This is a genomic window from Mesorhizobium sp. M6A.T.Ce.TU.016.01.1.1, from assembly GCF_003997065.1.
In the GTDB taxonomy this organism is placed as follows: domain Bacteria; phylum Pseudomonadota; class Alphaproteobacteria; order Rhizobiales; family Rhizobiaceae; genus Mesorhizobium; species Mesorhizobium mediterraneum.
Window position 1 is genome coordinate 1 of record NZ_RZTJ01000022.1, and the last position, 57,671, is coordinate 57,671.

Genomic DNA, 57,671 nt, shown 5'->3' on the forward strand with positions numbered 1-57,671 from the left:
CTTCTCCTTTCCCCTTCCGACCATGGTCATCTGCGCGCTGATGGGCTTGCTCTACGAGGATCACGATTTTTTTGCCGGGCTGTCGGACGAGGTGATGACGCACCAGCATGAAAGCGGCCCGCGCAGCGCGTCGCGCCTTCCTCGAGCGCCAGCCCGATCCGTACGCGCATGCCGTGCCAGAAGACGCGCCGATCGGCGCTGAGCTGATCCTGCCGCAGTTGTGTGGCGAGGCCGCATCCTTGCTGGGCGGCGTGGCGTTTCCCCGCCACCCGGCGCTGTTGCCATTGCGGCAAGCGTGCCTGCTCAGGCTGGGTGCGGTGGCGACGTTGCCGAGCGGCCATCCGTTGCTGCACTCCTGGGAAGCCTGGGGGACGTCGCCGGCCACCCTATGCCCGGATGACTACGGTAGCATCGGCATCAGTCCGGCGGCCACCGCCGCGTGGCGTGCGCACGCCGTGAAACAGGGGAGCACGCCGCAGGTCGGGCGCGCCGACGCGTATCTGCAGGCGGCATCGCGGGCGACGCACAGCGGCATCGAAGGCGTCGTTCCCAACGTCTGGCCTATCAATGTGTTCGAGCCATGCTGGGCGCTGTACACCTTGCATCTGGTCGGGCTGTTCGCGCATCCCGCGCTCGCCGATGCGGTGCGCGTGATCGTCGCCCAGCTCGACGCCCGCCTGGGCGTGCGCGGTCTGGGGCCGGCCTTGCACTTCGCGGCCGATGCGGACGACACCGCCGTTGCGTTGTGCGTCCTGCGCCTTGCAGGCCGCGCCCCGGCGGTCGATGCGTTGCGCCATTTCGAAATCGGCGAGCTGTTCGTCACCTTTCCCGGCGAGCGCAATGCCTCGGTGTCGACCAACATCCATGCCCTGCATGCGCTGCGACTGTTGGGAAAGCCCGCCGCCGGCACCAGCACCTACATCGAGGCCAAACGCAACCCGCATGGTCTTTGGGACAACGAAAAATGGCACGTTTCGTGGCTGTATCCCACCGCGCATGCGGTCGCTGCGCTGGCGCAAGGCAAGCCCCAGTGGCGCGACGAGCGCGCGCTGGCGGCGCTGCTGCAGGCGCAGCGCGACGACGGCGGCTGGGGCGCCGGTCGCGCGTCAACATTCGAGGAAACCGCCTATGCGCTGTTCACGTTGCACGTGATGAACGGGAGCGAAGAGCCAACAGGGCGCCGGCGGATCGCGCAGGCGGTAGCGCGTGCGCTGGAGTGGATGCTCGCCCGCCATGCGGCGCATAAAATGCCGGAGGCGCCGCTGTGGATCGGCAAGGAACTGTATTGCCCTACCCGGGTCGTGCGCGTGGCCGAACTCGCCGGGTTGTGGCTGGCGCTTCGTTGGGGGCGGCGCGTCGTAGCCGAGGGAGCAGGAGCGGCGCCATGATCCAGACCGAACGCGCGCTGCAGCAGGTCCTGGAGTGGGGGCGTGCCCTGACCGGTTTCGCCGATGAGCATGGTGAGGAAGCGGTAAGGGGCGGCCAGTATATCCTGCAACGCATTCACCCGAGCCTGCGCGACACCAGCGCCCCCACCGGCCGCGATCCGCAGGACGAAACGCTGATCGTGGCGTTCTATCGCGAACTGGCGCTGCTGTTCTGGCTAGACGATTGCAACGACCTTGGCCTGATCGCGCCGGAGCAGCTCGCCGCCGTGGAGCAGGCGCTGGGGCACGGCGTACCGTGCGTGCTCTCCGGATTCGAGGGCTGCGCTCAGCTGCGCGCTTCGCTGGCTGCGCTCGCCTACGATCGTCGCGACTATGCTCGGCTTCTCGACTATACCCGGTGCTACTGCGCGGCGCTGCGCGCCGGACACGCGCAGGCGGCAGGGGCGCGACGCTGGTCTTACGCCGAGTACCTGCACAACGGCATCGATTCGATCGCTTACGGGAACGTGTTCTGTTGCCTGTCGCTGCTGTGGGGGCTGGACATGGCGACCTTGCGCGCGCGTCCAGCGTTTCGCCAGGTCCTGCGGCTCATCTCAGTGATAGGGCGCCTGCAGAACGATCTGCATGGACGCGACAAGGACAGGTCGGCCGGCGACAACGCGGCGATCCTGCTTCTGCAGCGCTATCCGGCTATGCCTGTGGTTGAGTTCCTCAACGACGAGTTGGCCGGCCATACGCGCATGCTGCACCGGGTGATGGCGGAAGAATGCTTTCCCGCGCCGTGGGGACCGTTGATCGAGGCGATGGCGGCGATCCGCGCGCAGTACTACCAGACTTCGACCAGCCGCTACCGCAGCGACGCTGCAGGGGGAGGCCAGCGTGCGTCGGCCTGAACGCGCCGGAGGCGGCGGCTTGGGCGCGCTGCCGTCGGTTCGATCCGACGCAACGCCGTCGCCCGCTGCTACGGATGGAGCGAGCATGAGCGACACCGCCCTGAGCCGGCGAAAGGACGAACATCTGGACATCGTGCTGGATCGGCGAACGGCGCCGGCCACGGTGGCCGCTGGCTGGGAGTACATCCGTTTCGAACACTGCGCACTGCCCGAGTTGGACCTGACGCAGATCGACCTGCGCGCCTCGCTGCTGGGCAAGGCTATGCGCGCGCCGCTGCTGATCAGCTCTATGACCGGCGGCATGCCACGGGCCGAGGCCATCAACCGGTATTTGAGCGAGGCAGCGCAAGCCTTGGGGATCGCCATGTGCGTCGGTTCGCAGCGTGTGAGCCTGCAATCCCGCAACTCCCAGGGGCTAACGCGCGCGCTGCGCCGCCTGGCGCCAGACATTCCCTTGCTGGCCAATATCGGCGCCGCGCAACTGCGGGAGGCCGACGGCCTGGACCTGGCGCGTCGCGCGGTGGACGCGCTGGAGGCCGATGGGCTCATCGTCCATCTCAATCCGCTGCAGGAAGCGGTACAGCCGGAGGGCGACCGCGACTGGCGCGGCGTCCTGGCGCTGATCGCTGGCGCCGCGCGCATCGTGGGGGTGCCGATCGTGGCCAAGGAAGTGGGGGCGGGCCTGTCCGCCTCGGTGGCCTGTGCGCTCGTCGAGGCGGGCGTGGCGGTAATCGATGTCGCCGGCGCCGGCGGCACCAGTTGGGCCGCAGTGGAGGGCGAGCGCGCCCGCAATGCCGCCGACCGTGCAGTGGCGATGTCGTTCGCCGATTGGGGGATTCCCACCCTGACCAGCGTGCAGGCGGTGCGCCGGGCGCTGCCAACGGTGAAGCTGATCGCGTCGGGCGGGATCCGCGATGGCGTCGACGTGGCCAAGGCCATCCGCCTGGGCGCGGACATCGCCGGGCAGGCGGCCAGCGTGCTGGGCGCGGCGACAGTGTCCACCGAGGCGGTTGTCGCGCATTTCGAGATCGTCATCCGCCAGTTGGCCGTCGCCTGCTTCTGCACCGGCTCGGCTGATCTGGCGGCGTTGCGTCAGGCGCGCTTGTTGCCCTCGGCGCATTTGTCCGCCGGTTGATGTCGGCGTCGTCCGCACGCTAGCAGCAGGCTGCTGAAATACCTACGCCAAAGACAGACTATCGATCCCCCTGGCGAGACGGCTCGATGCACGGGAGCGATGTGTTCATGGAGCAGCTGTTCACGATGAAGCGGTTGGAAGATTTCGTTCCAGCCGATCATCCTTGTGCCCGCACCGGCTGATGATCAATGGAGCGCTGGTGCGGCTAGACGGCATCCTTTCCGGCATGTACGCCTGCAGTGCCAAAGGCGGTCGCCCCAGCGTTGCGCCGGAGAAATTGCTGCGGGCCGTGTGTTGCAGGTGTTCTACAGCGTCCGTCGGAATTGATGCAGCAGGTGCTGCTGTGGCAAGGCCAAGACCCGGGAATGCCGTCAGCTTTGATCAGGCGCTTCGGGTCGCCGGAAACGCGCGAAGAGTCCGGCTCTCGAAAAAGGCCGAACGCCTCAGATAAGGCCAGAACTCCTTGGGTCACCATCAAAACCAATTTGACGCCCCGGGACAATTTCGTCCGGCATTGTCCGGTGTACGACGATGTTGGGGATGCGACATAGGCGGATTGCCGTGTTTAAACCGCTTTTCCTTTGGCACGCATATTGCGCCCTATCGGTAAACCTCGTCATGGGCCGGCGGCAATCGCTCGGAGATTGTCGAAATAGCACAATGATTTCTGCCGGGGTGACATCCGGCCCGACTAGAGCAGGACCTTTCAGATGATGTAGAAAAGCAAGCGGCCATACTCGCGGAGGAAATAGTCGCGTCAGGGCTGCATGGACGCTCTTTCCTGGTTGTTTCGGCGGCGGACGCCAACTCTTCAATCGGCACCCGACCAGTGCCTGGATGTCCAAGGAGCGCCCCTGTTGCGCGGCCTGGCTGCACCCGCGTGCTGGCTCTCCTCCAAGGCGACGCTCGGCGCTGCTGCAGACCGGCGACGAGAACCCAACTTCAAAATTCGCATTCCGAAAACCGAAAGAAGTGAACAGGTATGTCCAGGATCGGCGCTTTGACGCGCGCGGCACGGGGATCGGCAACTCAGACGCTGGCCAAGGGTTCGAAAAGTTTACACCCGCCGCTAGCGCCGGCCGATTTCAAGCGCGCACTTACGATCAACGATCGATATGGCGGGCTCACTGTCAATGTCCCCAAAATGCCTTTCTGGCTGACCGGGGGTGAAGCCTTAGTCTACCGCCGGACTAGCCACGGCGAGCAGCAGTTCATGCAGGTCGATGCTGCCACGGGTTTCAAGCGGCCCGCTTTCGATCAGGCGCGTCTGGCGGCAGCGCTAAACAAGGTGAGCCATGAGAGCTATCAAGCCGGCAAATCTTCCGTTCGACCGTTTCGAACTGAGTGAGGATGGTCGCAGGCTCGACTTCCAGATTGAAGACACCCGGTGGAACTGCGACCTTGCAAGCTACGACTGTACCAGCACCACGTTCGATGCAAGGAAAGGGGACCCTAGGGAGCTCAGCCACCGCTACACGCCGCCAGCGGAGAACAACCCCGACAAGAGCAACGCGTCGCCCGACGGCAAATGGATCGCCTATATCAAGAACTGCAATGTTTTCCTGCGCAGCGAGGACGGATTGCAGGATGTTCCTCTGAGCCGGGACGGAGCCGAAGGCAATTGCTACGTCTTTTCGACGCTGAGCTGGTCGCCGGACTCGCGCCACCTCGCCGCTTACCTTGTTCGCCCCGGCTATAGGCGGGAGGTCCGCTATCTCAATTCTTCGACGGACCAGTTGGAGCGGGAATATTCAACAATATTCTATCCCAGGCCGGGCGATGTCCTTCCGCTGCCCCAGCCGGTCCTGTTCGACATTGCCGGCCCGCGCCAGATCGTGATTGACGATGCCCTCTTCTCGAACGTCTTCGAACTTTCCCCTCTCCGGTGGTGGGCGGACAGCCGCGGCTTCACTTTCGAATATAACCAGCGCGGGCATCAGCCCTATCGCCTGGTCGAGGTAGACGCCGCCACGGGCCGCGGGCGCTCCCTGATCGATGAGACCAGCGAGACATTCGTTGATTATTTGCCGCTGGGGAATGGCCAGGAGGATGCCGGAAAAATCTTCCGTTTCGATGTCGATGACGGGAAGGAGATCATCTGGGCATCCGAGCGCGACGGGTATGAGCATTTGTATCTTTTCAACGGCCGGACAGGCGCGCTCGAAAACCAGATCACCCGAGGTGAGTGGGTCGTCCGGAGGGTCAACCATGTCGATCCGGTCAAGCGTTCGAGGCGAGCGGGATGAACCCGCAGGAGGACCCCTATTGGGTCCATGCTTACCGCATCGGCTTTGACGGCAAGGGACTGACTGCACTGACGCCCGAACCGGCCAACCACCATATCGAGTTCTCGCCTGACAGGCGCTATTATGTCGATCTCTGGTCACGCATCGATCTGCCCCCGCGCATGGCACTCTACCGCGCCAGCGACAATGCCAAGCTCCAGCAGATCGAGACGGCCGACATTTCCGAGCTCGTCGCCGCAGGCTGGCAGCCGCCGCTCAGTTTCCATTCCAAGGGGCGCGACGGCAAAACTGATATCTGGGGCGTGCTCCACCTGCCAGCCAACTTCGACCCGACGAAGAAATACCCGGTTGTGGAGAATATCTATGCTGGACCCCACGGCTCCTTCGTCCCGAAATCCTTCTCGCGGTGGACAGAGCCGCTCACGCAGCTGGGCTTCGTCGTTGCTCAGATCGACGGCATGGGCACCAACAACCGCTCCCGCGCCTTCCATGATGTTGCTTGGAAGAATCTGAAGGACGCAGGATTTCCCGATCGCATTCTGTGGCACAAGGCGGCGGCCGCGCAATATCCACGGTACGACATATCCAACGTCGGCATTTTTGGCGCATCCGCCGGCGGCCAGAGTGCAGTCAGCGCGCTGCTCTTTCACCCCGATTTCTACAAGGTCGCCGTCGCCAAAAACGGCTGCTACGACAACAGGATAGACAAGACCTGGTGGAACGAACTGTGGATGGGGTGGCCGGTCGGCATTGAATATTCGCAATCCTCCGCCGTTGACAATGCTCACAGGCTGCAGGGCAAGCTGATGATCGCGGTCGGCGAAATGGATGATAATGTCGATCCGTTTTGCTCGTTCCAGCTTGCCGATCGACTCATCAAGGCAGGAAAAGATTTTGACATGGTCTACGTTCCTGGTGCCAATCACCATACTCTAGGCACCTACACCGAGCGCAAACTCCTAGACTTCTTCGTTCGCAACATTCTCGGTCAGACCCCGCCCGACTGGAACACCAAACCGATCGAGCTGGAATAGCTTGTGGCTCTTGCAATTGTTAGCTCGCCTTATCGGCTGTAATCAGGGCGAGGCGCGAGCAAATCTTCACCGAAGGACGATCGTGGAGTCTAGGACTTGCGCTGCGTATTGAGGATCGGCTCGCCGCGACGTTGGTCTGCGCAAACTGCTTGATGGGCACGCCTGCAGACCGCGTGTGTGCGATTGCAAGATCCACTATCAGCCTCGTGTGAAGCGTTCAGGGGAAAAGCCGCACACCAACGCCGCTTCCGCCCGCCGTAACGCTACGGCGGTGCCGCCCACCCGATCCGCTCGACGAGCATTGGAACACATAGGTCCCCGAACGGACGATTGCCTTGGCAATAGAAGACCCTCGTCGGTCATCGCCGGTGTCGGTGGCAGCCCGCCGGTCTGGAGCTGCCACGATTCTCATCCTCGCGTCACATAGGAGCTGAAGCTTTCCGGATCGGGTATCCAATCGGCATCCAGTTGCTCGGCGATATGGTTGAATTCTGCCCTCAGGACAAGAGTGAGTAGAGCAGCCCCGCTACGAAAATCCCATCCTGGTTCGTTTGACGCATCGACTATTCAGATTGATTGGCGTGATACCCGGCGCGGCCGCAACACGCGAGGCCGTCAACCGCTGAGCAGAAAACCAGCCTTCGCCTTCCGCGGCGGCGGACCTCGTCAGCCTCTCGAAAGCTTGCCTGAGTAGGTTGCTCATGTGATCTGTGGAAGTGAGGATAGCGTGCACCCGTACAAACTAGACATTCATCGTGGCAGCTTGGCTGCAGGTGCAGCACGCCGTACCGCACGAGCAAGCGGACAGGCCGGCCAAGCCGGTTTTGAGCAGCACTTGGGCGAACTGCAGGCGGCGGACGAGTTGATGGGTGCGCCAGGCGAGGAGGTCCTCGTCAATGGCTCGCATGGTAAAGGTGAGTTGAGACCAACGAAGAGGCAGAGGATCCAAAGCAATCTGCAGCATGCTGTCACTGAGCGGCAACCAGGTGAGGTTGGCAACTCAGGCGCTCGCGTGATGATGCAACTCCCCACCCATCAGGTGGGTACATCGGAACGGGAGGCGCAACTTGTGATGCAGGGGGACGAGCACGAATACACCCCAGCACCGCATCTCGACGGGTCGATGCCCTCGACAGTGCAGCCGGATCGTCCAATTGTGGTCCCCGACGGTGCCGACAAGCGTCCTGTTTATTCCAACGATGCCACCGCCATCGAAGGGCTGAAGTCAGCACTCCTTGCGGGTAAAGCCAGGCCGGACACGGTCACTCGCAGCACAAATTCTCTTTTCGGCTTTAGTCGTTGGCTCTTTCAAAACAACAAGCCAGGGCTTGCTGCTCGGCTTTACCATCCGTCGCTGAGCCAGGATATCGAGGAGTACGAGAGTAGGGGTGGTTCCTCCACCGTGGCTGGCGCACTGCGTCAATTGATGAAGTCGATGGGCGGAGCCGGCCCGATTGTGGGTCGCGCTGTCCTGAACCCCCATCCTGACGACGCCGCGCTCACCAGACATTTCAGATCCGCGAGCGGCTACGCAACTGCTCTTAACCATTTCAGTCATTACCTACGTCAAAATGACAAGCTCGGAATTGCGGGTCGCATTTACGATAAATCGCTGGATAAAGATGTTGAGAGCTACAAGGCCGCCTCCTCTAATGGTGGAGCTCCGATCGAATCTGCGCTGGTTTATCTCCGCAAGAACCCGCCGCGCGTTATACTCGGGAATCATCTGGAAAACGCGGTCAGCATGGAGGCTCGTCCCCGTGGCGACGCTGCTCAGCATACCGCACCACAGCAGGGATTCGATTGGCCAGAGGAGCTCCTGCCGGTAGGTTATAAGGAGGGCACCGATCTACCATTGTCTCTCGCCCCAACCGCGCACCAACACCAAGCGCCCGACTTTGGAGAGGCCGTCCCTCACTTGAACTGGCGCCACGGCGACCAGGGCGCCCCGGAGGAGCTGGTAGCTGCACGGGACAGGAGCAGCCCGCTGCCAAGCGAGGCGGTGCCACATAAATCTGGACGGGGACTCGCTACGCAGCCCAGATTGTGGGCGGAGAAATCCGCCTCGCCAGAGCTCTTTCGACGGCGGGCGGAGCAGGCTCTGCCGGCGTCCGCCAGAGGTGTGGAGACATCCTCCGCGGTTGATGAAGCCGCGCAGGCCGCTCGCCAAGCTTTGGCTTGGTTGCAGCAGGAGATGGAGGGGATCGAACCGATGCAGGATCCTCATAAGGTGGCTACACCGGAATGTGAGGCGCAGCTCGTCAGGCAGAGGGATGAGCACGAATCCACCCCAGCACCGCATCCCGGAGGTGGTGGGTCGATGCCCTCGACAGTGCAGCCGGATCGTCCAATTGTAGTCCCCGACGGTGCCGACAAGCGTCCTGTCTATTCCAACGATGCGACCGCTATCGAAGGGCTGAGGGCAGCATTCCACGCGGGTAAGGCCAAAGCGAACACGGTCACTTACAATGTAAATTCTCTTTTCGGCTTTAGTCGGTGGCTCCTTCAAAACAACAAGCCAGGGTTTGCTGCTCGGCTTTACCATTCGTCGCTGGATCAGGATCTCAAGGAGTACGAGAGTACGGGTGGTTCCTCCACCGTGGCTGGCGCACTGCGTTACCTCAAGAAGTCGACAGGCGGAGCCCCGATTATGGCTCGCCCTGTCGTGATCCCCTATCCTGACGATGCCGAGCTCATTAGAAATTACAGAGCCGCTTCGACCAAGGAGTACCTGGCAGCGCCTGCGACCGGACGGAATCCAGATACCGTGGGCGGCTATACAAATTTTCTTAGACATTTTAGTCAGTACCTGCGTCAAAATAACAAGCTTGGGATTGCGGCTCGGATTCACGACAAATCGCTGGATAAAGATGTTGAGAGCTTCAAGGCTGTCTCCTATGGTAATAGGCTAAGTATCAGTTCTGCATTGGCTCACCTCCGGGATATCCTGCCGCGCATTGTGCTCGGGCGCGAAACTGTCCTTTCTGCTCATCCGGCAGACGCAGTCACCAGGCGCGTTGGGGCCGCTGCTGAAGCTGGGCCAGCGGCACCGGCAAGAGCTCCCCAACCCGCCTCGCCAGCAACCGCTAGGCTGCCAGGCACCTACCGCGGCCTTCCACTGGTTGATGTGACCACACTGACTACCAGTTCCTCTGGGGCTCAGATCGGGGCGCTCGATCCGACAGCCCCGTCCAACGTTGCAACGGGGCGGGTGCTCGGCGCCGCCGAATGGCTGAGCGACGCCCATATCCAGAGAGATTACAATTTGCTGGAGGGGCAACTGCAGGGGATCAATCCGGCGCTCGCTGCCCGGACTCGGCTGGTGGATCCTTCCGTATCCCATCTACTGCGACACACGTCGCCGCAAGACGCTCGAGGCATATTGCAGTCCATCTATAATCAAAACAACGCCACAGCCGACTTCCTGTTCTTGCCAGTGAATAATGGCACGGCTACTAGCCCCGGCACCCATTGGTCGCTGCTGCTCGTTGATCGCCGCGACCCGGAAAGGCGGTTCGCCTATCACTACGACTCCCTCCAGCGAGAGGGATATAACGACGTGCCTGCAAAACAGCTCGCAGGACTGCTGAATGCCACCTTGGCGCCAGCCCCCATGGCCAGACAGACGAACCATTATGATTGCGGCGTATTTGTCCTGGAGGGCACGTGGGCGCTGGTTGAACGATTGGTGAAAGGGCAGCGGCCAGACCACGAGCCGCTGCCCCTCGACAACCTCGTTGCCGATCGGCAGGCGCTGCAAGACCGGCTAAGGAGGCGCTTGCCGCACGAGGAAGAGCCGCGGCAGCTGCTGGAGGATGAACCCGCCTCCCCACCGATGATGGCATTGGAGCCAGGGGAACTGCGGCAACTGTTGGAAGACGAGCCTGCCTCCCCACCAATGATGGCGTTCGAGCCAGGGGAACTGCGGCAACTGTTGGAGGACGAACCTGCCTCCCCACCAATGATGGCGTTCGAGCCAGGGGAACTGCGGCAACTGTTGGAGGACGAGCCTGCCTCCCCACCAATGATGGCGTTCGAGCCAGGGGAACTGCGGCAGCTGTTGGAGGATGAACCCGCTTCCCCACCGATGATGGCGTTCGAGCCAGGGGAACTGCGGCAACTGTTGGAGGATGAACCCGCTTCCCCACCGATGATGGCGTTCGAGCCAGGGGAACTGCGGCAACTGTTGGAAGACGAGCCTGCCTCCACTTGGGCACAAATCAATTCGACCCCACATGCGCGAGCGGACGGTGTTCATCAGCCAGCCCAGGCGCCGTGGCTCCCTGAACGCAGAAGATAACTTTGCGGAGGAGCGGTCACGCAACTGTCGGCGGCGCCGGGCCTCAGGGTGAATGGAAAGGATGGAGTGGCGGATGGTGTCGCGTGAAGGCGCAACACGCGTGCTGACCGACCTGCATACGTAGGAAGTCGTTCATTGCTCCCAAATCGTATGTGAGGAACATTCCTGTCCCGGCTGCGCCGCGCGATGCTAGGTCGCGTTGTTCAGCGGGCCAAGCCGATGACACCTACGAAGCTACTGATCGGGCAGATCGCCGTTGTGTGCGCAATTGTCATTATCGGCGTATGGACGGCAACCCAATGGTGCGCTCAAATGCTGACCTACCAGACGCCTCTCGGCGCACCATGGTTTCTCTTCGCCGGCTGGCCAATCTACAAGCCGTGGAAGCTGTTTGAATGGTGGTTCCACTTCGATGCTTATGCGCCGGAGGTCTTCGACAAAGCCGGTACGCTTGCAGGCGCCAGCGGATTCCTGGGCTGTGCCGCCGCAATCGCTGGCTCACTTTTGCGCGCGCGACAGCGCGGGTCGGTTACGACCTATGGGTCTTCACGGTGGGCCACGACTCATGAGGTCGAGACGGCAGGGTTGTTACGGCCGGCGGGCGTTTTCCTCGGTAGGCTGAACGATCGCTATCTGCGCCATGACGGCCCGGAGCACGTCATGGCATTTGCGCCGACGCGTTCGGGCAAGGGCGTGGGGCTGGTTGTTCCAACGCTACTTTCCTGGACCGGGTCTGCCATCATTCATGATATAAAAGGCGAAAATTGGCAGTTGACCTCCGGCTGGCGGTCGAAATTCTCGTACTGCCTTCTGTTCAATCCGACCGACCCGAGATCGGCACGCTACAACCCGCTGCTGGAGGTGCGCAAAGGCCCAGATGAGATCCGGGACGTTCAAAACATCGCCGACATCCTCGTCGATCCCGAGGGCGCGCTGGAGCGACGGAACCACTGGGAGAAGACCAGCCATTCACTCCTAGTTGGCGCCATTTTGCACGTGCTCTACGCTGAAGAGGACAAGACGCTGGCCCGCGTCGCCACCTTCCTGTCGGACCCGCAACGCTCGTTTGCCGCAACGCTACGGCGGATGATGACGACAAACCATCTCGGGACGGGGCATAACCCTCAGGTCCATCCCGTAGTGGCCTCGGCGGCTCGCGAACTCCTGAACAAGTCGGAAAACGAGCGCTCAGGCGTCCTCTCGACCGCCATGTCCTTTCTCGGGCTTTATCGTGATCCAACGGTCGCGGCGGCCACTTCGTCCTGCGACTGGCGCATCGCTGACCTAGTGGATGGAGAGCGACCGCTGTCGCTCTATCTGGTCGTGCCGCCTTCGGATATCTCGCGCACCAAGCCTTTGGTGCGACTGATCTTGAACCAGATCGGCAGGCGGTTGACGGAGCGTCTGGAGGGGGACCCGAAGAAGAGCCGTAAGCATCAGCTGCTCATGATGCTGGACGAGTTTCCGGCGCTCGGTCGCCTCGACTTCTTCGAAACGGCGCTCGCCTTCATGGCAGGTTATGGCATTCGCTCCTATCTGATCGCACAATCTTTGAACCAGGTTTCAAAGGCCTATGGCGAGAACAATGCTATTCTCGACAATTGCCACGTGCGAATTGCCTTTTCCTCCAATGACGAACGCACGGCCAAGCGCATCTCGGATGCCCTCGGCACCGCAACCGAACTTAGGTCGATGCGCAACTATGCGGGCCATCGGCTTGCGCCCTGGCTTTCACATGTCATGGTGAGCCGCCAGGAAACCGCGCGCCCGCTCCTGACGCCAGGCGAGGTGATGCAATTGCCGCCGTCAGACGAATTGGTCCTGGTTTCTGGGTTGCCGCCGATCCGCGCCAAGAAGCTGCGCTATTATCAGGATCAGAATTTCACAGATCGGGTGCTGCCTGCGCCGGTGCTGCACGACGGGCCCTATGCGGACTGCCCTGCATCACGCCCGGACGGCTGGACTGGACAAGTGTGCAGCGTCGATAGCCGACTTGCTGCGGACGAGGAAAGCGCCGACGCGCCAGTTGAAGACGAGGGAGGCGTTCAGCAGCAACGCCATCCAAGCCTGCCCGAAGAAGACGTTGTTGTCTCTCAAGAGCCCGATCAGGCCGATCTGTACAAGCCCGCAGACGATGACAGCGAAGCTCTCGCGGACAAGCGTGTCATGGATCGGATTTCCACTGCGGCCCGCGCCTACGGTATCAACGAGGGCAGGGGCGACGATGTCATTCCCGGCTTCTGAAGTCCGCTGAGTTGCAGAGCGCACCTCAGCGTAGATAACGGCCATAAGCAATTTTGAGCGTCTGGCCGATGCTTCTCCCGTCGCCGGCGCAACGCCGGGCCGTCGGAACGAGCCGCATGAAGCCGCACCGCATTCGCCATCAGTTTCTGCTTGAGCCGGAGCTCAGCGAGAAACTGGACAACCTCAGTCGCGATCCGTCAACGACCAAATCAGCGATCGTGGCGAAGGCGATCGAGGCGTTCATCGAGCGGCGTGGCGAGAGCGAGTTCGATCGGCGCTACGGCGTAAGGCTTGACCGGCTCTCCCGCGATCTTGCCCACGTCAGGCGCGATTCCGAGGTGATCCTGGAGAGCCTGGCGCTCTTCATCCGCTTTTCGATCACCCTTCATGCCCACACGCCGGTCCCGGATCGGGCAACGCAGGCTATTGCCCAAGAGCGTTTCGAGAAATTCGTTGAGAAGGTCGGCCGCCAGATCGCTTCCGGCAAAAAGTCGCTTAGCAAAGACAATGGTGGGGGAGGGGAAGGATGAGCTCTCATCCCGAGGCCGACCACCGGCGGCGTGTCATGCTACGCACCGCCATGGGTCCGGCAATCACCGAAGCCCTGGCCGATCCGTCCGTCATCGAGGTGATGGTCAATCCCGACGGCGCGCTGCGACTCGACCGGTTAGGCGAAGGTCGGGTCGATACCGACGTTCACATGCACCCGTCCGAGGCAGAACGTATCATCCGCCTGGTTGCTTCGCACGTGCGCGCCGAGGCGCACGCCGACAACCCGATCGTCAGTGCCGAATTGCCGTCTGGCGAACGCTTCGAAGGCCTGCTGCCACCTGTGGTGTTGGCGCCATGTTTTGCCATCCGCAAGCCCGCCGCGAAAGTCTACACCCTGGCCGACTATGTTGCCGAACGCATCATGCTGCCGCTGCAGGCCGATGCGCTGAAAAAGGCCGTCCGCGAGCGGCGCAACATGCTGATCGCCGGCGGCACTTCCTCGGGGAAGACAACACTCGCCAACGCTCTGCTGGCTGAAGTCGCCGAATGCGACGATCGGGTGATCCTGATCGAGGACACACGCGAACTGCAGTGCGCGGCCAGGGACTGCGTTGCCCTGAGAACGAGGCGGGGCTCGGTCACCCTTGCCGATCTCGTGCGCTCGACGCTGAGGCTCAGGCCGGACCGCATCATCGTGGGCGAGGTGAGGGGCGCGGAAGCGCTCGACATGCTGAAGGCATGGAACACCGGGCACCCAGGCGGCATCGCTACCGTACACGCCAATTCCGCGCGCTCGGCTCTCTATCGCATTGAGCAACTCGCCCAGGAAGCGGTGGTCACCGTTCCCCGCCGGCTCATCGCTGAGGCGATAGATCTGATCGTCTTTATAGCGGGACGCGGCTCGTCGCGCCACATCGACGCAATCGCCGAGGTCACCGGTCTCGACGGCAGCGGCGATTACGCCGTTGCCCCGCTCACGCTTTCGCAACTCCAGCAGCTTTGAAAGGCCTTCCTCATGCGCAAGAAGCTTCGCTTTCTTTCGTCCACAGCGCTCGCGTTTCTTATCACGGCCCCGGTTTATGCGGCCGGCTCCGGCATGCCGTGGGAGCAGCCGCTGCAGCAGATCCTGGAGTCCGTGCAGGGACCGGTCGCCAAGATCGTTGCGGTGATCATCATTATCACCACCGGCCTGACGCTTGCCTTCGGCGACACCGCCGGTGGTTTTCGGCGCCTGATTCAGATCGTCTTCGGTCTGTCGATCGCCTTCGCGGCATCGAGCTTCTTCCTCTCCTTCTTCTCCTTCGGTGGTGGGGCGCTCGTCTGATGGCCGCCGGGGAGCAGCATATCGAGGGCTTCGCAGTACCGGTCCACCGGGCGCTGACCGAGCCGATCCTGCTCGGCGGGGCTCCGCGCGCGGTGGCGATCCTCAACGGTACAGTGGCCGCGGCCATTGGCTTCGGCTTGCAGCAATGGATTGCTGGTCTGGTGCTTTGGATCGCGGGCCACTCGTTAGCGGTCTTTGCCGCAAGACGCGATCCGGACTTCGCCAGCGTGCTTGTGCGCCACCTACGTCTGAAGGGGTGGCTTGCATGCTGAACCTTTCGGAATATCGAAGCAAAGCCGACCGGCTTGCCGACCATCTACCCTGGGCTGCCTTGGTGGCGCCCGGCATCGTGCTCAACAAGGACGGCAGCTTTCAGCGGACGTTGCGGTTCCGCGGCCCGGATCTCGAAAGTGCGACGGAGGCTGAACTCGTCGGCATTTGCGCCCGGGCGAACAATGCTCTCAGACGCCTTGGCTCTGGCTGGGCATTGTTCTTTGAGGCCGAGCGCATAGAAGCGCTGGGCTATCCGAACTCGCATTTTCCTGACGCCGCGTCGTGGCTGGTCGACGAAGAACGCCGCGCTGCTTTCGAGGGGAAGGTAGCGCACTACGAGAGCCGCTATCATCTGACCTTGGTGTTTATGCCACCGCCGGACGCCCAGGCGCGCGCAGAAAGCGCGCTCGTCGACTCTCATTATTCCCAAGGAGAAAGAGACTGGCGCCAGGATCTGGCGAGGTTCCGTGACGAGACCAACCGCGTGCTCGATCTCTTCTCGGGTTTCATGTCCGAAGTACGCGTCCTCGATGATGCTCAGACGCTGACCTACCTCCACGGCACGATTTCGCCTCGCCGCCATCCTATCATGGCCCCCGAAACGCCGATATATCTGGATGCAATACTGGTCGATGCGCCGCTTACCGGTGGCCTGGAGCCGATGCTGGGTGAGCAGCATCTTCGCACACTGACCATCCTCGGCTTTCCGAACCTCACCCGGCCCGGGATCCTCGATACCCTCAATCATCAGGATTTCGCCTATCGCTGGATGACGCGCTTCATTCCGCTCGAGAAAACGGAAGCCACGAAGACGCTGACGCGGTTGCGCCGGCAGTGGTTTGCCAAGCGCAAATCGATCGTGGCAATCCTACGCGAGGTCATTACCAACGAGCCGGTCCCGCTTGTCGATAGCGATGCCGACAACAAGGCGCTCGATGCCGACGAAGCCCTTCAGGCATTGGGCGGCGATCATGTGAGCTTCGGCTATCTCACCACCACCGTGACGGTGTGGGGCGAGGATCGCCAAGCCGCTGCAGAGAAGCTTCGCGCGGTCGAGCGCATCATCAATGGGCTCGGCTTCACCACGATCCGAGAAGGCGTCAATGCGGTCGAGGCTTGGCTCGGCTCATTGCCTGGCCATGTCTACGCTAACGTTCGCCAACCGCTCGTTCATACATTGAACCTTGCCCATCTCATGCCGCTGTCGTCGGTTTGGGCCGGTCCTGCGACAAACGAGCATCTCGCTAAAGTCACCCAAACCGAAGCGCCACCGCTTTTCGTTGCCGAGACCAGTGGGTCGACACCGTTTCGGCTTTCCACCCACGTCGAAGATGTCGGCCACATGCTGGTTGTTGGTCCGACCGGCGCCGGCAAGTCGGTTCTGCTTGCTCTGATTGCTCTGCAGTTCAGGCGCTATGCCGGCGCCCAGGTTTATGTCTTCGACAAAGGCAATTCGGCCCGTGCTGCAACACTTGCCATGGGTGGAGAACACCACGCGCTAGGAGCGGACGGTTCCCTTGCCTTTCAGCCACTGCGCAGCATCAACGACCAGGCTAGCCGAAGCTGGGCGGCCGAATGGATCGCCAGCCTTGTTGCCCACGAGAACGTCACCGTCACGCCGGAGGTGAAGGAGGCTATTTGGTCAGCGCTGGCCAGCCTTGCCACCGCGCCGGCGCAGGAACGCACACTGACCGGTCTTTCGGTCCTGCTTCAATCCAATGCGCTGAAGACCGCATTGATGCCCTACACGCTCGACGGTCCCTTCGGCCGCCTGCTCGATGCCGATCATGATGGGCTGGCCTTGTCGGATGTGCAGTGTTTCGAGACCGAGGAGTTAATGCACAGCCAAGGCGCTTTGCTGCCGGTGCTTACCTATCTGTTCCAGCGACTTGAGGAACGGTTCGACGGACGGCCCACGCTGATCATGCTCGACGAGGCGTGGGTCTATCTCGACAATCCGCTGTTCGCCGCCCGCATCCGCGAATGGCTGAAGGTGCTGCGAAAGAAGAACGTGTCGGTTGTCTTCGCTACGCAGTCGCTGGCTGATATCGCGGGCTCTGGCATAGCGCCGGCAATCATCGAAAGCTGCCCGCAGCGCATTTTCCTTCCCAATGATCGTGCCGTGGAACCCCAGGCGCGCACAGCCTACGAGCGCTTCGGTTTAAGCGAGCGGCAGATCGAATTGATCGCCCGCGCCACGCCGAAGCGTCAGTATTATCTGCAATCGCGCCGCGGCAACCGTCTGTTCGAGCTCGAGCTTGGCCCCATCGCTCTTGCGCTTTGCGGTGCTTCCGATCCGGCCACGCAGACTCTGATCGACAGGATCATGTCCGAAGACGGGCAAGGCAGCTTTGCCTCGCAGTTCCTGATCGCGCGCGGCCTCGATTGGGCCGGCGAACTTCTCAAGCAATTCCCTCAACCAGACAAGGAGCAATTAGCATGATGCGGCGACGCCTTCTCTCCGGCCTGATCACCGTTTCCCTGATCGCCAAGCCTATGGCCGACTATGTGCAGCCCGCCTACGCCCTTATCGTGTTCGATCCGTCCAATTATGCGCAGAACGTGCTGACGGCCGCGCGCGCATTGGAGCAGATCAACAACCAGATCCAGTCGCTGCAGAATCAGGCGACCATGCTGCAGAACATGGCGCGCAATCTTCAGCGTCTGGATTTCTCTTCCGTTGGCCAACTCACCGGTTCGCTCCATCGCATCGACGGCTTGATGGACCAGGCGAGTGGCCTCAGCTTTGATCTGGGCAAGCTTCAAGACCAGTGGCGCAGCCAATATCCGGAAAGCTACGACGCCACGATCAAGGTCAGCGATGTGGCGAGTGCTGCGCGCGAGCGTTGGCAAACCGCCATGCAGGCGTTCCGCCAGACCATGGGGGTCCAGTCGCAAATCGTCGAGAACGTCCGCGCCGACGGCGATCTGCTCGCCGATCTCGTCAACCGCAGCCAAGGGGCGGCCGGTGCGCTTCAGGCAAGCCAGGCCACCAACCAGCTGATGGCGCTTTCGACAAAGCAGCAGATGCAGATCCAGACGCTGCTCGCAACGCAGTTTCGAGCTGAGGCCGAGGATGCCGCCCGCAAGGCCCAGTCAGAGGAAGCCGCCCGCGAGATGACGAAGCGATTCTTGGGTACCGGCTCGGCTTATCCCGGCAATTAATCACGAGTTCATCACGACGAGGAAGGCAGCGGCATGAACGACCTTGGCGTCATCGATCGCTTCATGGAGACCTTCATCCGCTACATCGACAGCGGGTTCGGTCTGCTATCGGGCGACGTCGCCTTCCTCACTACGATTCTGATCGGCATTGACATCACACTTGCCGGCCTGGCGTGGGCGCTCGGCGACGAAACCAGCGTTCTCGGCCGGCCTGTCCGCAAGGTGCTCTATGTTGGCGTCTTCGCCTTCATCCTGAACAATTTCAAGAACCTCGCCGATATCGTTTATCGTTCTTTTGCCGGTCTCGGGATTAAGGCGTCGGCCGGCAATCTGTCGGCAGACAATCTCTTGCGCCCGGGCCGCATTGCCGCGACCGGTTTCGAAGGTGCTTGGCCAATGCTTGACCAAGCCAGTCAGCTCCTGGGCTTCCCGGAAATCTTCGGCAACGCACTGACCATCTTCGTGCTGCTGATGGCCTGGTTCCTGGTCATCATCGCCTTCTTCATCCTTTCCATCCAGCTTTTCATCACCATCCTTGAGTTCAAGCTCACCACGCTGGCAGGTTTTGTTTTGGTTCCATTCGCACTTTGGAACCGTTCAGCCTTCCTGGCCGAACGCGTGCTCGGCCATGTTATCTCGTCAGGCATCAAGGTGATGGTGCTCGCCGTCATTGTCGGCATCGGCTCCACGCTCTTCGGGGAGTTCGCTTCCGCATTGCAAGGCAAGGAGCCGGATCTGGCCGCTGCCATGTCCCAGGTACTGGGCGCACTGGCACTGCTTGGCCTTGGCATTTTTGGGCCGGGGATCGCGTCGGGTCTTGTCTCAGGCGCACCGCAGCTTGGCGCGGGCGCCGCCCTCGGCACGACCGCGGCGGCAGCGGGTGTATCACTCGTTGCTGGAGGCACGGCATTTTCTGGCGCGCGTATGGCAACCAGCGGCGGTCTCGCCGCCATCCGCGCCGGCACAACAATGGGATCGGCTGCTTCCACGTCCTGGCAGATCGGGCGCGCAACCTCGCCCGACGTTGGCCTCTCCGGTGTGGCTGCTGGAATGCATGGTGTAACCAGTGCCGCTGGCGGCGCCGCTATACGCGTAGCGCGATCCGCCACTGCAAGTGTTGGGCGCAACGCCGATGCCGGGCGCGATGCCGCGTGGACCGCGACCGGCGGCACGCCGACCGCGTCAATGACCGAACGCTCTGCCGGTTCGGCCACTGTTTCGGCGCCGACGTGGGCAAGGCGCCTACGTTCTGAACAGACCGCCCGTGCACATCGCCACGCTGCCATGCAAGCTGTCCGAGACGGAGACCGGCCGGGAGGCAGCGCCAACCCCTCTCTCAACGACAAGGATGACTAGATGCTCTTCAAGCGACCCGTGCACCGTTACGGCAAAACACCCGAACCGGTCACGCCCTATCAAAAAGCCGCCCAGCTGTGGGACGAGCGCATCGGCTCATCTCGACTGCAGGCCAGGAACTGGCGGCTCATGGCCCTTGGGTGCCTGGCCTTGGCGACCGGACTTTCCGGCGGACTCGTATGGCAGTCGATGCAAAGCCGTGTCGTGCCTTACGTCGTCGAGGTCGATGGCTTCGGCGAGACGCGCGCCGTCGCGCCGGCAATCCGGAATTATGAGCCCTCGGATGCTCAGATCGCCTGGCATCTCGGCCGCTTCATCCAGAATGTCCGTTCCGTTTCCACCGATCCGGTTTTGGTACGGCAGAACTGGTTGGCAGCTTACGACTTTGCTAGCGATCGCGCAGCGCTCTTCCTCAACGAATACGCCAAGGCGAACGACCCCTTCGGTCAGATCGGAACGCGCAGTGTCTCGGTACAGGTCACCAGCGTGGTCAGGGCCTCCGAAAGTTCATTCCAGGTCAAATGGACCGAGCAGGTGTTTGAGCGCGGAAGCCTTGCCAGCACGATGCGCTGGACTGCGATCCTCACGATCGTGATCCGCTCGCCAAGCAATACGGATCAGCTGCGCAAGAATCCGCTCGGCGTCTTCATCAACGCCATTGACTGGTCACGCGAGCTCGACAGCGCCGTCCCACCCCCCCTTTCTCCGACGGAGTCCACCAATGAAAGATAAAATGTCACCGATTCGTGCCGTGCTGATCCTATCGGTGTCGGCAGCGGTCGTTTCCGCTTGTGCATCGAAGAAGGTGCCGCCGCCTGAGATTTCCTATGACGCTGCTGACTTCAAACCGGCCGCGATCGAGAAGGCGCAGGAGAGGCCGATTAGAATTGTCGAGGTGCCAAAACCACTGCCGCTGCCTGGCCAATTGCAGCCCGAGCCCGGCAAGGCCGAGGACAAGCGCCCCCCTGAAGAACGCGTCGCTGATGCCAACAAAGCCGCGACCCAGCAACCCACCAAGTACGGGTATGTTAATGCCGTGCAAGTCTACCCCTTCACCGATGGCGCGCTTTATCAGCTCTATGCCGCGCCGGAGCGCGTGACCGACATCGCTCTGCAGCCGGGCGAGAAACTAACCGCCGTGTCGGCTGGCGACACCGTGCGCTGGGTCATAGGCGATACTGCAAGCGGCACCGGTGACAATCAGCGCACCCATGTTCTGGTGAAACCCTTCGCGCCGGGTCTTGCCACCAATGTCGTCATTACGACGGACCGGCGGACCTATCATTTGCAGCTTCAAAGCACCGAGAAGACAGCAATGGCGGCAATCTCCTGGACCTACAGCCAAGACCAGATCATCGCGCTTCGCCAGCGCAATGCTCAAGCCGAGGCAGTTACACCGGTCGCGTCGAATATCGCGCTCGAAAACCTTCGCTTTCGCTACTCGATCAGTGGCGACACACCGCCCTGGAGACCGACGCGAGCCTTCGACGACGGCAGCAAGGTCTATATTGAGTTCCCTCGTCGCATAGATCAGGGCGAGGCGCCACCACTCTTCATCGTCGGCGCAGATGGGAGCAGCGAGCTCGTCAACTATCGCGTGCGCGGCAACTATTACATCGTCGATCGGCTCTTCGCCGCGGCCGAACTTCGCCTCGGCACCAAGCAGCAGCAGGTGATCCGCATCAGCAGGATTGACGACAGGCAACCGCTACGGCGGATCTCGCTCTTTTCGCGTTCCAGCCGGTGAGGTGAGGGCTCATGATCGAAAATTCCCGCTCTGGCATCCCGCCGAAACTGGATCCCGAGGAACTGCAGCTTCGGGCCTCTCCCCGCCGCGTGGTGCGGTTCAGGCGCGGTGTGATCATCGCGATCGCAGCGCTCGGATCCGGCGCTGTGTTCGGCGTTGCCATGATGGCGCTCCAGGGGCCGGCCCTTCGCATCAGGGATCAGGCGGAAGATCTCTACAGCACTGAGCGCAAACCAACCGTCGAGGGACTCGATACGCTTCCCCATGACTATTCCGGCATGAAGCCGAAGTCTCCCGTCCTTGGGCCACCTTTGCCGGGCGACCTCGGTCGCCCCATCCTCGAGCGGCAGCGCCAGCTCGGCATCGTGCCGGGCCAAGACATCTCGGCCGAGGAGCAGCGTCTAGCGCAGCAGGCGATCGAAGCGCGTGAATCGCAGGTGCTTTTCCGCGTCGAAAATCGAGCTCAACAGACAGATGTCGGTGAGAGCGTGCAAACTGCTCAGCATCCATTTGAGGCACTTCCCCAATCCGAAGCAGCATGCGCGTCAGCCTCGGTGGCGCCGGCGGAAAGCGACCAGAACAATCAGCAGCGAAAGCTTGATTTCCTCAGCCAGCGGAGCACTGGCGGGATCTACAATCCGCATGCGCTGCAGACGCCGATCTCGCCGTATCAACTGATGGCTGGCAGCGTGATTGCCGCCAGCCTGATCACCGGCATCAATTCCGATTTGCCGGGCCTTGTCGTCGCGCAAGTCACCGAGAATGTGCACGACACGGTCACGGGCAACATATTGCTGATTCCGCAGGGCTCACGTCTTATCGGCGTCTACGACAGCGTCGTCGCGTTCGGGCAAAAGCGAGCGCTGCTGGTCTGGCAGCGCATTCTGCTGCCCGACGGCTCGTCGGTCGAAATCGACAATCTGCCCGCGAGCGACACCGCCGGCTACGCAGGGCTGGAAGACAAAGTCGATTTCCACACCTGGCAGCTGATCAAGGGGGTGGCGCTTGCCACATTGCTCGGTGTCGGCACGGAATTCAGCCTCGGCGAAAACGAGAGCGATCTGGTCAAGGCGATCCGGGAATCAGCCCAGCAGAACGCCAGTCGAGCCGGCCAGCGCATCACCGAAAAAAACCTCAATATCCAGCCCACCATCATCGTCCGCCCAGGTTGGCCACTGCGCGTCATCGTGCACAAGGACATCGTGCTGCGGCCATACGCGAGTTGAGCAGGAGTTACCATGGCTGACCTGAAACTTGGAAAGCTTCCAGACCGAACAGCTTCGAAGATCACCATTACCGTCAGCGCGGAGCTGGGCCAAACACTCAAGGAGTATGCTGCACTTTACCGTCAGACCTATCGTCAGTCTGAAACCGTGGCAGAACTCATCCCTTTCATGCTGGCGGCGTTTCTGGAAGGCGACCGAGCCTTTGCCAAGGCCCGAAAAGAAGGTCTGCCGACGGAGCTTGCCGAAAAATCGTGACTCCTCCGCTAGAGGCAGCTGGAACATTGCCTAGCTGTCGCGGCCTACCTGCCCCTCGCGAAGCATAGGATCAAACACCTTGGAATGCAGGTATGCGTAAGAGAGGATGTGGAAGGAAATACCGCGCAACAGCCTAAGTTTGCATTTTCGATTGGATGCGGTAGTCGCCTATGAGCGGTCAAAATGAAACGCAGCTGGTTCGCGATCGACCAAACGGCGAGCGCACTGTGCTTTGCTCAGACCGCCACCGAGTGCCTCGCCGTTCCCCCTTTGAAATATGTATCGAACTTGGCCGCGATGGTTCGAACGAAGGGGCGACTTTCAGCCCGTACGACGAAACTGTCGCCATCGAATTCAAGCGCTCGGGCAGGATCGTGGAGGGCGATGGACCTCGAGCGATGAAGGAGCTTCTCGCCGGCTTTGCCGAACCGCTCCACCAGATCGACTGCCGAGAAGGCAAAATCACACATCAGCCGCTCGATTATCCAGCCACGGACGCGATCGTCGTCGGAAAGGGCAACGCCCCGGACGGCAGCCAACCCGCCATCCGCAACCATGCGCCCGTACCCGGCAGTCGAAGCCATGTTCTGCACGTAGCCTTGGCGAAAACGACCGATGGACGAAGGGCCAAGTCCGATCAGTGTCGGGCAGCGATCCTCGGTGTAGCCCTGAAAATTGCGATGCAAAACCCCTGCGCGGGCCGCTATGGCCAGCGCATCGTCGGGCTTCGCGAAATGATCGAGTCCTATTGCCTCATATCCCTTGGCGACAATTGCCCGCGCCGCGAGTTGAGATTGGGCGAAACGCTCGGTGGGACTCGGCAGCCATGCCTCGTCGATCATCGTCTGATGCTTCTTGAACCAGGGCACATGTGCGTAGCCGAACAGAGCCATCCGGTCTGGTTCCAAGGTCAGTGCCTGCGCCACCGTGGAACAGATCGTCTCGCGTGTCTGATTCGGGAGCCCGTAGAGCAGGTCCAGATTGACCGATTCAACGCCCCGCGAACGAACCCCGTCGACGACTGCCTTGGTCTGCAAAAAACTTTGCTCACGATTAATTGCTTTTTGCACTTGCGGATCGAAATCCTGCACGCCGAGGCTCGCCCGCGTTACGCCGATTTGAGCAAGCGCATCAAGGCGCGCCTTGTCCATGTCGTTGGTTCCGATTTCGATGCTGACCGTAGCATCCGGGAGAAGGTCGAAGCTGTCCCGCAAGGCCGCTCCAAGAGCAACCATGTCATTGGGCCTCAGCATCGTTGGCGAACCGCCACCGAAGTGGATTGCACGGACATGTGCCTTGCCGCTCACCAGACCGGCAATCGTGACGATTTCGGCATTCAGCGAGCGCAGATAAGCGGCCACCGGCTCATATTGGTGCGTCTGCTTGGTGTGGCAGGCGCAGAACCAGCAGAGCTTGTCGCAGTAAGGAATGTGCAAATACAGCGAGATTTCGTCGCCACTTTCCAGCGCCTCCAACCAGCCACGGTAAATGGCAGCATCGACCCCGGAATGGAAATGCGGCGCCGTCGGATAGCTGGTGTAGCGTGGGACGTTCTCGCTGAGTTTGACAGCTATTTCCGATTGCATCTCGCGTTCACCGTGTTGCCCGCCGAACACTGCACGCATCGCTGAAGCAGACCCTGATCTCGATCAGCCGCGCGCATGGACAAACCGCCGCAGGACTTCTCTACCCTGGATGGGTATCCTGCCAGCAGTTAGGATCGGGTAAAGCGAACGCATGACCTTTCGGCAAGACATTCATACTTCCGGCATTCCTGTTCTTTGCCTCCCTTGCGAGGCACGGCGTCGCGGTGTCTGCGGTGCGCTCGATCCAGACAATTTGGTTGGGCTCGCCAAGACTTGCTCGCGTCGCCGGATCGAGTCAGGAATGGAGTTGACCGGCGAGGCACAGAACGTCGACAGCTACTCGAACGTGCTTTCAGGCGTGGTAAAGCTATCAAAGAGCCTGTCGGATGGGCGCCAGCAGATCGTCGGTCTCCAGTTTGCACCGGATTTTCTGGGACGTCCTTTCAAGGTGGAAAGCTCGATCAATGCGGAAGCGGCAACAGCAGTCACGCTGTGCTCGTTTCCGCGAGCGGCCGTCGAACGGATGATGAAGGCGTCACGGGAATTCGAGCATCGCCTGCTCAAACAGACGCTGAATGAACTCGATGAGGCGCGCGAGTGGATGGTGACGCTGGGGCGCAAGACAGCTCCGGAAAAGGTGGCGAGTTTTCTCCTCATGATGGCCCGGAATATCGATTCCAGTCTCGACGCGGCTTCCAGGTCAGCGTCCTTCGATCTGCCGCTGACGCGTGCCGAAATCTCTGATTTCCTTGGAATTACCAACGAAACCGTGAGCCGCCAACTGACGCGATTGCGGGCTGACGGGGTGATTCGGATTGAGAACGCACGCCATGTGACGGTGGACAGCATAAGCCGTCTGGAGAAGCGCTGTGGCGGCGGACGCGAGCGGCCCTAAGCGGCGAGGCCCATGTCGCATGGCTCCGGGGCGGGCCGTGTTTGCCTTCTAATGCGATCTCGCCGCGCCTTCGAAGAAGCGGCGTCACGGTCGTGACAGCTTTCGGGCTTTGATAGGGACGATGACCAATCGCCAGGTGTATTTCGGCACATACCGGCGAAGCACGGTCCTTAAGCTGCCACGGCTCGGCCGAACGATCGCGTTCGTTTCCAATGGGATTCGAACAACGTTTGGTAGGGCATCGGCAATAGCATCCAACGCGTCGCAGAGCCTCAGCTTTCGCCTCAATCGATCGCGTCTGCGCCCGCCCAACCCAGGGAACGCCTCCCTTGTCCATGAGGGGGTGAGCCCGCGCTGCGTTCCTCGTTCATTCGCCACCTGCTGATTGCGCCGCCGACACAAAATCGTGCGGCCTGACATAGATCAGGGCGAGGGGGCGGCGGCTGCGCAATTAGTGCGCTGCGGATTTGGCATCCACCAGATTCGAGATCGGGATCTGCAATGAAATTCGGCACTGAGATCGTCCTTCTAAGCGTGTTCGCTTTTGCGGCCCTGGTGGCCGCCGGCTTCGGCGTGGATGAACCTTTCCGCCGACATATGTGGGTGTTGTTCTTCGCAGTGGCTGGTTTCACTGCGATCCTGTTGCGCAACACGGAGTTCAAGCCAGCAGCTCCGATCGACCCATCCGCTCACATGGACGGTCCGATCCGCTACGGCGCGATCGCCACCGTGTTCTGGGGTGTCGTCGGCATGCTGGTCGGCGTGGTGATCGCGCTTCAGCTCGCCTATCCCGATCTCAACATCCAGCCCTGGTTCAATTTCGGCCGTTTGCGGCCGCTGCATACATCCGGTGTCGTCTTCGCCTTCGGTGGCAACGCGCTGCTTTGCACGTCTCTGTATGTCGTGCAGCGCACCTGCCGCGCCCGCCTCTTCGGCGGTGATCTCGCCTGGTTCGTCTTCTGGGGCTACCAGCTTTTCATCGTCATGGCCGCGACCGGCTATCTGCTCGGCATCACCGAGGGCCGCGAATACGCCGAACCCGAATGGTATGTGGATGTCTGGCTGACCATCGTCTGGGTCGCTTACCTTATCCTATTCCTTGGCACGATCCTGAAGCGCAAGGAACCGCACATCTACGTCGCCAACTGGTTCTACCTCTCCTTCATCGTGACCATCGCGATGCTGCATGTGGTCAACAACCTGTCGATGCCAGTCTCGTTCCTGGGCTCCAAGAGCTACTCCGCCTTTTCCGGTGTCCAAGATGCGCTGACGCAATGGTGGTACGGCCACAACGCGGTCGGCTTCTTCCTCACCGCCGGCTTTCTCGGCATGATGTATTACTTTGTGCCCAAGCAGGCGAACCGGCCAGTCTATTCGTACCGGCTGTCGATCGTCCATTTCTGGGCGATCATCTTTCTCTACATCTGGGCTGGCCCGCATCACCTGCACTATACCGCCTTGCCCGACTGGGCGCAGACGCTCGGCATGGCGTTCTCGATCATGCTGTGGATGCCGTCATGGGGCGGCATGATCAACGGTCTGATGACGCTGTCCGGCGCCTGGGACAAGCTGCGCACCGATCCGATCATCCGCATGATGGTGATGGCCGTCGCCTTCTATGGCATGTCGACCTTCGAAGGCCCGATCATGGCGATCAGGGCGGTTAATTCGCTGTCGCATTATACCGACTGGACCATCGGCCACGTCCATTCGGGCGCGCTCGGCTGGGTTGGCATGATCTCGTTCGGCGCAATCTACTACATGGTGCCGAAGCTCTGGAACCGTCACCGGCTCTACTCGCTGCGGCTCGTCACCTGGCACTTCTGGCTGGCGACACTCGGGATCGTCGTCTACGCCTCGGTCATGTGGGTGTCAGGCATCATGCAGGGCCTGATGTGGCGTGAATACGACCAGCAGGGCTTCCTGGTCTATTCCTTCGCCGAAACCGTCGCTGCCATGCACCCATACTACGTCATGCGCGCCATCGGTGGGGCCATGTACCTCTCCGGCGCCCTGATCATGGCCTGGAACATCACCATGACCATCCTCGGCCACCAGCGCGAGGAGGAGCCGATGCCGAGCCCCGTCGCCATCCGACCTGCGCGATCAGGAGCCAGGTGATGGGCTTGATGGACAAACACGCAATCATCGAGAAGAACGCCACGCTTCTTCTCGTTGGCTCGCTGCTCGTGGTGACGGTCGGCGGTATCGTCGAGATAGCGCCTCTCTTCTATCTCGACAATACGATCGAGAAGGTGGAAGGGATGCGCCCCTATTCGCCGCTCGAACTTGTCGGGCGCAACATCTATATGCGCGAGGGCTGCTTTCTCTGCCATAGCCAGATGATCAGGCCGTTCCGCGACGAAGTTGAGCGCTATGGCCACTACAGCCTGGCTGCCGAGTCCATGTACGATCACCCCTTCCAGTGGGGATCGAAGCGCACCGGGCCGGATCTCGCCAGGGTTGGCGACCGCTACTCGAATGCATGGCATGTCGCGCATCTTACCGACCCGCGCTCGGTGGTGCCGGAATCGATCATGCCGAGCTATGGGTTCCTGAAAGACACGCCGATCGACGTGAAGGATTTCTCGACGCATCTGATCGCCAACAGGCGTGTAGCCGTCCCTTACACCGATGACATGATCGCGCACGCCAATGCGGATTTGGCGGCGCAGGCCGATCCCAATGCCGACACATCAGGCCTTGAGGCGCGTTACCCCAAAGCCAAGATCGGCGACTTCGACGGCAACCCGCAACAGGTCACCGAAATGGATGCCCTGCTCGCCTACCTGCAGATGCTTGGCACACTGGTCGACTTCAAAAATTACGACGAAGCCGCCGGCTACCGCTGAGGAGAACGCTGATGACCTACAATTTGATGCGGGCGTTTGCCGACAGCTGGGGCCTGGTTGCGATGGCGCTGTTCTTCGTCGGGTGCATCGCCTTTGCCCTACGCCCCGGCAGCCGAAGGCTGGCCGACGAAGCTGCCCGCATTCCGCTCGAGGACGAGTGATCATGAGCGACGAGCACATCGATGAGGTCTCCGGCGTCTCAACCACCGGGCATGAATGGGACGGCATCAGGGAGCTCAACAATCCTCTGCCGCGATGGTGGGTGATTACCTTCTACGTCACCATAGCGTGGGCGCTCGTCTATACGACCGCATACCCGGCATGGCCGATGCTGACCTCGGCAACCAAGGGCATGCTCGGCTATTCAAGCCGTAAGGACGTCAAGAACGACCTTGCCGCGGCCGAGGCCGCCAATGGCAAGTATGTTGCAGCCATCCAGGCAAAGAGCGTGTCGGAGATATTGACTGACGATGACTTGCGCGAATTCGCGGTCGCTGCCGGGGCTGCCGCGTTCAAGGTCAACTGTACGCAATGCCACGGCTCCGGCGCTCAGGGATCGAAGGGCTTTCCCAACCTGAATGACGATGACTGGCTGTGGGGCGGCAGCCCCGACCAGATCCAGCAGACGATCACGCACGGCCTCCGCTTTGCTTCCGATCCGGACACGCGACTGTCAGAAATGCCGGCCTTCGGCGACATCATCGCCGCCGACCAGATCGCACAAGTCAGCGCCTACGTGGCCAGCCTTTCCGGCAAGGTCCGCGATGCAAGTCTGATCCAACCCGGCGCCAAGGTCTTTGCCGAGAACTGCGTCGCCTGTCACGGCGACAATGCAAAAGGCAACAGGGAATTCGGCGCCCCCGACCTGACCGACGCGATCTGGCTTTACGGGTCCGGCGAGACGGCCATCGCCGCCCAGGTTCGTGCGCCAAAGCAGGGTATCATGCCGGCCTGGGTTGGCCGTCTCGGCGAAATCAAGGTCAAGGAACTTGCAGTTTATGTCCATTCGCTTGGCGGCGGAGAATAGGAATGGAAGCCCTATTCTTCGGTCCCCCCTGCCAAGCGGACGAGGCCCGGCGAGAGCCGGGCCTCGACACCATTCCTAATGCGATCTGCACAACCCGCCAAGGCTGTCCTACCGCGAGGCTTTTCGACAGGTGCCCCTGACATTGGCTGGGAAAGTGGAGTTGCACGTGCGTGACAAGACGCAGTTGACACGGCTCGAAACAGAAACTGTCAATTCCGCCAAAACCCGCAAGCCCCTTTATGCCGCGCGTCAAAAGATCTTTCCGAAGCGCGCCTCGGGCAACTTTCGTCGCTTCAAATGGCTGGTGATGACGATCACCCTTGGCATCTATTACCTGGCTGCGTGGCTGCCTTGGGCTCGCGGTCCATTTGCCCCGGACCAGGCCGTGCTGCTCGATGTCGCCAATCGGCGCTTCTACTTCTTCTTCATCGAGATCTGGCCGCAGGAATTCTTCTATGTGGCCGGCCTATTGGTCATGGCCGGCGTTGGACTTTTCCTGATTACCTCGACTGTCGGCCGTGCCTGGTGCGGCTATGCATGTCCGCAGACCGTGTGGGTCGATCTGTTCCTTCTCGTTGAACGTGCGATCGAGGGGGACCGCAACGCCCGAATGAAACTTGACGCTGGTCCCTGGACCGCCCGCAAGCTGATGCTGCGCGTATCGAAGCATGCCGTCTGGCTGGTCATCGCTGCGGCGACCGGCGGCGCCTGGATTTTCTATTTCGCTGATGCACCGACACTTATGGGCGAGCTTTTCACCGGTACCGCCGCACCTGTCGCCTACATCACCATCGCCGTGTTGACGGCGACCACCTACACGTTCGGCGGCCTGATGCGCGAACAGGTCTGCACCTATATGTGCCCATGGCCGCGCATCCAGGCAGCCATGCTCGACGAGAATTCGCTCACCGTCACCTACAATGACTGGCGCGGCGAGCCGCGATCGCGCCACGCCAAGAAGGTGCAAGCCTCGGGGCAGTCCGTCGGCGACTGCGTCGACTGCAATGCCTGCGTCGCGGTCTGCCCAATGGGAATCGACATTCGCGACGGCCAGCAGCTCGAATGCATTACCTGCGCGCTGTGTATCGACGCCTGCGACGGCGTCATGGACAAGCTCGGCAAGGAGCGCGGGCTGATCTCCTACGCGACGCTCTCCGACTACAACGCCAACATGATGCTGGCGACCGCAGGCGGCTCCAGTTCAATCAATCCGTCGCTGGTCAGGACTGCTGTCGGCACCTTCTCCGATCAGGTGGCGCATTTTCACATTCGCAAGATCTTCCGGCCGCGCACCTACATCTACATGGGCCTATGGTCGCTGATCGGGCTGGGCCTGCTCTATTCGCTGCTGACGCGCGATCGGCTCGAACTGAACGTGCTGCATGACCGCAATCCGCAATTCGTCACGCTATCCGATGGCTCCATCCGCAATGGCTATACCGTGAAGCTGCTCAACATGATCCCTGAGCCAAGGACAATCGTCGTCACCATGCAGGGTCTGAAGGGTGCCGACATGGTCGTCGTCGGCGACGACATCCCGGCGGGCCGGTCTTTCGCCATCCCGGTCGAACCCGACCGCCTGAAAACGTTGAAGGTCTTCGTTCGCCAGCCCGCGGACCAGATCCACGCCCCGGCACAGACCTTCAAGTTCCGTGTCGAGGATAAGGCGAGCTTCGAGTCGAACGAATACACCGCCACATTCAACGCGCCAGAGGCCGCCAAATGACCGCCAATGCCCAAAAGCTTCGCGAATTCACCGGCAGGCACATGCTGGCCATCATTCTCACCTTCTTCGGGGTGGTCATCGCCGTCAACCTGACCATGGCCACGCTCGCCAATACGAGCTGGACCGGCCTCGTCGTCGAGAACACCTATGTGGCCAGCCAGCAATTCAACAAGGAGGCCGAGGCCGGCCGCGCCCAAGCAGCGCTCGGTTGGACCGGCAAGCTGACCATCGCATGGGGCGAAGTCCGCTACAGCCTCACCGACGCCGCCGGCAAGCCGGTTCCTCTGCACGGCGTCAAGGTGCTGTTTCGTCATCCCGCCTACGAGAAAGAGGACAAGTCCGTCACGCTCGCCCTCGCCTCCGGCCAGGAGTTCGCCGCCCAGCATATGCCGAAGGACGGCGTCTGGATCGTCGAAGTCGACGCCGATGCCGGCCTGACACGACCCTATCGCGACGTCCGCAGGATTATGATTTCCCATGGAGCGCTGCAATGAGCTGTTGTGCACCGGGCGCTGAAATGGCGCTGGATCTGAACGGCGCCACGTCGGTCCTGCCATCCAGCCAGGAGATCAGGTTGGCGAGCCGATCGCTTGGCGACAATCTTCGGCAGACCGATCTTTCAGTGCCGACGGTTCATTGCGCCGCCTGCATCCAGACGATCGAGGCGGCACTTGGAAAGCTCGATCACGTCGAAAGCGCGCGCGTCAACCTGTCGACGAAGCGGGTCGCGGTCCGGTGGCGAGGAGACGAGGTGCCACCCTTCGTCGCCGCGCTTGGCAGGCTGGGCTACGAGGCGCATCTGTTCACACCCGAGGTCGATGACAAGGACAAGACGCTTGCCGAACTGATCCGCGCCGTCGCTGTTGCCGGCTTTGCGGCGGGCAACATCATGCTGCTTTCGGTCTCTGTCTGGTCCGGCGCCGAAGGTGCTACCCGCGACCTGTTTCACTGGGTCTCGGCGCTGATCGCCATTCCTGCCCTCGCCTTCGCCGGCGGAATCTTCTTCCGTTCGGCCTGGAATGCTTTGCGCCATGGTCGCATGAATATGGACGTGCCCATCGCGGTCGGTGTTTCGCTCGCCTATGCCATGAGCCTCTATGAGACGATCAATCATGGCGACCACGCCTATTTCGACGCGTCGGTATCGCTGCTGTTCTTCCTTTTGATCGGGCGCACGCTGGATCATGTGATGCGGGAGCGTGCCCGGACTGCCGTGAAGGGCCTGTCTCAGCTGGCCGCGCGTGGCGCCATGGTGATGCGCGGCGACGGCGCGCGCGACTATCTGCCGGTCGGCGAGATCGAACCAGGCATGCGGTTGTTGATCGCGGCCGGTGAGAGGATCCCCGTCGACGGCAAGATCATCCAGGGAACGTCGGATCTCGACTGCTCGCTGGCCTCAGGCGAAAGCACGCCGAAAAACGTGGCGCCGGGCGAAGCAGTACAGGCCGGCGTGCTCAACCTTACCGGCCCGCTGACGATTGAGGCGACAGCCGCCGCAAAGGATTCGTTCCTCGCGGAAATGGTCCGGTTGATGGAGGCCGCCGAGGGCGGCCGCGCGCACTATCGCCGTATCGCCGACCGCGTTTCAGCGCTTTATGCCCCAGTGGTCCATCTCACCGCCTTTGTGACATTCCTGGGCTGGATGGCGGCGACCGGCGACTGGCATCGGGCGATGACGATCGCCATCGCCGTTCTCATCATCACATGCCCGTGCGCGCTTGGCCTCGCCGTGCCGATCGTGCAGGTGGTCGCGGCGCGGCGGCTTTTCGAGAGCGGCATCATGGTCAAGGACGGTTCGGCCATGGAGCGCCTCGCGGCGATCGATACTGCCGTGTTCGACAAGACCGGCACGCTCACGCTCGGCCAGCCCCGGCTGGTCAATGCGGACTCGATTGATCCGGCGATGCTGGCAATCGCCGCCGACATGGCTGCGCATTCCCGCCATCCGTTTTCAAAGGCCATAGCCGGTTTTGCCGCTCCTGGCGGGCAGCACAAATTCGATACTGTGACCGAGCATCCCGGGTTTGGAATCGAAGCCACTGACGCGGGAAGCACCTGGCGACTGGGTCGACGCGGATGGGCCGGCTGGAAGGCTCGAACTGGCGGTGAAGGCAAACACGGCTACGGCGGAACGGTCCTGACGAGAAACGGGATGATTGCCGCATCCTTCGTTTTCGAGGATGCGTTGCGCGCCGACGCTGGAGCGGGCATCCAACAGTTGAACGGTGACGGGGTGTCGATCGAAATGCTGTCGGGCGATACCGCCGCAGCCTGCGCCGAAGTGGCAAAGCTGCTGGATATCGACGACTTCGTTCCGTGCCTGCTGCCATCGGGCAAGGTCGAGCGCATCGAGACCCTCGCGAAAGTTGGGCACAAGGTTCTGATGGTTGGCGACGGCCTCAACGATACGCCGGCGCTGAGCGTGGCGCATGTCTCGATCGCACCGGCCACCGCCGTCGACATTGGCCGCAACGCGGCAGACTTCGTCTTCCTGCGCGAAAGCCTCCTGGCGGTGCCGCTCGCCCTGGGCGTCTCGCGCAAGGCAGGACACCTGATCCGGCAGAACATCGCAATCGCAATCGTCTACAATGCGGTGGCAGTACCAATCGCCATCCTCGGGCACGTCACGCCCTTGATAGCGGCGATTGCCATGTCTGCCTCATCGCTGCTTGTTATTGGAAACGCATTGCGCTTGCACGGCTTCATGGCGAATGCGACGGTGCAAGTTATTCAAAAAGTCAGACGCTCCGCAGTCAGCTATTCGGCACAATCCTCGTGACGACCTTACTCTATCTCATACCCGTGGCCCTTTTTCTGGGTGCATTGGGCCTGTCCGGCTTCGTCTGGGCATTGCGAAGCGGTCAATACGAAGATCTCGACGGAGCCGCCGAGCGGATACTAATTGATCGGGACGACAAACCGGAACGCTGATTTCAATCCGCTGTGCATAAGATGCGCGGATCGCGCTCGTCAGTCGAGCCGGCTCGGTCGGGAACAAGCTGTCCATGCTCCATGACCACCTTGACCTAAGCTGCGCACTACATCGATTTGTGAAAAGCCTCTGTCGTGCGAAGGACTGCCTCCCATTGCACCAATATGAGGCGGCTGATGCCACGAAAGTACCTCGCGTGGCCGACGAGAGCTTGGCAATGTGCGCACGGGTTCCAAAGTGGAACGTCGCGATCGATCACCCGACCGAGAACCGACAATGCCGGTTGGTCATGTCTGGCTGATCCAGATCAGGGTCATACTCATCGGTGTGGTCTATAGACCAGTCTTCGAGGGAGAAATGCATGACTCACGGAAAGTTTGGTCGTCATTATCAGCACCTTCACGGTGCCGGGTTTTTCTGTCGTGTGGTCGGCTATGCCTTGTGCTTACGGCGCAGCCATTTACCTGACCAGGGTCGTGTGTATCTCGCTTGCTGGCTGGCCATCAGCGTGGCTGCGCGGAAACGGGGGCCGATCAACAGCTTTCGCCTTTGATGGGTTGTGTGCGTCGTTCCCGATCCATCCGGATTCCCGGCCCGCGCCTTGAGGCTATGCGACGGCACCGGAACTCAGCGTACGTCACGCGGTTCCGGGCGCGTGGTGTCCGCTCGTCACGACGATCAACGAACAAACGGCTGGAGTGCCATGAAAACCGTTCACATCATCGACTGCCACTACGCGAAAGACTACTACCACGACAAGCACGAGGGACCGATCCTGCAGCAGTTGTTAAAGGCTTTCAACATCCACTCGGACTATCGCATTACTTTGGACCGAAAGCATTTTCGTGAGGCTGTAGTCCAAGCGAACAAGGCGAAGTGCGACGTGCTTCACATCGCTGGGCACGGCAATGGAGACGGGATCGCTTCATCCAGTGGGCGAGGTAGCCTACTTTGGGCTGACTTCGTAGAAATGTTCCAGGGCTCGGATCCAGCGCCGAAGATCCTCGTGATGTCAACGTGCTGCGGAGCATCATCGGGGTTGGGACGTGCGTTTTCGAGATCGACCAACCGTCCGAAGTTGATCATTGGTTCGAGTGACGCGCGCTATTTCGACGACTATGTCGCCGCGTGGGCTTTGCTCTATCGGCGACTGAATTGCAAGGACATCGACATCGAAGCCATGCAGCAGGTTCTTGCGAAGATATGCGCGGTCGTGCATAAAAGTTTCCGCTACCTTGGCTGGGATGACGAGAGAGAGCGCTACGTTCGATACCCTAGCAAGAGAACCCGCTTCGACGTCGTGGAGCGTGAGTAGCTATGCGCACGGGTTCCAAGTGGAATGTGGCCATCGATGCGGCGCGGCCGTGGCTGACCAGCGTCGCGAGTGTCTCGCTTGCTGGCGGCGATCTGCGCGGCTGCGCGGCGAAAGGGCGGGTTCGGTTAGCCGCATCCACCTCTGAGCGGGTTGCATGCTTCGTTGCCGATCCATGCGAATCCCGCGGCCCAGCGCCTTTAGGCAATGCGGCGGGCACGGAGCTCAGCGGATGTCACTCGGCTCAGTTCCACCGTTACACGAGGATAGCCGACGGGATGGCGGCACGCTGATGGGCTCTGACGAGAATTTTGACATCGTTGTCGTTGGAGCCGGGCCGGTCGGCCTTTCGTTCGCTGCGTCGCTTGCCCAAAGCGAACTCAAGGTGGCAGTTGTTGAACAGAACACATTCTATAGTCTGGCGAATCCGGCTTTCGATGGTCGCGAAATCGCGCTGACCAACGCTTCGATCAGAACCCTTCGCGAGCTCGGCGCCTGGGATGTCATCCCGGCTTCGGACAAATCAGCACTTCAAGGCGCGCGCGTGCTCAACGGCTCGAGCGCATTCGCTCTTCGTTTCGATCCTCCCAGCAACTCTGGAGAACCGCTGGGGGTTTTGGTTCCAAATTGCCGGATCCGGGAAGCGCTGTTCAAAATCGTCCGCTTGCAGGATCGCGCCCGGCTGTTGTGCGGCCATTCGGTCGTCGATGCAACAAACAGCCAAGAAGGAGCAGTCGTAACGCTCTCTAATGGCGCGCGTTTAACTGCTCGGCTTGTTGTTGCCGCGGATTCGCGTTTGTCCGCCACGCGTGATCTGCTGGGCATCGGCGCCGATATCAACCGGCTTGGCCACTCGATGCTGATTTGCCGAGTGAGGCACGAGCGCGCCCACCACCAGATCGCCATCGAATGGTTCGATCACCATCAGACGATAGCGATATTGCCCCTCGCGGAGGGCATGTCGTCGCTGCTGCTCACATTGCGCTCAAACGAGGCCTATAGACTGCTTGCCTTCGATGACGATTTGTTCCTGTCGGAGTTGACGAAACGGTGTCGAGGGCGCCTTGGAAAAATGACCTTGGCAAGCAAGCGCCATACCTATCCGCTGGTCACGACGTGGGCGCACAAATTCCGGGCCCCGAGCGCCGCACTCATCGGCGACGCTGCCATCGGCATGCACCCGGTGACCGCTCACGGATTCAACATCGGCCTCAGCAGCCAGAAGCAGCTCGCCCGTGGAATCATGACTGCGTGCCGCGACGGCCGCAATGTTGGCGACCCCGACATGCTGCACATATACGAAAGGCGGCTGCGCCTGTCGGCGGCGCCGCTCTACCATGCAACGAACATACTGGTTGGACTCTACTCCAGAGACCACCTGGCGGCACGGCTTGCAAGGCATCTGGGGCTTCGCTTTGCCCAACATGTTCCCCTTGTCCGGCATGGGATTTCGGCGGAGCTCCAGCGGTGATACTGCACCAGCAGTTGCATTTTTGCGCGATGTGCTGGCCGAGCGATGGGAGAGAGTGCATCATGCGCCGGAGTAATCCTGCTCCCGACGCTGATCTCCGATTGAAGAATTAACCCGTCCTTCAGGGGGGCTGCGTAGGCTGCGGACAAGCAGGAGTAAGCAAGCTGACCCGTCCAGCCCTGGAAAAAGAAGATCCGCTGGAGGCGAGAATCCTTCAGGACCAGCTCGCTGATCTGAGGGCAGGCCTTTTCGTCTCAATGCCGATAAGCATTGTGCTGTCCGGGCTGATTTTGACCGTGCAGGCCCTTTCCGGGAACGGTCTTGCTGGCGCGGCCTGGTTTTCGGTCGTTAATGCGATAAATGCCGCCCGCCTTGCACTCGCCCGTCATCAGCTGAAGGAACCCGGAGTCCAGGATGATCTGACACGGGTTTGGCTGCAGCTTCGCTGGTTTGGCAGGCTTGCTCTTCTGGCGGGATTCACCTGGTCATTCCTTGCCGTCCTAACGGCTGGGTACACGACGTCTCAAGCATCGCTGCATCTAATAATTCTGGCGGGCATTTCAGCTGGCGCGGTCACGTACGGCAGCTCATATGCTGCGGCAGCGATATACTTCATCACACCGCCACTCCTCATTGCCGCCGCATGCTTGCTGACGAAGGGAACCCTGGAAAACTACATTCTGGCTTTTGCCGTCCTGCTTTTCGAGGGCGGCCTGGTTCGAGCCTCGTTCGTTGGACAAGCGCGCTTCCGTGACGCGAGCCGCCTGAGACATCAAGCCGAGCGGCTTGCCGCGGAAATGGAGCGCAATTCCAGGGAGGACCATCTTACCGCGCTCCTCAACAGGCGCGGCCTCGAACATGCAATCGATCAGTTTGAGAACACTGATGGGCCCTTGGTCGCCATGCTGATTGATCTGGATGGGTTCAAATCTGTCAACGATACCTACGGTCACAGAACGGGTGACGAGCTGCTTGTCAGGATCGCCCGCCGAATAGAGGAAGAAGCACCGGAGGGCTCAACGCTCGCCCGCATCGGTGGGGATGAATTCGTGCTGGTTTTTTCTTCGCGAAAGAATTCTCCTTCTCCCACCAATCTCGCGTCCAATCTCATAGCCAAGCTTGCTCGCCCCTATCCTGGGATCGCATCGGTCCGCATTGGAGCGTCTATAGGAATCTACTTGGCTGAAAACCCCGGACTAACGGAAATGTTGTTGCGGGCCGACATCGCCCTTTACACAGCTAAGCGCCGCGGCAGGAATGAATTTTGTCTGTTCGATGCCGAGCTAGCCCGGGAACTGCAACGCCGCCAGTCAATCGAACGCGATCTTCATTCGGCGATAACGATGAGAAGCTTGGTCCCTTGGTTCCAGCCAATCGTAAGACTCGAAACTGAGGCCGTCGTCGGTTTTGAAGCCTTGCTAAGGTGGTCTCACCCGCTTCACGGTCCCATTTCTCCGCCCGAGATCATGACAGCGGCACGCGAAACTGGAATGCTTCAGCTGCTAACTCAAACGGTATTCGCCGACTGTTGCGCTCTTATCGAGGGCTTGGTCAAAGCTGACTGTCGTGATGTTCGTGTGGCGATGAATGTTTCACCGCGCGAATTGGAAGCTGGCGATATTGACGAGATGATTCTTAATGGTCTGGCGGCAAAAGACCTCCCTGCAACGATGTTCGACATCGAGATTACCGAAGAAGCCCCGGTGGATCCGGACAGAGTGGATGAAAAGCTCGGCCGGCTTTCACATGCTGGCATTTCTATCGCGCTCGATGACTTCGGCACCGGTTTTTCGACGTTGGCATCGCTCAAGGACAGTCGGATCAGGAAGGTGAAAATAGACCAGGGCTTCATTCGCGGCTTAGCCAAGTCCCGGGAGGATCGGCTGCTTGTCAAAGCGGTGATTGATCTTGGTAGGACGCTCGGGATCGAGGTCATGGCCGAGGGCGTTGAAACAGAGGCAGATCGGCAAACTCTGTACAAGCTTGGCTGCAGAACCGCGCAGGGCTTCCTGTTCTCTAAGGCAGTGCCTCTCCATCTGGCACTTGATTCGGTAGTAAAAGAGCACGCGAAGGAGTTGTGACCGGCCTCTCCGTCCGTGCTGCTCGCGGAACTTTCATGTGGGGTGGACCTGGCGCGCGAAAGCCGTTTCGGACGGTAGAGTTATTGCGGGGGCGGAACTGAGCACGTGGTTTGGATGCAGCAATCCGGTCCACCGGCGCACACGCAGCGGCTTGATACAAGCGTTCAAGTTGCGAGATGAGCTTGAGTGAACGACGTCGGAGAATTGCGTCCCTTGGACGCTCGTTTCGCGGTTCCCGTAGGATTCGAATACAGGCAAGCGTTCTTGGCCGCTTCTCGGCTCAGCGCTCATCCGGATGAACAACGTACCCGCGGTCAAGGTCTTCGCGACCTCAACGCAGTCACCATCCCGCAACTTCACGTCCAGAACAGCAGCGGCCGGGGCTGTCCTTGATCAAGCGCTCAGCCTCAGCACAGGTGCTGGAGCAACGGTATAGCCGGCTTCGCAAAGAGCGCACTCTTGATCGAGTGGGATCAAAGCTTCGTCCGTCGACAACGAGAACCAGAGGCTTCTCAAACCCTGCCACGAGATCAATTGGCGCAGCGGTCACGACCGTCTCACGCCTGACGAATTGAAGAGCGCGGAAAACGTGTATCGGAATGCGCTGGCTCACCATAGCAAGCTGCCACGGCATGTCGAATGTCCGCAAGCGGTCGGACCGTTCCCTTGCATTTGTGTCGATGACGGGCTCTCAAAGCTAAAGCCAGGGGAGCTCTATAAAATCGCACCCCATCGGGCTGCGCAACCACGACCAGCTGAGGCCCGATCGGGTGCTAAGGTCGTGCCAAAAAGACGCGTCACTGTCGCATTTCTAACTGGCTTGCGGTGTCGCGCCTCTAAATCGCTTTGACACACAGCGACCGGCTAAGGCTGGATGTGCGGTCGAACATATGGACGCCAGCGTAGCCATATCGCGTTTTCATCCCTTGACCGTACCCAATTCTATCCGCTCCTCGCAATTAGAGATTGCCTGTCGGCTACTCATATTGAGCGATGTTTGTCGCCTCGATTGCCTCGCCAATGCCGATCATGCAGCCTGCCGGATGAACGGACGAACATCCTCGAGTCGAATAAATGGACCAGACCGACGAGAGTTCAGAGTGGGGCGACAAGCGACGCGCTAGAGTTCTTGGGACGTCATCTCTTGGCGATCATGCCCCTTCTCTCAAGTGCGCTTAGCGGCGCCGATGGCGAATAGCGCAAGCTTTTCCATCCGTTTCTACTCCACTACCGAGACTCGTCACCAACCTCCTTTTATTCGCTTCCATATGGCCCATCCTGTTTCCAATCGAGGAGGAACGCGAACATGAGCCAAGCCGTAGAACGTCTCAGTCTCGGGAATTCTTCTGCTCGCCAAACTGCCGTTGTCGCCGGCACCAGGTTTGGCACCGTGACAGTGCACGACAAGATATCAGGCGTTCCTGTCTGGGCTGAACTTTTGAATTCGAGCCGGAGGGACGGGTGTTTCAAAATTTTTGTCTGTTTTAGGCAGAGCGGAATTGTCCCTCCGATGGCCTGCGCACCGGTCAAGCTTCGTGAGCACTTCAGGTTCGTCGATCAGGCATAGGTTTCTGTCACGATGCCACGTGCTGGCCGTTTGCCTAGTTCGGAAGCTTTCGAGAGGCGTTGCGCGCCTTGCTATGGCGTCGCCCCTTTTTCCGATCCATCGGCCACGGAGCTCGAATGCTGTCTAGCTGTTGCGGCCTACTTGGTCATCCGTCATGGAGATGCCTATACACCGACCTTCGAAAGGCTGGAATACGAGGTCGAACAAATGCGGCGGAAGCTCGGAAATCGCGAGCGAGCGCAGCGCGTGCTGGTCACGCTCAACCTAAATGGCTCGGACAGCTGGAGCCGTGAGGTTGGTTCTCACGGCCTGGATGGCGCAATCACATTCGCCCGGGCGGGGTAAAAGCGATTTTTTGGAGCCACTCGCGCTTTTGCGCTAACGAAGGTCCCGCGCCGTATTTCGGCCGGATCCATTTGTGGCCCATCAGAGAGGCAATTACCTTCTCCGGCGCCTCAACTGCCGTCAGCCGGTCCTCGAAAGTGTGTCGCAGGCTATAAAGACTATGCTCGGAAGTCGGCAGAAGTTCCTTGCTGGCGAGCACCTTGTTGACGAGCGCTGAAAGTGAGGCGGCCTTGTCGCGATAACGAGGAAAGCCGTCCGGATGGAGCTTGATGGCTGCAAGTGCGCCGCCAACCAAGGGAATGTCACGGGCTGAATGACCGGTCTTTAAGCGACGGCCATTGGGGCGCACCCGCACATGCGGGATTTCTTGATCGAGGTGGATTGTTTCGGTGGTGAGGTTTGCCGCTTCAGAAAGCCTGAGTCCGGTATCGGCAATTACATAGATTAGATGGCGGGCTTCGTCATTGAGTCCGTCGAGCGCGCCTTCAGCGAGTATCTTCTCCTGAATGAACTCCGCTGGGAACGCAGCGCGTTGCCCGGGGACGGCGCCGGAAAGACGGAGGTTGCGAAAAACCGGCTCCAGCTTGAGCTGGTGAGTCAGATCGACGACGCGCAGCATTTTCGAAACATGGCCGATGTCCTTGTTGGCCGTACCGATATCAAGTCCGTCCTCAACGATCCGCTTTTGCCACCACTCGCGGAACGCGACTGCGTCGTCCCGAGTGAGGCTTGCGATCTCCTTGTCGCCAATGACTCCAACCAGATTGGCAACTGCGCGCTTTTTGGGGTTACGCCATTTCTTGATTTGGTTGGGCGACATAGTCAGCAAGTTCTGTTGCTCGATCGTCTCGAATTCCTTGATAAGACCGCTCAGGCGGACCGCTGGCCGCTTCTCCCCACCCATCACCGCCGAGACGTCCTCCGCGTCCTCGATCGATTTTTTGTCGAGAAGCAGCTTGATGCGGGCCATGAGTTCGTCGAGCGGCCCCGCTGCTAGTTCCTCGTTAGTGCGATAGGCCAATCCAAATGACCGCGCGCGCTTCCTCGCGGCTTCGAAACGCAGCCCCGCCTCGGCGGATTGGCCTTCCCGCAGTCTACGCCAATACGCCTCCAGCCCTGCGCCGAGGCTTTGCACTGCATCTCGCGCCCGTACACCGCGGGGATCGTCAGCCACGGCGACCCCCGTGGAAATGCGTACCAGGCAGCGGCGATCAAACGCCGCGAATTCCTTCGGCACCCTGCGAACGAGATACCAGATGCCTTCACGTTTATGCGGCCTTGGCGCTGCGGAAAGTCGCATTATCTTTCTCTAATGTTACACAGTTTGTTACACAGTCTGAGATAGGTTTCGCTTCGCACTGGTCAAGCGCAACAAGGAAGTTTTTGAAAAGAAAGGATTTTATGGAAGCTGGATGGCGGAGAGAGCGGGATTCGAACCCGCGTTACGGTTTCCCGTAAACACACTTTCCAGGCGTGCGCCTTCAACCACTCGGCCACCTCTCCGTCTTGGCATTTCGCGTCGGCCGGTTTCGCCGCGCGGGTTGGGGAGATGCGTCTCCCTTGGGGGATTCCGGTCCGGAACTCGGTACCGTGGGCGCCGTCAACCAACGGACACCCTTTCCCCGCACCTGAGCCGTCAAAGCAACAGGCGCGGGGCTCATCTAGTCGATCCGGCATCGAATGCCAAGCCATAACGGCACTCTATTCGCTTTGCCGGGTACAGATGGTTTTGTCGTGCTACCGACGCAATGCTCCCGATGCGGCGACTGTCGAACGACGTGCACGGGAAATGCCGAAAAAAACCTGCCGCGCTTGACTTCGCTGTTGGCCGCCTATCGAGTGTCCGTCAGCTTTGCGGGGGCGGCATGACATCGAGCAACGAGCAGCCGGCCAGCGGACGGCCGGCCGGGCGACCGGACAGCGGGCTGTCCTACATCCCGCCTGCCTGGCTCGCCTTGGTCATGGCCTGGTCTGTTTACGGCATGATCTCGGGATGGCCGCTGACCAGCGATTACGGCCTGCCGGATAGCGTTTACTATCTGATCTATGGCAGCCTTGCTGCCAGCATCGTCACCGTCCTGTGGGGGCTCTTTGTCCTGGGTCTCGCCCTCAACCGCTCGGCGCGGTTTCCTCGGCATTTCACGCTTTGGCAGGTCGCCACCATCCTGTGGCTGCTGGCGAGGCAGTCCTACATCCTCGTCACGCCCGACTTCGTTTTCTCGGCCAGAGGGCTGGCCGTCACCGGCGCTGAAATCGCCGTCGGCCTGCTCTGCATCTACCGTCTGCGCCGCGGCTCGGGCGCCGATGCGATCTATACCAACCCGGAAAACGAACGCCCACCGGTGCTGGTCTCGGTGATCGCCGCCCTGCTCGGGGTCATTCTCGGCGCCGGGCTCGGCGCCTGCGCCGGGTTTTTTGCCGGCTTGATGGTCGCGAATGTCACCGACATGAGCTGCTTCGAGGGTGCCTGCGCCTATTTTGCACTGTTCGTCGGGTTGGCCGGGCTAGTTGTCGGCGCGGTGGCGGGCGGTGTCTTCGCTGTCTGGCGCGTCAATCGGCGAAAGCTGAAACCGGCGGCGTAGCTTCAAATTCGCGTGTCGCGATTGCGAACAAAGCGCGCGCACACTATCTCTCTGTTCGAAACAGACGTTGCAGTCTGTCTGCTAAAGTCCTGGGGAGGAAAGGTCTGCATGTTTCGCTTTCTTTTCCGTCTCGCGGCAATGGTTGCGCTTTCGGTTTCCGTCATCATGGCGGTGCTCGACACGACACGCTCGGTGGCGGCGTCGGCCTTGGTCATGACCCCGCTCAACACGAGCTGGCTCGCCGTCTCGCCGGATACGCGAAGCGCCTTCGAAAGCTTCGTCCGCGACAAGCTTGGTTCGCTGCTGTGGGACGGCGCCATCGCCTGGGTGCTCAACCAGCCCGGCTTCGCCGTGTTCGCGGTGCTTGCCTTCATTCTCTACATTATCGGCTACAGGCGGGAGCGGCCGACAGGGCGGTTCGCCCGGACTTGATGAGTTGTTGTTGACGGCCTTCCAGCGTCCCCAAACGAAGAGAAATCCCAAATCAAAGAGAAAGGGAGACCGCGCATGTTTTTTCTCAGCGACATGCTGAACAAGAAGCTCAATCTGCCGAAGCCTGCCGAGGCGCTGCCGGGTCGTGCCAAGCCTATCCCGACGGCATCCAAGCACTTTGTCTCGAAGCGGCCGCTCAAGGGGCCTTATCCCGGGGGGCTGGAGACAGCGATGTTCGGACTGGGCTGCTTCTGGGGCGCCGAGCGTATGTTCTGGCAGGTCGAGGGCGTATGGGTCACGGCTGTCGGTTATGCGGGTGGCGTCACCCCCAACCCGACCTACCAGGAAACCTGCACCGGCCTGACCGGCCACGCCGAAGTCGTGCTCGTCGTCTACGACCCGAAGATCGTGTCCTATGCACAGCTTCTGAAGCTGTTCTGGGAAAGCCATGACCCGACGCAGGGCATGCGCCAGGGCAACGATGTCGGCACCACCTACCGCTCGGCGATCTACACGTTCGGCGATGCGCAATACCAGGCGGCGATCGCCTCGCGCGACGCCTATGAAGCCTCGTTGCGCGGTGCCGGCCGCGGCAAGATCACCACCGAGATCGCGCCGGCGCCAGAATTCTACTTCGCCGAGGAAGACCACCAGCAATATCTGGCGAAGAATCCCTACGGCTATTGCAATCTGCAGGGCACCGGCGTTGCCTGCGCCATCCCGGCTGCCGTCTCCGCCTGAGGCCGTTGTCGAGGCGATGATCCGTGGCGCCGGGATGCGGCGCCACGCTTTTCCAAAAGGTCAAAATTCCGCGTGAATTTTGTTTCGGGCCGTGCCAGATTGGCCCGAAGCGGGAGGAAGACACTCCTGTCTGATGTCGCATGCCTGCCGGAGAACCGGGCGGGCAGGCGGTGCGTAACGGAAAAAATAACCGACAGGGTGTGGATCACATGAAACGTATCGTTCTCGGCCTCCTGGCCGCAACTGCGATGGTTCTTCCGGCCTTCGCCGCGGACATTCAGCCCGCGCTTCTCTACGATCTCGGCGGCAAATTCGACAAGTCGTTCAACGAAGCGTCCTTCAATGGCGCCGAAAAGTTCAAGGCCGAAACCGGTATCGCCTATGTGGAATTCGAGGTCAGCAACGCGACCCAGCGCGAGCAGGCGCTGCGCCGTTTCGCCGAGGATGGCCGCAATCCGATCGCCATGGCGGGCTTCTCCTGGGCGGATGCGCTGGAGAAGATCGCCGTCGAGTTTCCCGACACCAAATTCGCCATCATCGACATGGTCGTCGACAAGCCCAATGTCCGCTCCGTCGTCTACAAGGAGCAGGAAGGCTCCTACCTCGTCGGCGTGATGGCGGCGATGGCCTCGAAGTCGAAGAAGGTCGGCTTCATCGGCGGCATGGACATTCCGCTGATCCGCAGATTCGGCTGCGGCTATGTCGGCGGCGCCAAGGCAGCCGGCGCGACCGATGTCATCCAGAACATGACCGGCGATACGCCGGCAGCCTGGAACGATCCGGCCAAGGGCGGCGAGATCGCCAAGACGCAGATCGACCAGGGCGCCGACGTGATCTATGCGGCGGCAGGCGGAACCGGTGTTGGCGTGCTGCAGGCAGCGGCGGATGCCGGAAAGCTCGGCATCGGCGTCGATTCCAACCAGAACGGACTGCAGCCCGGCAAGGTGCTGACCTCCATGGTCAAGCGCGTCGACGTTGCCGTCTACAACACCTTCATGGACGCCAAGAACGACAAGTTCACCGGCGGCATCAACGACCTCGGCCTCAAGGAAGGCGGTGTCGACTACGCCATGGACGACAACAACAAGGCGCTTGTCGATGACGCGATGAAGGCGGCGGTCGAAAAGGCCAAGGCCGACATCATCGCCGGCACCGTCAAGGTGCACGACTACATGTCGGACAACGCCTGCCCTTATTGATCGACCGACATCGCGGATCTGATCAAAGCCGCCGGGGTGAAAACCCGGCGGTTTTGCGTTATGGATGGCGGACCGCAAAAATAATATCCGGCAAGAGGAGGTAACGGCCGATGGCAACGGTGACGGGAATAGGCGGCTTCTTCTTTCGCGCCAGCGACCCGCAAGCGCTGACCGCCTGGTACGAGAAGCATCTGGGCATTGTCGACATCGCCAAGACCGTCTGGAAACAGGAGGCTGGCCCGACCGTCTTCGCACCGTTCCGTCGAGAGAGCGACTATTTCGGTCGCATGGATCAGCAGTGGATGATCAATTTCCGCGTCGATGACATCGATGCGACCGTGGCCGATCTCAAGGCGGCGGGCATCGCCGTCGAAACTCGCGCCGAATGGGATTCAGAGGCCGGCCGCTTCTGCCGCATTCATGATCCCGAAGGCAATCCGATCGAACTTTGGCAGCCGTCGAAAGCCGCTGCCTGACCTGAGAACCGCGTGGGCCGGCTGCACGTATTCGCGGCCGTCCGGCTATGCGGTCGCTTTCACCGGCCACGCTCGTTGCTCTTCCTCAGTCGCTCACCAATGCGGCGGCTTGGTCACCGGCACGTCCGGTGCGGCCTGTTCCTCCAACGCCAGGAAGCGGTCGGTGAGCGCATCGAGCTTGCGCTGCATGCGCTCGATCACCTTCCACTGCTCGGCGATCTGGTCGGACAGTTCCTCGATGGTCTTCTCCTGCTCGGCGGCGCGGATTTCCAGCTTTGTCAGCCGGTCGGCGGGCATGGTCATTTGAAAAACCTCGGGTTCTTGCTGCGCAACTCTCAAGAGATGCGAATTTTTGGGGTCTGCCACATTAGAGCGACGGGCGTCCAATTGGATGCACAAACTACGCTCTGACACTTACAATCTTCGCATCGTGCTTTCCGAAAATCGAATCCGGTTTTCCGGCCGATGCGACAGCGAATGTGAAGGCTGCGGCCACGTTCGAAATTGACAAGCGCGCGGGGATTTGTCGAGAGTGAACGCTGCTCCGGCCAATTGGCACAGACGGGGCGTCATGCTAGGCGTTTTGACCAAGCGATAAAAAAATAAGAGTGGGACAGGCTGCATGGCGCAAGCCGCAATCGAGCTGATCGGCATCAACAAGAGTTTTGGCGCCGTGCGCGCCAACCGCGACATCAATCTGGAGATCGTGCGCGGCACCATCCACGGCATTGTCGGCGAGAACGGCGCCGGCAAGTCGACACTGATGTCGATCCTCTATGGCTTCTACCAGGCCGACAGCGGTGAGATCCGCGTCGGCGGCCAGCCGGCGTCGATCAAGTCGCCAAACGACGCCATCGCGCTCGGCATCGGCATGGTGCATCAGCACTTCATGCTGGTCGACAATTTCACGGTGCTGGAAAACGTCATTCTCGGCGCCGAAAGCGATGCGCTGCTGAAGAAGAGCATCGCCAAGGCGCGGTCCGAACTGGAACGGCTCGAGCGCGAATACGGGCTGGAAGTCGATCCCGATGCGATCATCGAAGAGTTGCCGGTCGGCCTGCAGCAGCGTGTCGAAATCCTCAAGGCGCTGTATCGCGGCGCCGAGATCCTGATCCTCGACGAGCCGACGGGCGTGCTGACGCCCGCAGAAGCCGACCATCTGTTCCGCATCCTCAAGCAGCTGAAGGAGCAGGGCAAGACGATCCTGCTGATCACCCATAAGCTGCGCGAAATCATGGCGATCACCGACACGGTCTCGGTCATGCGCCAGGGCACGATGGTGGCGACCAGGGAGACCAAGAAGACGACAGTCGAGGAGCTGGCCGAGCTGATGGTCGGGCGCCGTGTGCTGCTCAGGGTCGAGAAGGGCGAGGCGGAAGCCGGCGGCGTCAAGCTCGCGGTCAAGAACCTGACGGTGAAGGATTCCCGCGGCGTCACCATGGTCGACGACATCTCCTTCGATGTGCGCGCCGGCGAGATCGTCGGCATCGCCGGCGTCGCCGGCAACGGGCAATCCGAAATGCTCGAGGCGATTTCCGGCATCAGGCGCGCCGTCTCGGGCTCCGTCATGCTCGACGGCAAGCCGATCGATCTCACCGGGGCCGCCGATCCCGGCGAGCTGCGCGACCGCGGTCTCGCCCATGTGCCGGAGGACCGCCATCACGTCGGGCTGGTGCTGGCCTTCGAGGAGAACGAGAATTCGATCCTCGGCTATCACGACGATCCGCGCTATCTCCGGGGGCCGTTCCTCAATATCGATGCCATCCGCGACGACGCCAGGGACAAGATCACCAAATACGACATCCGCCCGGCGGACTGCCGCCTCAAGACCGCCAATTTCTCCGGCGGCAACCAGCAGAAGATCGTGTTGGCGCGGGAAATGGAACAAGACCCAGGCGTGCTCATCGTCGGCCAGCCGACGCGCGGCGTCGATGTCGGCGCCATCGAATTCATCCACAAGCGCCTCATCGCCATGCGCGACCAGGGCAAGGCGGTGCTGGTGGTCTCGGTCGAGCTCGACGAGATCCGCTCGCTGTCCGACCGCATCCTGGTGATGTTTGCCGGCCGCATCGTCGGCGAGCGCGGCCCGGATGCGAGCGAAGGCGAGCTCGGCCTGCTGATGGCTGGCGTCGAGCGCCAGGAGGCGGCGGAATGAGCACTCCCTACGCCAAGCTGCCGGCCTGGGCCGATTACGGGCTGATTCCGGTGATCAATCTCGCCGTTGCCTTCGTCGTCGCCGGCTTCGTCGTGATTCTGGTTGGCGAAAATCCGTTCCGCGCGGCCGCCGTCCTGGTCGAGGGCGCGTTCGGCCGTGGGCAAGGCATCGCGTTCACGCTTTTCTACGCCACCACCTTCATCTTCAGCGGGCTTTCGGTGGCGGTTGCGGCGCATTGCGGCCTGTTCAACATCGGTGGCGAGGGCCAGGGCTATATAGCCGGTCTCGGCATCGGCATCGTCTGCCTGGCCTTCGACAGCGTGCTGCCCTGGTGGCTCACCTTCCCGCTGGCGATCATCGCCGCCGCGGCAATGGGGGCGCTGTGGGCGCTGATCCCGGCCTATCTGCAGGCCAAGCGCGGCTCGCACATCGTCATCACCACCATCATGTTCAACTTCATCGCCGCCAGCGTCATGGTCTATGCACTGGTCGGATTCTTGAAGCCGGCCAATTCGATGGCGCCGCAGACACGCACCTTCCTCGACGGCGCGCAACTGCCGAAGCTCAACTGGGTCATCGAGCTGTTCGGCGCCAAGATACGCTCGGCGCCGTTCAACATCAGCTTCCTGCTGGCGCTGGCCATGGCCTTTCTGGTCTGGGTGCTGATCTGGCGCACCAAGCTCGGTTACGAGATGCGCACCTACGGCCACAGCCCGAAAGCGGCGCGCTATGCCGGCATTTCGGAGACCCGCATCATCATCGTCGCCATGATGATCTCGGGCGCGCTGGCCGGCATGATGGCGCTTAATCCGACGATGGGCGACCAGCACAATGTCGCGCTCGAATTCGTTTCGGGCGCCGGTTTCGTCGGCATCGCGGTGGCGCTGATGGGGCGCCTGCACCCGGTCGGCATCGTGCTCGCCGCAATACTATTCGGCATGCTCTACCAGGGTGGCGCAGAGCTCGCCTTCGAGATGCCGGCGATCAGCCGCGATATGATCGTCATCATCCAGGGCCTGGTCATCCTGTTCGCCGGCGCGCTCGAGCACATGTTCCGGCCCTATGTCCAGGCGCTGTTCGCCTCGCTCAGCCCGAGATCCGTCGGCATGGAAGCGATCAAGGGGAAGGGTGCCTGAGATGGATTTTTTCAACGCCATCGTCCAGGTTCTGGACTCGACCATCCGCCTGTCGGTGCCCTTGCTGCTCGCTTGCCTCGCCGGCCTCTATTCGGAGCGGGCCGGCATTTTCGATATCGGGCTCGAGGGCAAGATGCTGGTCGGCGCCTTCGCCGGTGCCGCCGCAGCCTCCGTCTTCCATTCCGCCTATCTCGGCCTTGGCATGGCCATCCTGATCTCAGTCGCCTTCGCGCTGATCCACGGCTTTGCCTCGATCACCCATCGCGGCAACCAGATCGTCTCCGGCGTGGCGATCAATTTCATCGCCGCGGGATCGACGATCATGCTTGGCCAGGCCTGGTTCCAGCAAGGTGGCCGTACGCCGGCTTTGGCCTCGGACGAGCGGTTCGGAGCGATCATCTGGCCTGGCGCGGACGCGCTCAGGGGCGTGCCGATCCTCGGTCCGATATATTCGGAACTAATCTCCGGCCATTCCGTGCTGGTCTATATCGCGTTCCTCGCCGTGCCGTTCACCTGGTGGGTGCTGTTCCGCACCCGTTTCGGCTTGCGGATGCGCGCGGTCGGCGAGAATCCGGCCGCGGTCGACACGGCCGGCATCTCGGTCGCCTGGCTGCGCTACCGGGCGCTGATCTGCACCGGGGTGCTCACCGGCATTGCCGGCGCCTACCTGTCGATGGTGCAGAACGGCGGCTTCGTAAAGGACATGACCGCCGGCAAGGGTTATATCGCGCTGGCCGCGCTGATCTTCGCCAAGTGGAAGCCGGTCAACGCCATGTTCGCCTGCCTGTTGTTCGGCTTCCTCGACGCGCTGTCGATCCGCCTGCAGGGCACGCCGCTGCCAGTGATCGGCAAGGTGCCGGTGCAACTCATGCAGGCGCTGCCCTATATCCTCACCGTCATCCTTCTCGCCGGCTTCATCGGCAAGGCGATCCCGCCGCGCGCCGGCGGCGTGCCCTATGTCAAGGAACGCTGAGCATGGCCCCAAAAAGTGGAAGCCGGTTTTCGGACCGGCCATGCGAAAAGGAAAATATGAGCATGGCCCCGAAAAGTGGAAGCCGGTTTTCGGACCGGGCCATGCGAAAAGGAAAATATGAGCATGGCCGCGAAAAAGTGGAAGCCGGTTTTCGGACAGATCATTCTAGGGAAAAACTAAATGTCGCATGACCTGTTCGAAGCGGCCAAGGCCGCCATGGCCAAGGCCTATGCGCCCTATTCGAAATTCCCGGTCGGGGCGGCACTGCGCACCGAGGACGGCCGCGTCTTTGCCGGCGCCAACATCGAGGTCGCGTCCTATCCGGAAGGCTGGTGCGCCGAAACCACCGCGCTCGGCCACTACATCATGGGCGGCGGCGGCAGGATCACGGAGATCGCCGTGATTGCCGAGCGCATGGCGAAATGCTCGCCCTGTGGTGGCTGCCGGCAGCGGCTGGCCGAATTCTGTCGGCCGGAAACCAAGCTTTATCTCTGCGACAATGGCGGTGTGGTCGAGACTGTGACCATGGGCGATATGCTGCCCTACGGCTTCCAGGGCGATATTTTGAAATGAAGGAAGCGATCGATCATCTCGTCGAAAGGCTGGACGGGCTGGCGCCCGCCACCGCGCTCGTGCTGGGTTCGGGCCTCGGCGGGCTGGTCGACCAGGTCGAGGACGCCGTCCGCATTTCCTATGCCGAATTGCCGGGCTTTCCCAGAAGCGGCGTCACCGGCCATGCCGGCGAGGTGGTGGCAGGACGTTTTGCCGGCACGCCAGTGCTGATGCTGTCCGGCCGCGCGCATTATTACGAGCACGGCAACGCGGCGGCGATGCGGCCGGCGCTGGAGGTGCTCGCCGGCCTCGGCATCTCGCAACTGATCCTCACCAATGCCGCCGGCTCAGTCGATCCGGACATGGGGCCAGGCTCGGTGATGCTGATCACCGACCACATCAATTTCTCGGGCTTCAACCCGCTGATCGGCGAGCCCAGCGACCGCCGCTTCGTCGGCCTGACCGAAGCCTATGATGCTGGCCTTCGCTCGGCGATCGAGACGGCGGCGAAGGCGACGGATACCGCGCTGCACAAGGGTGTCTATATGTGGTTTTCCGGGCCCTGCTTCGAGACGCCCGCCGAGATCCGCATGGCGCGCGTCATGGGCGCCAATGCCGTCGGCATGTCGACCGTGCCGGAAGTCATTCTCGCCCGCTTCCTCGGCCTGCGCGTCGCTGCCTGCTCGGTCATCACCAACCTTGCAGCAGGGATGACCGGGGCGGAGCTTTCGCACCAGGAGACCAAGGACATGGCGCCGGTCGGCGGCGCGCGGCTGGCGACCATTCTCCAGCGTGTGTTCGAAGACGGGCTGCCGGAGAGTAAGGTCTCGGCCTGATGCTTCCCCAGGAAATCATCCGCAGCAAGCGCGACGGCCATAAGCTGTCGGCGCAGGAGATCGCCAGCTTCATCGAGGGCGTGACCACCGGCACCGTCTCGGACGGGCAGGTCGGGGCGTTCGCCATGGCGGTGTTCTTCAACGGCATGAGCCGCGACGAGGCGGTGGCGCTGACGCTGGCCATGCGCGATTCCGGCGACGTGCTCGACTGGTCGGACCTGCCGGGCCCGGTGACCGACAAGCATTCGACAGGCGGCGTCGGCGACAATGTCTCGCTGATGGTGGCGCCGATCGTCGCCGCCTGCGGCGCCTATGTGCCGATGATTTCCGGCCGCGGCCTCGGCCATACCGGCGGCACACTGGACAAGATGGATGCCATCCCCGGCTATATCAGCCAGCCGGATGTTACGCGCTTCCGCAAGGTGGTGCTCGAAACCGGCTGCGCCATCATCGGCCAGACCGCCGATCTCGCGCCCGCCGACCGCAGGCTCTATGCGATCCGCGACGTGTCGGGGACCGTCGAATCGGTGCCGCTGATCACCGCCTCGATCCTGTCGAAGAAGTTGGCCGCCGGCCTGCAGTCACTGGTGCTCGACGTGAAGGTCGGCAACGGCGCCTTCATGGAAAGGTCGCGCGACGCAGCGGCACTGGCGAACAGCCTGGTCGAAATCGCCAACGGCGCAGGCCTGAAGGCCTCGGCGCTGGTCACCGGCATGAACGAGCCGCTGGCATCGGCAGCCGGCAACGCGGTCGAGGTGCAAAATGCCGTCGACTTTCTCACCGGCCGCGTCCGCGATCGGCGCCTGGAGGATGTGACGCTGGCATTGGCCGCAGACATGCTTCAGTCGGCGGGGCTGGTATCGTCCAACCAGGACGGCATGCGGCGCGCCGCCGAGACGCTTGCCGGTGGCCGCGCGGCGGCCGTCTTCGCGCGCATGGTGGCGGCGCTCGGCGGTCCGGCCGACTTCATCGAGAATCCGGAAAAATACCTGCCGAAGGCGGCGACCGAGTTTGCGGTCAAGGCGACCGAAAACGGCTTTGTCACCGGCATCGCCACCCGCGACATCGGTCTTGCCGTCGTCGGGCTTGGCGGCGGGCGCATACGGCCGGACGACAGCATCGATCATGCGGTCGGCATCACCAGGCTATTGCCGGTCGGTGCGGAGGTACGCGCCGGCGAGGCGCTGGCGCTGGTCCATGCCCGCAACGCCTCCGATGCCGAGGCGGCCGCGGCCGCCGTGCTTTCGGCCTATACGATCGGCGCTTCGAAGCCGCCTGCGGAAAAAGCCGTCATCCGGCGGATCCTGCCGCGCGGGTGATCACTGGACGAGCAACAGCGCGCCGTTTTCGACCTGGTATTTTTCAAGCCGCTGGAGAAAACTCAGACCGATCAAATTGGTGCGCAGTGCCTTGTCGTCGAGCACCACCGCCTGGACGCCGTCGACCGTGATCTTGCCGATCTGCAGGCGATCGACGGTCACCAGGGCAGCCTTGATCGCCCCGTTGGCGGTGTTGACGGTGTGGCGGAAGTCAGACGCGTTCAGCGAAATGCCGATCCTGCGTGCGGTCGAACTGTTGATGGCGACGAGCGTGGCGCCGGTGTCGATCATGCCGTCGACCTGACGGCCGTTGAGCTTGAACGCCGACGTGAAATGCCCGCGCGCATCCGCCGTGACCACGACCTTGCGGCCGAGCGGCTGCGGCGTCGCCGATCTGTCGGGAACCCCGGCCAGGTTCAGGTCCGTTTGCGTTTCGATCGTGGGCCTCGCCCCGACCGCCGATTTCAGCAGGCCATCGAGCATCTGCGGATTCGATTGATAGAGGATCGGGAACGACGCCGATGTTACGGCGAGCACGCCAAGGATGAGAAGATTGCGCAGCAGCATGGACCGGCCTTCGTGAACGCCCATGCTTATCGCGACATGGTGTTTGCCGCTTTAACAGATGCGGAAAGCGGCCGTTTGCGTAAACGATCGGTAAACGAGTGGCACGGTCATTTAGTGCCGTACATGCGGTCGCCGGCATCACCGAGGCCGGGCATGATGTAGCCTTTCTCGTTGAGCTGGCGATCGATGGACGCGGTGAATACCGGGACATCGGGATGCGCCTTGATGAAGCGCTCGAGGCCTTCTGGCGCAGCCAGCAGGCAGAGGAAGCGGATGTTGGTGGCGCCGCGCCCTTTTAGCTTGTCGATCGCCGCGATCGCCGAATTGGCGGTCGCCAGCATCGGGTCGACGACGATCACCAACCGGTCGGCGAGATCGCTCGGCGCCTTGAAGAAATATTCGACCGCTTCCAGCGTCTCATGATCGCGGTAGAGACCGATATGGGCGACGCGCGCCGCCGGCACCAGGTCAAGCAGGCCCTCGAGCAAGCCGTTGCCGGCGCGCAGCACTGAGGCGAAGACCAGCTTCTTGCCCTCCAGCGTTGGCGCTTCCATCGTCTCGATCGGCGTTTCGATCGTTGTCGTCGTCAGTTCGAGGTTGCGAGTGACCTCGTAGCCGAGCAGCAGCGAGATCTCCCGCAACAACCGCCGGAAGCCGGCCGTCGAGGTTTCCTTCTTTCGCATGATGGTCAGCTTGTGCTGGACAAGCGGGTGGTCGACGACGGTGACGCCCTTCATGGTGTTCTCCTGAAATTCCGGCTGCTTACGTGAACCCTATCGACAATGCGCCGGCCAAGGAACTGCTTGCGATCACCTACCACAGTTTTTGCAGGAGGAGAGAGTTAGCGGGCGGCGTTGAGGCGGGCGAGAAGCGCCGTCCTGGTCTTCTTATCGACGAAGGCGGCCTCGATTGCGGTTCTGGTGACGGCGGCGAGCGCCTTGTCGTCCATCGAAAAATGCTCTGCGGCAATGTCGTATTCGCGCTTCAGCGACGTCCAGAAATAGGGCGGGTCGTCGGAGTTTAGCGTCACCTTGCAGCCCGCCGCCTGCAGCGCCGGAAAAGGGTGATCGGCGAAACTGTCGAAGACCTTCAGCGCGATGTTGGAGCCGGGACAGCATTCGAGCACGACGCCTTCGTCGGCTATGCGCCGGACAAGGTCGGGATTTTCGATGGCGCGCACGCCATGGCCGATACGGGCGGGGCGGATATGGTCGAGCGCCGCCTTGACGCTTTCCCAGCCCATCAGCTCGCCGGCGTGGACGGTGATGCCGAGGCCGGCCTCGCGCGCGATCTCGAAGGCCCTGACATAGTCCTCCAGATCGCCCATCCGCTCGTCGCCGGCGACGCCGAAGCCGGTGACCAGCGGATGTCCGCAGCGGGCCGCGAAGCGCGCCGCCTGCTCGATCGAATAGACGCCGGCGTTGCGCACGCCGGTGACGATCATGCGGCCCTCGATGCCGGTCTTGGCCTTGGCACGCGCCATGCCTTCGCCGAGCGCGTCCGTATAGGCCTTGGGCGACAGGCCGGCCTTGCCGGCAGGGTCCGGCGAGGTGAAGATCTCGGAATAGATGGCGCCGTCGCGGGCGAGACTGGTCAGGTAATGATCGGCCAGCCGCGCATAGTCTTCTTCCGTGCGGAACAGGTCGGAGGAGAAATCATAGGCGGCGAGGAAGGAGGTGAAATCGTGCCAGACGAAGGAGCCGTCCTGAATGTAGGGCGAGGTGTCCTTGCCGTATTTCTGCGCCTGGCGGATGACGAGTTCGGGCGCCGCTGCCCCTTCGATATGGCAGTGCAGTTCCGCTTTCAAAGGCATGCAGTCATCCCGTCAGGTCAGCCCAGTTCGCGGAGCCATAAGCATGATTCCACGACCGAGAAGCGCGGCCGAACACCGCGCCTTAAACAATAGCGTCGGCACCATCGATCGGCTATGGTCCCGCCGGTTTTATGGCGGATCAAAAATAATGTCGGTTGAGAGAACCACGGCCGTTGGCGGCATGGAGACCTCCTATGGTTTCAAGCGTGTAGGGGCAGGCGAGAAGCAGTCCCTGGTCAATGACGTTTTCCACAAGGTCGCGAACCGCTACGATCTGATGAACGACCTGATGTCGGCCGGCCTGCACCGGCTGTGGAAGGACGCTATGGTCACATGGCTCAATCCACCGAAACGACCGCGCTGGAGCGTTCTCGACGTTGCCGGCGGCACCGGCGACATCGCCTTCCGCATCGTCGAGGCGAGCGGCAGGAACGCCCATGCCACCGTTCTCGACATCAACGGCTCGATGCTCGCCGTCGGCCGCGACCGGGCCGAGAAAAAGGGACTGACTGATAACACCGATTTCGTCGAAGCCAATGCCGAGGAGCTGCCCTTCGCTGAGGCCACGTTCGACGCCTACACGATCGCTTTCGGCATTCGCAACGTGCCGCGTATCGATGTGGCGCTTGCGGAAGCCTATCGCGTGCTGAAGCCCGGCGGACGCTTTCTCTGTCTCGAATTTTCCGAGGTCGACATGCCGTTGCTCGACAAGGTCTATGAGGCGTGGTCGTTCAACGCCATCCCCAGGATCGGCAAGGCGGTGACCGGTGACGGCGAGCCCTATTCCTATCTGGTCGAATCAATCCGCAAGTTTCCCAATCAGCAGAATTTTGCGGCGATGATTTCCCGCGCCGGCTTCGACCGCGCTTCTTTTCGCAATTATTCCGGCGGCATTGCTGCGCTTCATTCGGGCTGGAAGCTTTGAGGCTAGCGCAGTCATGAGCAGGGTCGGCGCTGGTTTCAGGCTCGTGCGGGCCGGCTGGGTGCTGGTCCGCGAAGGCGTCGTGGCGGCCTTGCCGGGCGACGAGCTTTCCGGCCTGCCGAAACTCGGCTGGCGGATGGCACGGCTGTTCACCCGCCGCCGCGCGCTTGCCTATGAGCGTGGCGACCGGCTGGCCAAGGCGGTCGTCCGGCTCGGGCCATCCTATGTCAAGCTCGGGCAGTTCCTGGCGACACGGCCCGATGTCGTCGGCAACGACATGGCGCTCGACCTCGCCATGCTGCAGGACAAGATGCAGACCTTTCCGCAGACCGAGGCCATTGCGGCGATAGAGGCTTCGCTCGGGCGCAAGGTCGGCGACCTCTACGCCAGTTTCGGCGATGCCGTTGCCGCGGCTTCGATCGCTCAGGTCCATATCGCAGAAACCCTGCACGACGGCGTCGGTTCGCGGGTGGCGGTCAAGGTCATCCGGCCAGGCGTGCGCCGCCTCTTCTTTCGTGATCTCGAGAGCTATTTTCTCGCTGCCCGCCTGCAGGAGAAGTACATCCCGTCGTCGCGCCGGCTGCGGCCGGTCGAAGTGACCGAGACGCTGGCGCAGACCACCAAGATCGAAATGGATCTGAGGCTCGAGGCGGCAGCGCTTTCGGAGCTCGGCGAGAACACCAAGGACGATCCCGGCTTTCGCGTGCCGATGGTCGACTGGGAGCGCACCGGCCGCGACGTTCTGACCATGGAATGGGTCGACGGCATCAAGATGAACGACATTGCCGGCCTCGCTGCTGCCGGCCACGATCTGAAGGCGATCGCCGCCAATCTGATCCAGTCGTTCCTGCGTCAAACGCTGCGCGACGGCTTCTTTCATGCGGACATGCATCCGGGAAACCTGTTCGTCGAGGCCGACGGCACCATCGTTGCCGTTGATCTCGGCATTGCCGGCCGGCTCGGCAAGAAGGAGCGCCGTTTCCTCGCCGAAATCCTCTATGGCTTCATCACCCGTGACTATCTGCGCGTCGCCGAAGTGCATTTCGAGGCCGGCTACGTGCCGCGCCAGCACAATGTCGCGGCGTTCGCCCAGGCG

The 57,671-nt window shown here is 61.5% G+C and carries 46 protein-coding genes, 1 tRNA gene and 4 pseudogenes (1 of these 51 running past the window's edge); 44 read left to right on the forward strand and 7 right to left on the reverse strand.

All coding sequences use genetic code 11. The features are described 5' to 3' along the window. From EOC94_RS27535 to EOC94_RS27620, 19 genes and pseudogenes are all read left to right on the forward strand, one after another. Positions 1–139: pseudogene (locus tag EOC94_RS27535) on the forward strand (cytochrome); the annotation flags it as partial. Further along, positions 120–1,388: pseudogene (locus tag EOC94_RS27540) on the forward strand (hypothetical protein); the annotation flags it as partial. The pseudogenes EOC94_RS27535 and EOC94_RS27540, both read left to right, overlap by 20 nt. Next, entirely contained in the window at positions 1,385–2,281 is an 897-nt protein-coding gene (locus EOC94_RS27545; RefSeq protein ID WP_126105057.1) for a hypothetical protein, read from the forward strand. The pseudogene EOC94_RS27540 and the gene EOC94_RS27545, both read left to right, overlap by 4 nt. An 85-nt stretch (positions 2,282–2,366) precedes the next feature. After that, on the forward strand, positions 2,367–3,416 hold the full coding sequence (gene fni, locus EOC94_RS27550) for a type 2 isopentenyl-diphosphate Delta-isomerase (RefSeq protein ID WP_126105058.1): 1,050 nt from the start codon (positions 2,367–2,369) through the stop codon (positions 3,414–3,416). Positions 3,417–3,502: 86 nt separating this feature from the next. Next, positions 3,503–3,734: pseudogene (locus EOC94_RS34815) on the forward strand (IS5/IS1182 family transposase); the annotation flags it as partial. A 664-nt stretch (positions 3,735–4,398) separates the two neighbouring features. Then, positions 4,399–6,696, forward strand: a pseudogene (locus EOC94_RS27555) (prolyl oligopeptidase family serine peptidase). Between the two features lie 835 nt (positions 6,697–7,531). Beyond that, positions 7,532–10,996, forward strand: coding sequence for a Ulp1 family isopeptidase (locus EOC94_RS27560; protein WP_245457938.1), 3,465 nt, complete (start codon positions 7,532–7,534; stop codon positions 10,994–10,996). A gap of 219 nt (positions 10,997–11,215) precedes the next feature. Next, positions 11,216–13,240, forward strand: coding sequence for a conjugal transfer protein TraG (locus tag EOC94_RS27565; protein WP_024502848.1), 2,025 nt, complete (start codon positions 11,216–11,218; stop codon positions 13,238–13,240). A 116-nt stretch (positions 13,241–13,356) separates the two neighbouring features. Further along, positions 13,357–13,770: a CopG family transcriptional regulator gene (locus EOC94_RS27570; RefSeq protein WP_095488561.1), complete on the forward strand. Its 414-nt coding sequence runs from the start codon at positions 13,357–13,359 to the stop codon at positions 13,768–13,770. Then, on the forward strand, positions 13,767–14,735 hold the full coding sequence (gene trbB, locus EOC94_RS27575; protein ID WP_024502850.1) for a P-type conjugative transfer ATPase TrbB: 969 nt from the start codon (positions 13,767–13,769) through the stop codon (positions 14,733–14,735). The genes EOC94_RS27570 and trbB overlap by 4 nt, the downstream gene beginning before the upstream one ends. A 12-nt stretch (positions 14,736–14,747) precedes the next feature. Further along, a complete protein-coding gene (locus EOC94_RS27580; RefSeq protein ID WP_024502851.1) occupies positions 14,748–15,056 on the forward strand; it encodes a TrbC/VirB2 family protein in 309 nt (102 codons plus the stop codon). Further along, positions 15,056–15,328, forward strand: coding sequence for a VirB3 family type IV secretion system protein (locus tag EOC94_RS27585; protein ID WP_024502852.1), 273 nt, complete (start codon positions 15,056–15,058; stop codon positions 15,326–15,328). The genes EOC94_RS27580 and EOC94_RS27585 overlap by 1 nt, the downstream gene beginning before the upstream one ends. Continuing rightward, positions 15,322–17,772, forward strand: coding sequence for a conjugal transfer protein TrbE (gene trbE / locus EOC94_RS27590; protein ID WP_127294630.1), 2,451 nt, complete (start codon positions 15,322–15,324; stop codon positions 17,770–17,772). Before EOC94_RS27585 ends, trbE begins: the two co-directional genes overlap by 7 nt. Then, complete coding sequence (gene trbJ, locus EOC94_RS27595; protein WP_095488543.1) at positions 17,769–18,494, forward strand: P-type conjugative transfer protein TrbJ; 726 nt, start codon at positions 17,769–17,771, stop codon at positions 18,492–18,494. Before trbE ends, trbJ begins: the two co-directional genes overlap by 4 nt. Positions 18,495–18,527: 33 nt before the next feature. Further along, a complete protein-coding gene (gene trbL, locus EOC94_RS27600) occupies positions 18,528–19,850 on the forward strand; it encodes a P-type conjugative transfer protein TrbL (protein WP_095488542.1) in 1,323 nt (440 codons plus the stop codon). Further along, entirely contained in the window at positions 19,851–20,582 is a 732-nt protein-coding gene (gene trbF, locus EOC94_RS27605) for a conjugal transfer protein TrbF (protein WP_029354943.1), read from the forward strand. It abuts the gene before it with no gap. 1 nt (position 20,583) lies between these two features. Then, a complete protein-coding gene (gene trbG / locus EOC94_RS27610; protein WP_164547121.1) occupies positions 20,584–21,597 on the forward strand; it encodes a P-type conjugative transfer protein TrbG in 1,014 nt (337 codons plus the stop codon). Positions 21,598–21,608: 11 nt separating this feature from the next. Continuing rightward, positions 21,609–22,823: a TrbI/VirB10 family protein gene (locus EOC94_RS27615; RefSeq protein WP_127294632.1), complete on the forward strand. Its 1,215-nt coding sequence runs from the start codon at positions 21,609–21,611 to the stop codon at positions 22,821–22,823. 12 nt (positions 22,824–22,835) lie between these two features. Next, positions 22,836–23,078, forward strand: coding sequence for a DUF2274 domain-containing protein (locus EOC94_RS27620; RefSeq protein WP_029354949.1), 243 nt, complete (start codon positions 22,836–22,838; stop codon positions 23,076–23,078). Positions 23,079–23,314: 236 nt separating this feature from the next. On the opposite strand, the gene hemN is transcribed toward EOC94_RS27620, so the two are convergent. Continuing rightward, positions 23,315–24,664: an oxygen-independent coproporphyrinogen III oxidase gene (gene hemN, locus EOC94_RS27625; RefSeq protein ID WP_126107358.1), complete on the reverse strand. Its 1,350-nt coding sequence runs from the start codon at positions 24,662–24,664 to the stop codon at positions 23,315–23,317. 151 nt (positions 24,665–24,815) lie between these two features. Here hemN and EOC94_RS27630 point away from each other — a divergent pair, with 151 nt between their 5' ends. The 12 genes from EOC94_RS27630 (at position 24,816) to EOC94_RS27685 (ending at position 38,960) form a co-directional block, all read left to right on the forward strand. Continuing rightward, entirely contained in the window at positions 24,816–25,559 is a 744-nt protein-coding gene (locus EOC94_RS27630; RefSeq protein ID WP_126105062.1) for a Crp/Fnr family transcriptional regulator, read from the forward strand. A 501-nt stretch (positions 25,560–26,060) separates the two neighbouring features. After that, complete coding sequence (gene ccoN / locus EOC94_RS27635) at positions 26,061–27,680, forward strand: cytochrome-c oxidase, cbb3-type subunit I (RefSeq protein WP_095488538.1); 1,620 nt, start codon at positions 26,061–26,063, stop codon at positions 27,678–27,680. Continuing rightward, the gene (gene ccoO / locus EOC94_RS27640; protein ID WP_095488537.1) at positions 27,680–28,411 is read left to right on the forward strand and encodes a cytochrome-c oxidase, cbb3-type subunit II; all 732 of its coding nucleotides are present in this window, start codon (positions 27,680–27,682) and stop codon (positions 28,409–28,411) included. The genes ccoN and ccoO overlap by 1 nt, the downstream gene beginning before the upstream one ends. Before the next feature lie 11 nt (positions 28,412–28,422). Further along, positions 28,423–28,572 (forward strand): cbb3-type cytochrome c oxidase subunit 3, encoded by a 150-nt coding sequence (locus tag EOC94_RS27645; RefSeq protein ID WP_024502864.1) that lies wholly within the window; start codon positions 28,423–28,425, stop codon positions 28,570–28,572. A 2-nt stretch (positions 28,573–28,574) separates the two neighbouring features. Then, on the forward strand, positions 28,575–29,438 hold the full coding sequence (gene ccoP / locus EOC94_RS27650; protein ID WP_126105063.1) for a cytochrome-c oxidase, cbb3-type subunit III: 864 nt from the start codon (positions 28,575–28,577) through the stop codon (positions 29,436–29,438). A gap of 166 nt (positions 29,439–29,604) precedes the next feature. Continuing rightward, positions 29,605–31,164 (forward strand): cytochrome c oxidase accessory protein CcoG, encoded by a 1,560-nt coding sequence (gene ccoG / locus EOC94_RS27655; protein WP_095488560.1) that lies wholly within the window; start codon positions 29,605–29,607, stop codon positions 31,162–31,164. Beyond that, complete coding sequence (locus EOC94_RS27660) at positions 31,161–31,658, forward strand: FixH family protein (protein WP_095488535.1); 498 nt, start codon at positions 31,161–31,163, stop codon at positions 31,656–31,658. The genes ccoG and EOC94_RS27660 overlap by 4 nt, the downstream gene beginning before the upstream one ends. After that, positions 31,655–33,943: a cation-translocating P-type ATPase gene (locus EOC94_RS27665; protein WP_095488534.1), complete on the forward strand. Its 2,289-nt coding sequence runs from the start codon at positions 31,655–31,657 to the stop codon at positions 33,941–33,943. The genes EOC94_RS27660 and EOC94_RS27665 overlap by 4 nt, the downstream gene beginning before the upstream one ends. Beyond that, the gene (gene ccoS, locus EOC94_RS27670) at positions 33,940–34,095 is read left to right on the forward strand and encodes a cbb3-type cytochrome oxidase assembly protein CcoS (protein ID WP_095488533.1); all 156 of its coding nucleotides are present in this window, start codon (positions 33,940–33,942) and stop codon (positions 34,093–34,095) included. The genes EOC94_RS27665 and ccoS overlap by 4 nt, the downstream gene beginning before the upstream one ends. Positions 34,096–34,799: 704 nt before the next feature. Then, positions 34,800–35,411 carry a hypothetical protein gene (locus tag EOC94_RS27675; RefSeq protein ID WP_095488532.1) on the forward strand — a complete coding sequence of 204 codons (612 nt, stop codon included), beginning with the start codon at positions 34,800–34,802 and terminating at the stop codon, positions 35,409–35,411. A gap of 286 nt (positions 35,412–35,697) precedes the next feature. After that, on the forward strand, positions 35,698–36,879 hold the full coding sequence (gene ubiM, locus EOC94_RS27680) for a 5-demethoxyubiquinol-8 5-hydroxylase UbiM (protein WP_185928337.1): 1,182 nt from the start codon (positions 35,698–35,700) through the stop codon (positions 36,877–36,879). A gap of 257 nt (positions 36,880–37,136) precedes the next feature. Then, positions 37,137–38,960, forward strand: a complete 1,824-nt coding sequence (locus EOC94_RS27685; protein ID WP_245465666.1) for an EAL domain-containing protein — start codon at positions 37,137–37,139, stop codon at positions 38,958–38,960. 1,889 nt (positions 38,961–40,849) lie between these two features. Here the strand turns inward: EOC94_RS27685 and EOC94_RS27690 are convergent. Then, the gene (locus EOC94_RS27690; RefSeq protein WP_127294636.1) at positions 40,850–42,172 is read right to left on the reverse strand and encodes an integrase; all 1,323 of its coding nucleotides are present in this window, start codon (positions 42,170–42,172) and stop codon (positions 40,850–40,852) included. A gap of 113 nt (positions 42,173–42,285) precedes the next feature. Beyond that, positions 42,286–42,375: transfer RNA gene (locus EOC94_RS27695), tRNA-Ser, on the reverse strand. 362 nt (positions 42,376–42,737) lie between these two features. On the opposite strand from EOC94_RS27695, the gene EOC94_RS27700 reads away from it, so the two are divergent. The 5 genes from EOC94_RS27700 to EOC94_RS27720 all read left to right on the forward strand — a co-directional run bounded on the left by EOC94_RS27700 (position 42,738) and on the right by EOC94_RS27720 (position 46,302). Beyond that, positions 42,738–43,454, forward strand: coding sequence for a hypothetical protein (locus EOC94_RS27700; RefSeq protein ID WP_127294638.1), 717 nt, complete (start codon positions 42,738–42,740; stop codon positions 43,452–43,454). A gap of 108 nt (positions 43,455–43,562) precedes the next feature. Further along, positions 43,563–43,886: a hypothetical protein gene (locus tag EOC94_RS27705; protein ID WP_127294640.1), complete on the forward strand. Its 324-nt coding sequence runs from the start codon at positions 43,563–43,565 to the stop codon at positions 43,884–43,886. Between the two features lie 75 nt (positions 43,887–43,961). Beyond that, positions 43,962–44,627, forward strand: coding sequence for a peptide-methionine (S)-S-oxide reductase MsrA (msrA, locus tag EOC94_RS27710; protein ID WP_127294642.1), 666 nt, complete (start codon positions 43,962–43,964; stop codon positions 44,625–44,627). Between the two features lie 209 nt (positions 44,628–44,836). Then, positions 44,837–45,826 carry a BMP family ABC transporter substrate-binding protein gene (locus tag EOC94_RS27715; RefSeq protein ID WP_095488526.1) on the forward strand — a complete coding sequence of 330 codons (990 nt, stop codon included), beginning with the start codon at positions 44,837–44,839 and terminating at the stop codon, positions 45,824–45,826. Positions 45,827–45,936: 110 nt separating this feature from the next. Beyond that, positions 45,937–46,302 (forward strand): VOC family protein, encoded by a 366-nt coding sequence (locus EOC94_RS27720; RefSeq protein WP_095488525.1) that lies wholly within the window; start codon positions 45,937–45,939, stop codon positions 46,300–46,302. Between the two features lie 93 nt (positions 46,303–46,395). Here EOC94_RS27720 and EOC94_RS27725 read toward each other — a convergent pair whose 3' ends face one another. Further along, entirely contained in the window at positions 46,396–46,605 is a 210-nt protein-coding gene (locus EOC94_RS27725) for a SlyX family protein (protein ID WP_127294644.1), read from the reverse strand. 319 nt (positions 46,606–46,924) lie between these two features. Here EOC94_RS27725 and EOC94_RS27730 point away from each other — a divergent pair, with 319 nt between their 5' ends. The 6 genes from EOC94_RS27730 (at position 46,925) to deoA (ending at position 53,273) form a co-directional block, all read left to right on the forward strand. Next, complete coding sequence (locus EOC94_RS27730; protein WP_126105069.1) at positions 46,925–48,457, forward strand: ABC transporter ATP-binding protein; 1,533 nt, start codon at positions 46,925–46,927, stop codon at positions 48,455–48,457. Continuing rightward, positions 48,454–49,593: an ABC transporter permease gene (locus tag EOC94_RS27735; protein ID WP_127294646.1), complete on the forward strand. Its 1,140-nt coding sequence runs from the start codon at positions 48,454–48,456 to the stop codon at positions 49,591–49,593. Before EOC94_RS27730 ends, EOC94_RS27735 begins: the two co-directional genes overlap by 4 nt. 1 nt (position 49,594) lies before the next feature. Continuing rightward, complete coding sequence (locus EOC94_RS27740; protein ID WP_127204613.1) at positions 49,595–50,566, forward strand: ABC transporter permease; 972 nt, start codon at positions 49,595–49,597, stop codon at positions 50,564–50,566. A 180-nt stretch (positions 50,567–50,746) separates the two neighbouring features. Continuing rightward, positions 50,747–51,139, forward strand: coding sequence for a cytidine deaminase (gene cdd, locus EOC94_RS27745; RefSeq protein ID WP_127204612.1), 393 nt, complete (start codon positions 50,747–50,749; stop codon positions 51,137–51,139). Further along, the gene (locus tag EOC94_RS27750; protein ID WP_127294648.1) at positions 51,136–51,954 is read left to right on the forward strand and encodes a purine-nucleoside phosphorylase; all 819 of its coding nucleotides are present in this window, start codon (positions 51,136–51,138) and stop codon (positions 51,952–51,954) included. The genes cdd and EOC94_RS27750 overlap by 4 nt, the downstream gene beginning before the upstream one ends. Continuing rightward, positions 51,954–53,273, forward strand: a complete 1,320-nt coding sequence (gene deoA, locus EOC94_RS27755) for a thymidine phosphorylase (protein WP_126105073.1) — start codon at positions 51,954–51,956, stop codon at positions 53,271–53,273. The genes EOC94_RS27750 and deoA overlap by 1 nt, the downstream gene beginning before the upstream one ends. Here deoA and EOC94_RS27760 read toward each other — a convergent pair whose 3' ends face one another. From EOC94_RS27760 to EOC94_RS27770, 3 genes are all read right to left on the reverse strand, one after another. After that, entirely contained in the window at positions 53,274–53,837 is a 564-nt protein-coding gene (locus EOC94_RS27760; protein WP_126107359.1) for a TIGR02281 family clan AA aspartic protease, read from the reverse strand. 110 nt (positions 53,838–53,947) lie between these two features. Then, complete coding sequence (gene upp, locus EOC94_RS27765) at positions 53,948–54,577, reverse strand: uracil phosphoribosyltransferase (protein WP_095488517.1); 630 nt, start codon at positions 54,575–54,577, stop codon at positions 53,948–53,950. A gap of 104 nt (positions 54,578–54,681) precedes the next feature. Continuing rightward, positions 54,682–55,653, reverse strand: coding sequence for an adenosine deaminase (locus EOC94_RS27770; protein ID WP_127294650.1), 972 nt, complete (start codon positions 55,651–55,653; stop codon positions 54,682–54,684). Positions 55,654–55,801: 148 nt separating this feature from the next. Between EOC94_RS27770 and ubiE the strand changes: the two genes are divergently transcribed. Together ubiE and ubiB are read left to right on the forward strand one after the other, a co-directional pair. Next, entirely contained in the window at positions 55,802–56,578 is a 777-nt protein-coding gene (gene ubiE / locus EOC94_RS27775; protein ID WP_095488515.1) for a bifunctional demethylmenaquinone methyltransferase/2-methoxy-6-polyprenyl-1,4-benzoquinol methylase UbiE, read from the forward strand. Between the two features lie 13 nt (positions 56,579–56,591). Beyond that, positions 56,592–57,671, forward strand: partial view of a 2-polyprenylphenol 6-hydroxylase gene (ubiB, locus tag EOC94_RS27780; protein WP_095488514.1) — the 5' portion only. The gene runs 495 nt beyond the window's last position; 1,080 of the gene's 1,575 nt are visible here — the first part of the coding sequence; it begins with the start codon at positions 56,592–56,594; its stop codon lies off the right edge, out of view.

What these genes read in the sequence shown, in the direction of transcription:
- EOC94_RS27545 (WP_126105057.1), top strand. Translation starts at nt 1,385, where the DNA reads ATGATCCAGACCGAACGCGCGCTGCAGCAGGTCCTGGAGTGGGGGCGT.
- fni (WP_126105058.1), top strand. Translation starts at nt 2,367, where the DNA reads ATGAGCGACACCGCCCTGAGCCGGCGAAAGGACGAACATCTGGACATC.
- EOC94_RS27565 (WP_024502848.1), top strand. Translation starts at nt 11,216, where the DNA reads ATGACACCTACGAAGCTACTGATCGGGCAGATCGCCGTTGTGTGCGCA.
- EOC94_RS27570 (WP_095488561.1), top strand. Translation starts at nt 13,357, where the DNA reads ATGAAGCCGCACCGCATTCGCCATCAGTTTCTGCTTGAGCCGGAGCTC.
- trbB (WP_024502850.1), top strand. Translation starts at nt 13,767, where the DNA reads ATGAGCTCTCATCCCGAGGCCGACCACCGGCGGCGTGTCATGCTACGC.
- EOC94_RS27580 (WP_024502851.1), top strand. Translation starts at nt 14,748, where the DNA reads ATGCGCAAGAAGCTTCGCTTTCTTTCGTCCACAGCGCTCGCGTTTCTT.
- EOC94_RS27585 (WP_024502852.1), top strand. Translation starts at nt 15,056, where the DNA reads ATGGCCGCCGGGGAGCAGCATATCGAGGGCTTCGCAGTACCGGTCCAC.
- trbE (WP_127294630.1), top strand. Translation starts at nt 15,322, where the DNA reads ATGCTGAACCTTTCGGAATATCGAAGCAAAGCCGACCGGCTTGCCGAC.
- trbJ (WP_095488543.1), top strand. Translation starts at nt 17,769, where the DNA reads ATGATGCGGCGACGCCTTCTCTCCGGCCTGATCACCGTTTCCCTGATC.
- trbL (WP_095488542.1), top strand. Translation starts at nt 18,528, where the DNA reads ATGAACGACCTTGGCGTCATCGATCGCTTCATGGAGACCTTCATCCGC.
- trbF (WP_029354943.1), top strand. Translation starts at nt 19,851, where the DNA reads ATGCTCTTCAAGCGACCCGTGCACCGTTACGGCAAAACACCCGAACCG.
- trbG (WP_164547121.1), top strand. Translation starts at nt 20,584, where the DNA reads ATGTCACCGATTCGTGCCGTGCTGATCCTATCGGTGTCGGCAGCGGTC.
- EOC94_RS27615 (WP_127294632.1), top strand. Translation starts at nt 21,609, where the DNA reads ATGATCGAAAATTCCCGCTCTGGCATCCCGCCGAAACTGGATCCCGAG.
- EOC94_RS27620 (WP_029354949.1), top strand. Translation starts at nt 22,836, where the DNA reads ATGGCTGACCTGAAACTTGGAAAGCTTCCAGACCGAACAGCTTCGAAG.
- hemN (WP_126107358.1), bottom strand. Translation starts at nt 24,664, where the DNA reads ATGCAATCGGAAATAGCTGTCAAACTCAGCGAGAACGTCCCACGCTAC.
- EOC94_RS27630 (WP_126105062.1), top strand. Translation starts at nt 24,816, where the DNA reads ATGACCTTTCGGCAAGACATTCATACTTCCGGCATTCCTGTTCTTTGC.
- ccoN (WP_095488538.1), top strand. Translation starts at nt 26,061, where the DNA reads ATGAAATTCGGCACTGAGATCGTCCTTCTAAGCGTGTTCGCTTTTGCG.
- ccoO (WP_095488537.1), top strand. Translation starts at nt 27,680, where the DNA reads ATGGGCTTGATGGACAAACACGCAATCATCGAGAAGAACGCCACGCTT.
- EOC94_RS27645 (WP_024502864.1), top strand. Translation starts at nt 28,423, where the DNA reads ATGACCTACAATTTGATGCGGGCGTTTGCCGACAGCTGGGGCCTGGTT.
- ccoP (WP_126105063.1), top strand. Translation starts at nt 28,575, where the DNA reads ATGAGCGACGAGCACATCGATGAGGTCTCCGGCGTCTCAACCACCGGG.
- EOC94_RS27660 (WP_095488535.1), top strand. Translation starts at nt 31,161, where the DNA reads ATGACCGCCAATGCCCAAAAGCTTCGCGAATTCACCGGCAGGCACATG.
- EOC94_RS27665 (WP_095488534.1), top strand. Translation starts at nt 31,655, where the DNA reads ATGAGCTGTTGTGCACCGGGCGCTGAAATGGCGCTGGATCTGAACGGC.
- EOC94_RS27675 (WP_095488532.1), top strand. Translation starts at nt 34,800, where the DNA reads ATGAAAACCGTTCACATCATCGACTGCCACTACGCGAAAGACTACTAC.
- EOC94_RS27685 (WP_245465666.1), top strand. Translation starts at nt 37,137, where the DNA reads ATGCCGATAAGCATTGTGCTGTCCGGGCTGATTTTGACCGTGCAGGCC.
- EOC94_RS27690 (WP_127294636.1), bottom strand. Translation starts at nt 42,172, where the DNA reads ATGCGACTTTCCGCAGCGCCAAGGCCGCATAAACGTGAAGGCATCTGG.
- EOC94_RS27700 (WP_127294638.1), top strand. Translation starts at nt 42,738, where the DNA reads ATGACATCGAGCAACGAGCAGCCGGCCAGCGGACGGCCGGCCGGGCGA.
- EOC94_RS27705 (WP_127294640.1), top strand. Translation starts at nt 43,563, where the DNA reads ATGTTTCGCTTTCTTTTCCGTCTCGCGGCAATGGTTGCGCTTTCGGTT.
- msrA (WP_127294642.1), top strand. Translation starts at nt 43,962, where the DNA reads ATGTTTTTTCTCAGCGACATGCTGAACAAGAAGCTCAATCTGCCGAAG.
- EOC94_RS27715 (WP_095488526.1), top strand. Translation starts at nt 44,837, where the DNA reads ATGAAACGTATCGTTCTCGGCCTCCTGGCCGCAACTGCGATGGTTCTT.
- EOC94_RS27720 (WP_095488525.1), top strand. Translation starts at nt 45,937, where the DNA reads ATGGCAACGGTGACGGGAATAGGCGGCTTCTTCTTTCGCGCCAGCGAC.
- EOC94_RS27725 (WP_127294644.1), bottom strand. Translation starts at nt 46,605, where the DNA reads ATGACCATGCCCGCCGACCGGCTGACAAAGCTGGAAATCCGCGCCGCC.
- EOC94_RS27730 (WP_126105069.1), top strand. Translation starts at nt 46,925, where the DNA reads ATGGCGCAAGCCGCAATCGAGCTGATCGGCATCAACAAGAGTTTTGGC.
- EOC94_RS27735 (WP_127294646.1), top strand. Translation starts at nt 48,454, where the DNA reads ATGAGCACTCCCTACGCCAAGCTGCCGGCCTGGGCCGATTACGGGCTG.
- EOC94_RS27740 (WP_127204613.1), top strand. Translation starts at nt 49,595, where the DNA reads ATGGATTTTTTCAACGCCATCGTCCAGGTTCTGGACTCGACCATCCGC.
- cdd (WP_127204612.1), top strand. Translation starts at nt 50,747, where the DNA reads ATGTCGCATGACCTGTTCGAAGCGGCCAAGGCCGCCATGGCCAAGGCC.
- EOC94_RS27750 (WP_127294648.1), top strand. Translation starts at nt 51,136, where the DNA reads ATGAAGGAAGCGATCGATCATCTCGTCGAAAGGCTGGACGGGCTGGCG.
- deoA (WP_126105073.1), top strand. Translation starts at nt 51,954, where the DNA reads ATGCTTCCCCAGGAAATCATCCGCAGCAAGCGCGACGGCCATAAGCTG.
- upp (WP_095488517.1), bottom strand. Translation starts at nt 54,577, where the DNA reads ATGAAGGGCGTCACCGTCGTCGACCACCCGCTTGTCCAGCACAAGCTG.
- EOC94_RS27770 (WP_127294650.1), bottom strand. Translation starts at nt 55,653, where the DNA reads ATGCCTTTGAAAGCGGAACTGCACTGCCATATCGAAGGGGCAGCGGCG.
- ubiE (WP_095488515.1), top strand. Translation starts at nt 55,802, where the DNA reads ATGTCGGTTGAGAGAACCACGGCCGTTGGCGGCATGGAGACCTCCTAT.